The sequence below is a fragment of the Burkholderia seminalis DSM 23518 genome, assembly GCF_902832885.1.
Classification (GTDB): domain Bacteria; phylum Pseudomonadota; class Gammaproteobacteria; order Burkholderiales; family Burkholderiaceae; genus Burkholderia; species Burkholderia seminalis.
In genome coordinates, this window is sequence record NZ_CADFDK010000005.1 from 111336 (window position 1) to 169006 (window position 57671).

At 65.6% G+C, this 57671-nt stretch carries 54 protein-coding genes (2 of these 54 cut by a window edge); 22 read left to right on the forward strand and 32 right to left on the reverse strand.

The genetic code is table 11. The annotated features are described in order from the left end of the window. The 11 genes from urtB to ureG form a co-directional block, all read left to right on the forward strand. On the forward strand, positions 1-626 hold the 3' end of the coding sequence (urtB, locus tag HWX00_RS17570; protein WP_034187300.1) for an urea ABC transporter permease subunit UrtB. Its footprint begins 994 nt before the window's first position; 626 of the gene's 1620 nt are visible here — the last part of the coding sequence; the start codon falls outside the window, past its left edge; its stop codon occupies positions 624-626. A 1-nt stretch (position 627) separates the two neighbouring features. Further along, on the forward strand, positions 628-1815 hold the full coding sequence (gene urtC, locus HWX00_RS17575; RefSeq protein WP_175027360.1) for an urea ABC transporter permease subunit UrtC: 1188 nt from the start codon (positions 628-630) through the stop codon (positions 1813-1815). Continuing rightward, positions 1812-2669 carry an urea ABC transporter ATP-binding protein UrtD gene (urtD, locus tag HWX00_RS17580; protein WP_049033579.1) on the forward strand — a complete coding sequence of 286 codons (858 nt, stop codon included), beginning with the start codon at positions 1812-1814 and terminating at the stop codon, positions 2667-2669. Before urtC ends, urtD begins: the two co-directional genes overlap by 4 nt. A gap of 4 nt (positions 2670-2673) precedes the next feature. After that, complete coding sequence (gene urtE / locus HWX00_RS17585) at positions 2674-3366, forward strand: urea ABC transporter ATP-binding subunit UrtE (protein WP_175027359.1); 693 nt, start codon at positions 2674-2676, stop codon at positions 3364-3366. A 178-nt stretch (positions 3367-3544) separates the two neighbouring features. Further along, positions 3545-4420 carry an urease accessory protein UreD gene (locus HWX00_RS17590; protein ID WP_034187296.1) on the forward strand — a complete coding sequence of 292 codons (876 nt, stop codon included), beginning with the start codon at positions 3545-3547 and terminating at the stop codon, positions 4418-4420. A 236-nt stretch (positions 4421-4656) separates the two neighbouring features. Then, positions 4657-4959, forward strand: coding sequence for an urease subunit gamma (gene ureA, locus HWX00_RS17595; protein ID WP_006406310.1), 303 nt, complete (start codon positions 4657-4659; stop codon positions 4957-4959). An 8-nt stretch (positions 4960-4967) separates the two neighbouring features. Then, positions 4968-5273 carry an urease subunit beta gene (locus HWX00_RS17600; protein WP_034187295.1) on the forward strand — a complete coding sequence of 102 codons (306 nt, stop codon included), beginning with the start codon at positions 4968-4970 and terminating at the stop codon, positions 5271-5273. 29 nt (positions 5274-5302) lie between these two features. Further along, complete coding sequence (gene ureC / locus HWX00_RS17605; protein ID WP_034187294.1) at positions 5303-7009, forward strand: urease subunit alpha; 1707 nt, start codon at positions 5303-5305, stop codon at positions 7007-7009. Positions 7010-7027: 18 nt separating this feature from the next. Then, positions 7028-7693, forward strand: a complete 666-nt coding sequence (gene ureE / locus HWX00_RS17610) for an urease accessory protein UreE (protein ID WP_175027358.1) — start codon at positions 7028-7030, stop codon at positions 7691-7693. Further along, complete coding sequence (locus HWX00_RS17615; protein WP_034187292.1) at positions 7680-8360, forward strand: urease accessory protein UreF; 681 nt, start codon at positions 7680-7682, stop codon at positions 8358-8360. The genes ureE and HWX00_RS17615 overlap by 14 nt, the downstream gene beginning before the upstream one ends. Before the next feature lie 16 nt (positions 8361-8376). Further along, positions 8377-9024: an urease accessory protein UreG gene (gene ureG / locus HWX00_RS17620; RefSeq protein ID WP_034187291.1), complete on the forward strand. Its 648-nt coding sequence runs from the start codon at positions 8377-8379 to the stop codon at positions 9022-9024. Between the two features lie 81 nt (positions 9025-9105). Here the strand turns inward: ureG and waaA are convergent, their stop codons facing one another. The 4 genes from waaA to HWX00_RS17640 form a co-directional block, all read right to left on the reverse strand. Beyond that, a complete protein-coding gene (gene waaA, locus HWX00_RS17625; RefSeq protein ID WP_175027357.1) occupies positions 9106-10464 on the reverse strand; it encodes a lipid IV(A) 3-deoxy-D-manno-octulosonic acid transferase in 1359 nt (452 codons plus the stop codon). Between the two features lie 37 nt (positions 10465-10501). Beyond that, entirely contained in the window at positions 10502-11386 is an 885-nt protein-coding gene (gene kdoO / locus HWX00_RS17630) for a Kdo hydroxylase KdoO (RefSeq protein WP_059557203.1), read from the reverse strand. 24 nt (positions 11387-11410) lie between these two features. Continuing rightward, positions 11411-12406 carry a lipopolysaccharide heptosyltransferase I gene (gene waaC / locus HWX00_RS17635; protein WP_175027356.1) on the reverse strand — a complete coding sequence of 332 codons (996 nt, stop codon included), beginning with the start codon at positions 12404-12406 and terminating at the stop codon, positions 11411-11413. Positions 12407-12580: 174 nt separating this feature from the next. After that, entirely contained in the window at positions 12581-13975 is a 1395-nt protein-coding gene (locus HWX00_RS17640; protein ID WP_049030306.1) for a phosphomannomutase/phosphoglucomutase, read from the reverse strand. A 254-nt stretch (positions 13976-14229) separates the two neighbouring features. On the opposite strand from HWX00_RS17640, the gene HWX00_RS17645 reads away from it, so the two are divergent. Genes HWX00_RS17645 through HWX00_RS17665 form a run of 5 tightly spaced genes read left to right on the forward strand, consistent with a single transcriptional unit; the run spans position 14230 to position 19658 of the window. Next, positions 14230-15486: an oligosaccharide flippase family protein gene (locus tag HWX00_RS17645; RefSeq protein WP_175027355.1), complete on the forward strand. Its 1257-nt coding sequence runs from the start codon at positions 14230-14232 to the stop codon at positions 15484-15486. Further along, positions 15483-16307, forward strand: coding sequence for a glycosyltransferase (locus tag HWX00_RS17650; RefSeq protein WP_175027354.1), 825 nt, complete (start codon positions 15483-15485; stop codon positions 16305-16307). Before HWX00_RS17645 ends, HWX00_RS17650 begins: the two co-directional genes overlap by 4 nt. A gap of 42 nt (positions 16308-16349) precedes the next feature. Then, positions 16350-17486 (forward strand): glycosyltransferase family 4 protein, encoded by a 1137-nt coding sequence (locus HWX00_RS17655; RefSeq protein WP_034187284.1) that lies wholly within the window; start codon positions 16350-16352, stop codon positions 17484-17486. Between the two features lie 15 nt (positions 17487-17501). Then, positions 17502-18524: a UDP-glucose 4-epimerase GalE gene (gene galE / locus HWX00_RS17660; protein WP_034187283.1), complete on the forward strand. Its 1023-nt coding sequence runs from the start codon at positions 17502-17504 to the stop codon at positions 18522-18524. A 27-nt stretch (positions 18525-18551) separates the two neighbouring features. Further along, positions 18552-19658: an MraY family glycosyltransferase gene (locus HWX00_RS17665; protein ID WP_034187282.1), complete on the forward strand. Its 1107-nt coding sequence runs from the start codon at positions 18552-18554 to the stop codon at positions 19656-19658. Positions 19659-19754: 96 nt separating this feature from the next. Here HWX00_RS17665 and HWX00_RS17670 read toward each other — a convergent pair whose 3' ends face one another. Genes HWX00_RS17670 through HWX00_RS17685 form a run of 4 tightly spaced genes read right to left on the reverse strand, consistent with a single transcriptional unit; the run spans position 19755 to position 24481 of the window. Beyond that, positions 19755-21638, reverse strand: coding sequence for a polysaccharide biosynthesis protein (locus HWX00_RS17670; protein WP_175027353.1), 1884 nt, complete (start codon positions 21636-21638; stop codon positions 19755-19757). A gap of 12 nt (positions 21639-21650) precedes the next feature. After that, positions 21651-22667 (reverse strand): MraY family glycosyltransferase, encoded by a 1017-nt coding sequence (locus HWX00_RS17675; RefSeq protein ID WP_059557214.1) that lies wholly within the window; start codon positions 22665-22667, stop codon positions 21651-21653. A gap of 6 nt (positions 22668-22673) precedes the next feature. Next, positions 22674-23639 (reverse strand): UDP-glucose 4-epimerase family protein, encoded by a 966-nt coding sequence (locus tag HWX00_RS17680; RefSeq protein WP_034187279.1) that lies wholly within the window; start codon positions 23637-23639, stop codon positions 22674-22676. Further along, complete coding sequence (locus HWX00_RS17685; protein WP_175027352.1) at positions 23636-24481, reverse strand: glycosyltransferase; 846 nt, start codon at positions 24479-24481, stop codon at positions 23636-23638. The genes HWX00_RS17680 and HWX00_RS17685 overlap by 4 nt, the downstream gene beginning before the upstream one ends. 596 nt (positions 24482-25077) lie before the next feature. Here HWX00_RS17685 and HWX00_RS17690 point away from each other — a divergent pair. Beyond that, positions 25078-26391 (forward strand): sulfotransferase family protein, encoded by a 1314-nt coding sequence (locus HWX00_RS17690; RefSeq protein ID WP_175027351.1) that lies wholly within the window; start codon positions 25078-25080, stop codon positions 26389-26391. Positions 26392-26523: 132 nt separating this feature from the next. On the opposite strand, the gene HWX00_RS36845 is transcribed toward HWX00_RS17690, so the two are convergent. The 14 genes from HWX00_RS36845 to rfbB form a co-directional block, all read right to left on the reverse strand. Beyond that, a complete protein-coding gene (locus HWX00_RS36845) occupies positions 26524-29613 on the reverse strand; it encodes a glycosyltransferase (RefSeq protein ID WP_244131178.1) in 3090 nt (1029 codons plus the stop codon). Beyond that, complete coding sequence (locus HWX00_RS36850) at positions 29558-31459, reverse strand: FkbM family methyltransferase (RefSeq protein ID WP_244131179.1); 1902 nt, start codon at positions 31457-31459, stop codon at positions 29558-29560. Before HWX00_RS36850 ends, HWX00_RS36845 begins: the two co-directional genes overlap by 56 nt. 6 nt (positions 31460-31465) lie before the next feature. Beyond that, positions 31466-31603 (reverse strand): hypothetical protein, encoded by a 138-nt coding sequence (locus HWX00_RS17700; RefSeq protein WP_154233728.1) that lies wholly within the window; start codon positions 31601-31603, stop codon positions 31466-31468. Then, positions 31600-32490, reverse strand: coding sequence for an NAD-dependent epimerase/dehydratase family protein (locus HWX00_RS17705; RefSeq protein WP_059557220.1), 891 nt, complete (start codon positions 32488-32490; stop codon positions 31600-31602). The genes HWX00_RS17700 and HWX00_RS17705 overlap by 4 nt, the downstream gene beginning before the upstream one ends. A gap of 4 nt (positions 32491-32494) precedes the next feature. Next, the gene (gmd, locus tag HWX00_RS17710) at positions 32495-33529 is read right to left on the reverse strand and encodes a GDP-mannose 4,6-dehydratase (protein ID WP_034187275.1); all 1035 of its coding nucleotides are present in this window, start codon (positions 33527-33529) and stop codon (positions 32495-32497) included. A gap of 113 nt (positions 33530-33642) precedes the next feature. Then, entirely contained in the window at positions 33643-35085 is a 1443-nt protein-coding gene (locus HWX00_RS17715; protein ID WP_034187274.1) for a mannose-1-phosphate guanylyltransferase/mannose-6-phosphate isomerase, read from the reverse strand. A 98-nt stretch (positions 35086-35183) separates the two neighbouring features. Continuing rightward, positions 35184-37061: a glycosyltransferase family 2 protein gene (locus HWX00_RS17720; RefSeq protein WP_059557223.1), complete on the reverse strand. Its 1878-nt coding sequence runs from the start codon at positions 37059-37061 to the stop codon at positions 35184-35186. Between the two features lie 42 nt (positions 37062-37103). Beyond that, positions 37104-37856 carry an ABC transporter ATP-binding protein gene (locus HWX00_RS17725; protein ID WP_034187272.1) on the reverse strand — a complete coding sequence of 251 codons (753 nt, stop codon included), beginning with the start codon at positions 37854-37856 and terminating at the stop codon, positions 37104-37106. 10 nt (positions 37857-37866) lie between these two features. Further along, on the reverse strand, positions 37867-38649 hold the full coding sequence (locus HWX00_RS17730; RefSeq protein ID WP_034187271.1) for an ABC transporter permease: 783 nt from the start codon (positions 38647-38649) through the stop codon (positions 37867-37869). Between the two features lie 46 nt (positions 38650-38695). After that, entirely contained in the window at positions 38696-39595 is a 900-nt protein-coding gene (locus tag HWX00_RS17735) for a glycosyltransferase family 2 protein (RefSeq protein ID WP_264166316.1), read from the reverse strand. Position 39596: 1 nt separating this feature from the next. Continuing rightward, a complete protein-coding gene (gene rfbD, locus HWX00_RS17740; protein ID WP_175027350.1) occupies positions 39597-40496 on the reverse strand; it encodes a dTDP-4-dehydrorhamnose reductase in 900 nt (299 codons plus the stop codon). Further along, positions 40489-41040, reverse strand: a complete 552-nt coding sequence (gene rfbC, locus HWX00_RS17745; RefSeq protein WP_011544743.1) for a dTDP-4-dehydrorhamnose 3,5-epimerase — start codon at positions 41038-41040, stop codon at positions 40489-40491. The genes rfbD and rfbC overlap by 8 nt, the downstream gene beginning before the upstream one ends. Continuing rightward, entirely contained in the window at positions 41025-41918 is an 894-nt protein-coding gene (gene rfbA, locus HWX00_RS17750; RefSeq protein WP_175027349.1) for a glucose-1-phosphate thymidylyltransferase RfbA, read from the reverse strand. Before rfbA ends, rfbC begins: the two co-directional genes overlap by 16 nt. An 11-nt stretch (positions 41919-41929) precedes the next feature. Next, positions 41930-42991, reverse strand: coding sequence for a dTDP-glucose 4,6-dehydratase (gene rfbB / locus HWX00_RS17755; RefSeq protein ID WP_034187267.1), 1062 nt, complete (start codon positions 42989-42991; stop codon positions 41930-41932). A gap of 343 nt (positions 42992-43334) precedes the next feature. Between rfbB and HWX00_RS17760 the strand changes: the two genes are divergently transcribed. After that, complete coding sequence (locus HWX00_RS17760; protein WP_175027348.1) at positions 43335-44174, forward strand: symmetrical bis(5'-nucleosyl)-tetraphosphatase; 840 nt, start codon at positions 43335-43337, stop codon at positions 44172-44174. Positions 44175-44206: 32 nt separating this feature from the next. Here the strand turns inward: HWX00_RS17760 and HWX00_RS17765 are convergent, their stop codons facing one another. The 8 genes from HWX00_RS17765 to HWX00_RS17800 form a co-directional block, all read right to left on the reverse strand. Continuing rightward, on the reverse strand, positions 44207-45064 hold the full coding sequence (locus HWX00_RS17765) for a lysophospholipid acyltransferase family protein (protein WP_175027347.1): 858 nt from the start codon (positions 45062-45064) through the stop codon (positions 44207-44209). 19 nt (positions 45065-45083) lie between these two features. Next, entirely contained in the window at positions 45084-46370 is a 1287-nt protein-coding gene (locus tag HWX00_RS17770) for a dihydroorotase (protein ID WP_034187264.1), read from the reverse strand. A gap of 52 nt (positions 46371-46422) precedes the next feature. Beyond that, positions 46423-47454: an aspartate carbamoyltransferase catalytic subunit gene (locus HWX00_RS17775; protein ID WP_006476735.1), complete on the reverse strand. Its 1032-nt coding sequence runs from the start codon at positions 47452-47454 to the stop codon at positions 46423-46425. A 73-nt stretch (positions 47455-47527) separates the two neighbouring features. Beyond that, complete coding sequence (gene pyrR / locus HWX00_RS17780) at positions 47528-48040, reverse strand: bifunctional pyr operon transcriptional regulator/uracil phosphoribosyltransferase PyrR (protein ID WP_034187263.1); 513 nt, start codon at positions 48038-48040, stop codon at positions 47528-47530. Continuing rightward, on the reverse strand, positions 48027-48476 hold the full coding sequence (gene ruvX / locus HWX00_RS17785; RefSeq protein ID WP_011351144.1) for a Holliday junction resolvase RuvX: 450 nt from the start codon (positions 48474-48476) through the stop codon (positions 48027-48029). Before ruvX ends, pyrR begins: the two co-directional genes overlap by 14 nt. Then, the gene (locus tag HWX00_RS17790) at positions 48473-49051 is read right to left on the reverse strand and encodes a YqgE/AlgH family protein (RefSeq protein WP_034187262.1); all 579 of its coding nucleotides are present in this window, start codon (positions 49049-49051) and stop codon (positions 48473-48475) included. The genes ruvX and HWX00_RS17790 overlap by 4 nt, the downstream gene beginning before the upstream one ends. 182 nt (positions 49052-49233) lie before the next feature. Then, the gene (locus tag HWX00_RS17795) at positions 49234-50535 is read right to left on the reverse strand and encodes a hypothetical protein (protein WP_034187261.1); all 1302 of its coding nucleotides are present in this window, start codon (positions 50533-50535) and stop codon (positions 49234-49236) included. Between the two features lie 104 nt (positions 50536-50639). Then, positions 50640-50810, reverse strand: coding sequence for a rubredoxin (locus HWX00_RS17800; RefSeq protein WP_004186709.1), 171 nt, complete (start codon positions 50808-50810; stop codon positions 50640-50642). Between the two features lie 252 nt (positions 50811-51062). Here HWX00_RS17800 and HWX00_RS17805 point away from each other — a divergent pair, with 252 nt between their 5' ends. Further along, complete coding sequence (locus HWX00_RS17805; protein WP_034187260.1) at positions 51063-51929, forward strand: hydroxymethylpyrimidine/phosphomethylpyrimidine kinase; 867 nt, start codon at positions 51063-51065, stop codon at positions 51927-51929. 186 nt (positions 51930-52115) lie between these two features. Here the strand turns inward: HWX00_RS17805 and groL are convergent, their stop codons facing one another. After that, the gene (gene groL / locus HWX00_RS17810) at positions 52116-53756 is read right to left on the reverse strand and encodes a chaperonin GroEL (RefSeq protein ID WP_021163332.1); all 1641 of its coding nucleotides are present in this window, start codon (positions 53754-53756) and stop codon (positions 52116-52118) included. Positions 53757-53802: 46 nt separating this feature from the next. Continuing rightward, positions 53803-54096 (reverse strand): co-chaperone GroES, encoded by a 294-nt coding sequence (groES, locus tag HWX00_RS17815; RefSeq protein ID WP_004186661.1) that lies wholly within the window; start codon positions 54094-54096, stop codon positions 53803-53805. A 669-nt stretch (positions 54097-54765) separates the two neighbouring features. On the opposite strand from groES, the gene HWX00_RS17820 reads away from it, so the two are divergent. The 3 genes from HWX00_RS17820 to efeB form a co-directional block, all read left to right on the forward strand. Next, on the forward strand, positions 54766-56232 hold the full coding sequence (locus HWX00_RS17820) for a carbohydrate porin (RefSeq protein WP_034187259.1): 1467 nt from the start codon (positions 54766-54768) through the stop codon (positions 56230-56232). Between the two features lie 77 nt (positions 56233-56309). Continuing rightward, on the forward strand, positions 56310-57443 hold the full coding sequence (locus HWX00_RS17825) for an NHL repeat-containing protein (RefSeq protein WP_175029381.1): 1134 nt from the start codon (positions 56310-56312) through the stop codon (positions 57441-57443). A gap of 11 nt (positions 57444-57454) precedes the next feature. Further along, positions 57455-57671, forward strand: partial view of an iron uptake transporter deferrochelatase/peroxidase subunit gene (gene efeB / locus HWX00_RS17830; RefSeq protein WP_175868130.1) — the start only. Its footprint extends 1091 nt past the window's final position; the window shows 217 of its 1308 coding nt (coding positions 1-217); the start codon lies at positions 57455-57457; the stop codon falls past the right edge of the window.

Here is a 57671-nt window from a genome sequence, read left to right on the forward strand (position 1 = left end):
ACCTGTACGGCCGCCCGCTCGAAACGCTGCTCGCGACGTTCGGCGTGAGCCTGATCCTGATCCAGGCGACGCGCATGCTGTTCGGCGCGCAGAACGTGCAGGTCGTGAATCCATCGTGGATGAGCGGCGGCGTGACGGTGATGCAGAACCTGATCCTGCCGTACAACCGCCTCGCGATCCTCGCATTCGCGCTCGCGGTGGTGTTCGTCGCGTGGGCCGTGCTGACGAAGACGCGGCTCGGCCTGTTCGTGCGCGCGGTCACGCAGAACCGCCGGATGGCCGCGTGCGTCGGCGTGAAGACCGCACGCGTCGACGCCTATGCGTTCGCCTTCGGTGCGGGCATCGCGGGCCTCGGCGGCTGCGCGCTGTCGCAGATCGGCAACGTGGGCCCCGACCTCGGCCAGAACTACATCATCGATTCGTTCATGGCCGTCGTGCTCGGCGGCGTCGGGCAGATCGCCGGCACCGTGCTCGGCGGCTTCGGGCTCGGCCTCGCGAGCAAGGCGATCGAGCCGTTCTGGGGCGCCGTGCTCGCGAAGATCGCGGTGCTCGTGATGATCGTGCTGTTCATCCAGAAACGCCCGCAGGGCATGTTCGCCCCGAAGGGCCGCAGCGCGGAGGCTTGACGTGACTTCAATCAGCGATTCGCTGTCGAACCCGGTCGACGGCGCACCGACGCCCGCCGCCGCCGGACGGGCGGCCGACGGCTTCGCGCTCGGCCTGCCGCCGCGCCCCGCGCTCTTGTCGCGCCGCGCATGGCTCGCGCTCGTCGCGCTGTGCGTCGCGATCGGCATCGGCGTGCCGCTCGCCGCGCTCGTCGCGCCCGAAGCGAGCGCGTTCCATCTGTCCGCGTACGCGATGACGCTCGCCGGCAAGCTGATGTGCTATGCGATCGCCGCGCTCGCGCTCGATCTCGTGTGGGGTTACTGCGGCATCCTGAGCCTCGGCCACGGGCTGTTCTTCGCGCTCGGCGGCTATGCGATCGGCATGTACCTGATGCGCGAGATCGGTCGCGACGGCAAGTACGGCAGCGACCTGCCGGACTTCATGGTGTTTCTCGACTGGCACCAGTTGCCGTGGTACTGGAGCGGCACGCAGCATCTCGCGTGGGCGCTCGCGCTCGTGGTGCTCGTGCCGGCCGTGCTCGCCTGGGTGTTCGGCTTCTTCACGTTCCGCTCGCGCGTGAAGGGCGTGTACCTGTCGATCATCACGCAGGCGCTGACGTTCGCCGCGATGCTGCTGTTCTATCGCAACGAGACGGGCTTCGGCGGCAACAACGGCTTCACCGACTTCAAGCGCATCGCGGGCTTCGCGATCACGTCGCCCGGCACGCGCACGGTGCTGTTGCTGCTGACGTTCGCGACGCTGGTGCTGGCGTTCATCGCCGCGCGCGCGATCGTCACGAGCAAGCTCGGGCGCGTCGTCACGGCCGTGCGCGACGGCGAGACGCGGCTGATGTTCCTCGGCTACAGCCCGCTCGCGTACAAGCTGTTCGTGTGGACCGTGTCGGCCGTGCTGTGCGGGATCGCCGGCGCGCTGTACGTGCCGCAGGTCGGCATCATCAACCCCGGCGAGATGTCGCCCGGCAACTCGATCGAGATGGCGATCTGGGTCGCGGTGGGCGGGCGCGGCACGCTGATCGGGCCGATCGTCGGCGCATTCGCGGTGAACGGCGCGAAGAGCCTGTTTACCGCGTACTTCGCCGAATACTGGCTGTTCTTCCTCGGCCTGATCTTCGTGCTCGTGCCGCTGCTGCTGCCGCGCGGCATCATGGGCCTCGTCGAAACCTTGCTCGCGAAGGGGAAACGCGCATGAACGGAACGGCCCTGTACCAGTTCACGCCGCCGCCCGAGGACGAATTGCTCGCCGTCAGCGGCGCCGCATCGATGGGCCGCGTCGTGCCGCAAGGCATCGACACGTCGCACGGCACGATCCTTTATCTCGAGGATATCGAGGTGAGCTTCGACGGCTTTCGTGCGCTGAAGAAGCTGTCGCTCGCGATCGACGCGGGCGAGCTGCGCTGCGTGATCGGCCCGAACGGCGCGGGCAAGACGACGATGATGGATGTCGTCACCGGCAAGACGCGCCCCGATGCCGGCAGCGTGTTTCTCGGCCAGACGCTCGACCTTTCGCGGATGAGCGAGCCCGAGATCGCGCGCGCGGGCATCGGCCGCAAGTTCCAGAAGCCGACCGTGTTCGAACAGCATCCGGTGTGGGAAAACCTCGAGCTCGCGATGCAGACCGACAAGGGCTGGCTCGCCTCGCTGCGCGCGCGGCTCGACCGCTCGGCGCAAGCCAGGATCGAGGAGACGCTCGCGCTGATCGGCCTCGAAAGTCACGCCTACCGCGCGGCCGGCGAGCTGTCGCACGGCCAGAAGCAGCGGCTCGAGATCGGCATGCTGCTGATGCAGCGCCCTGCCCTGCTGCTGCTCGACGAGCCGGCGGCCGGGATGACCGACCACGAGACGATGGAGCTCGCCGAGCTGCTGAACACGCTGCGCGGCACCTGCTCGATGATGGTCGTCGAGCACGACATGGAATTCGTCGCGGCGCTCGCGGGCGACACGGGCCGCGTGACGGTGATGGCCGAAGGCGCGGTGCTCGCGCAAGGCACGCTCGACCAGGTCAAGCGCGACGACGCCGTGATCGAGTCATACCTCGGACGATGATGCGATGCTGAAGATCGAAGCACTGAACCAGTACTACGGCGGCAGCCATATCCTGCGCGACGTGAACCTCGCCGCCGACGACGGCAAGCTCACCGTGCTGCTCGGCCGCAACGGCGTCGGCAAGAGCACGCTGCTGCGCTGCCTGATGGGCGTCGTCGCCGCGAAGAGCGGCAGCGTGTCGTGGCGCGGCACGGCGCTCGGCGCGCTGCCGCCGTATGCGCGCGTCGCGGCCGGGCCCGCGTACGTGCCGCAGGGCCGCGACATCTTTCCGCGGCTCACCGTCGAGGAAAACCTGCTCGTCGGCGCGGCCAGCCGCAAGGCGCCGTCGAAAGTGCCGGACCGCATCTACGACCTGTTCCCCGTGCTGAAGGACATGCGCGCGCGGCGCGGCGGCGACCTGTCGGGCGGCCAGCAGCAGCAGCTCGCGATCGGCCGCGCGCTGATGAGCGAGCCGCAGCTGCTGATCCTCGACGAGCCGACCGAAGGCATCCAGCCGTCGATCATCCAGGACATCGGCCGCACGCTGCGCCAGCTCGTCGACGAATCGAGGATGACGGTGCTGCTCGTCGAACAGTATTACGATTTCGCGCAATCGATCGCGGACCGCTACTGGGTGATGAGCCGCGGCGAGATCGTCGCGGGCGGCGATGCGCGCGACATGGCGGCGAACGGCGTGCGCGAACTGATCGCGGTGTGATGCGCGGCACGGCGTAGGCACCGCGGCAGGCACGGCGTAGGCACCGCGGCGAGAACGGCTGGCTGGCCGGGCCGCGGCACGCGGCGCTTCCACCGAACGCGGCAACTGCATTATTGTTCCGGTAGCATCCACGTTCCTCGCGCCCGTTTCCTTCGTTTCCCGTTCCCGTTTGCCGCCGATGTCCGCCTCCGATTCGCACGCCCCGCTGTCCCGCCCCGCCGTCGCCAAGTCGTGGCGCGGCCGCCTCGAACTCGGTTTCGAGCGGCACGGTGCGCGCACGACGCTCGCGCACCGGTTGCACGACGGCCCGCTGCGCGTGCAGCGGCCGCTGTACCCGGAAGGCGACGCGATCTGCCACGCGGTGATCGTCCACCCGCCGGGCGGCGTCGCGGGCGGCGACCGGCTCGACATCGACATCGCGCTCGGCGACGGCACGCACGCGGTGCTGACGACGCCGGGCGCGACCAAGTGGTACAAGTCGAACGGCCTCGACGCGACGCAGCGCATCGGCATCACGGTCGGCCGGGACGCGAAGCTCGACTGGCTGCCCCAGAACAACCTGTTCTTCGACGCGGCGCACGCAGCGCTCGATTTCACGGTGACGCTCGGCGCGGGTGCCAGTGCGATCGGCTGGGACGCGACACAGCTCGGCCGGCAGGCGGCCGGCGAAACCTGGGCGGCGGGACGCATCGCGTCGACCTCGGCGCTCGTCGATGCCGACGGCCGGCCGCTTTGGACCGAACGCGCGCTGCTCGACGCTCACGATCCGCTGCGCGGCGCGCTGCAGGGCCTCGCCGGCTTTCCCGCATACGGCACGCTGTGGGCCGTCGGCGCCGCATGCGACGCCGCGCTGGCCGAATCGCTCGCCGCCCGGATGCCGTTCGACGACACGCTGCGTGCGGGCGCCACCTGCGTGACGCCCGGGGTCGTGCTCGTGCGCGCGCTGTCGACCTCGATGGAAGCGCTGCAGCGCCACTTCACCGACTGCTGGCTGCACTTGCGGCCGATCGTGCACGGCGTCGACGCACGGCCGCTGCGCCTCTGGCAAACCTGAGCGCGTCCGCGCCGCGCACCGTTTCGGCGCAAGGCCGCCTCGGACACTGCACGTTCGTCATGCACGACGCACCACGAACGCGCATCGCGCACCATGCGACAGGCATGGCACGCGCCTTGCTCCTTACATAGTCGATACACGACGCACGCAAAACAGCGCGGTGCTACGATGACTCGCGCGTCCGCCTGGTCGCCTGTACACCGATAAAAATTACGTTTTCCTGAACGTTTGCCTTCATGAAACTGACTCCCCGCGAGAAGGACAAGCTGCTGATCTTCACGGCAGCGCTGCTGGCCGAGCGCCGTCGCGCGCGCGGCCTGAAGCTCAACTATCCGGAGGCGGTCGCCTTCATCACCGCCGCGCTGATGGAAGCCGCACGCGACGGCAAGACGGTGGCCGAAGTGATGCATTACGGCACGACGCTGCTCACGCGCGACGACGTGATGGACGGCGTGCCGGAGATGATTCCCGACATCCAGGTCGAGGCGACCTTCCCCGACGGCACGAAGCTCGTGACCGTCCATCACCCGATTCCGTGAGGCCCCGCATGATCCCCGGCGAAATCCTCACCGACGACGGCGAACACGAACTGAACGCGGGCCGCGCGACGCTGACGCTCGTCGTCGCGAACACCGGCGACCGCCCGGTGCAGGTCGGCTCGCACTACCACTTCTTCGAAGTCAACGACGCATTGTCGTTCGACCGCGCGGCCGCGCGCGGCTTCCGGCTCAACATCGCGGCCGGCACGGCCGTGCGCTTCGAGCCGGGCCAGACGCGCACCGTCGAGCTCGTCGCGCTCGCGGGCGCGCGCGCCGTCTACGGTTTTCAAGGCAAGGTGATGGGGCCGCTGTAAGCCGCGCCCCGCTCTTCAGGAACAGCAACATGACACTACGCTTGAGCCGCCGCGCGTACGCGGAAATGTTCGGGCCGACGACGGGCGACCGCGTCCGGCTCGCCGACACCGAACTGCTGATCGAGATCGAACGCGACTTCACGACCTACGGCGAGGAAGTGAAGTTCGGCGGCGGGAAGGTGATCCGCGACGGGATGGGCCAGTCGCAGCGCGTGGCCGCCGACGTGCCCGACACGGTCATCACGAACGCGGTGATCCTCGATCACTGGGGCATCGTGAAGGCCGACATCGCGATCAAGCACGGCCGCATCGCCGCGATCGGCAAGGCCGGCAACCCCGACATTCAGCCGGGCGTGACGATCGCGATCGGCGCGGCGACCGAAGTGATCGCCGGCGAAGGGCTGATCGTGACGGCCGGCGGCATCGACACGCACATCCACTTCATCAGCCCGCAGCAGATCGACGAGGCGCTCGCATCGGGCGTCACGACGATGCTCGGCGGCGGCACGGGGCCGGCCACCGGCACCAACGCGACGACCTGCACGCCGGGCCCGTGGCACATGGAGCGGATGCTGCAGGCCGCCGACGGCTGGCCGATCAACCTCGGCTTCCTCGGCAAGGGCAATGCCAGCCTGCCGGAGCCGCTCGTCGAGCAGATCGCGGCCGGCGCGATCGGGCTCAAGCTGCACGAGGACTGGGGCACGACGCCCGCCGCGATCGACAACTGCCTGTCGGTCGCCGACGACACCGACACGCAGGTTGCGATCCATACCGATACGCTGAACGAAGGCGGCTTCGTCGAATCGACGGTCGCCGCGTTCAAGGGCCGCACGATCCACACGTACCACACCGAAGGCGCGGGCGGCGGCCACGCGCCCGACATCCTGAAGGTGTGCGGCGAGTCGAACGTGCTGCCGTCGTCGACCAACCCGACGCGCCCGTACACGATCAACACGCTCGACGAACATCTCGACATGCTGATGGTGTGCCATCACCTCGATCCGTCGATCGCCGAGGATCTCGCGTTCGCCGAATCGCGGATCCGCCGCGAGACGATCGCGGCCGAGGACATCCTGCACGATCTCGGCGCGCTGTCGATGCTGTCGTCCGATTCGCAGGCGATGGGCCGCGTCGGCGAAGTGATCATCCGCACGTGGCAGACCGCGCACAAGATGAAGGTGCAGCGCGGCGCGCTGCCGGAAGACGGCGCGCGCAACGACAACTTCCGCGCGAAGCGCTACGTCGCGAAGTACACGATCAACCCGGCGCTCACGCACGGCATCGCGCACGAAGTCGGCTCGATCGAGCCCGGCAAGTGGGCCGACCTCGTGCTGTGGGAACCGGCGTTCTTCGGGATCAAGCCGTCGATGATCCTGAAGGGCGGGATGATCGCGATGGCGCAGATGGGCGACCCGAACGCGTCGATCCCGACGCCGCAGCCGGTCCACTACCGCGAGATGTTCGCGACGCGCGGCGGGGCGCTCGCGCGCACGTCGCTGACCTTCGTGTCGCAGATGGCGGCCGACGCGGGCATCGCGGAACGCTACGGCCTCGCGAAGCGGATCGTACCCGTGCGCAACTGCCGCAACGTGACGAAGGCCGACATGATCCACAACGCGTGGCGCCCGTCGATCAGCGTCGATCCCGAAACCTACGACGTGATCGCCGACGGCCAGTTGCTGACCTGCGAGCCGGCAACGGTGCTGCCGATGGCCCAACGCTATTTCCTGTTCTGATTGCCGGTTTTCCGTTTCATGCGCACCCTCGACAAACGCATTGCCCCGAACGTGAAACTCGCCGCGTCGCTCGTCGCGCGCGCGCCGACGCTCACGCTCGCCTATGACGCCCGCTGCAAGAGCCGCCTCGCGGCGACGCTCGACACCGGCGAGGACGTCGCGGTCCTGCTGCCGCGCGGCACGGTGCTGCGCGACGGCGACGTGCTCGTCGCCGACGACGGCGCGCTCGTGCGCATCGCCGCCGCCCCCGAGACCGTGCTGCTCGTGCGCGCGGCCGATCCGCTCACGCTGATGCGCGCCGCGTATCACCTCGGCAACCGCCACACGCCGGTCGAGATCGGCGACGGTTACCTGAAGCTCGAAGCCGACCCGGTGCTCGCCGACATGCTGCGCCGGCTCGGCACGCAGGTCGAGGAGACGCAGGTGCCGTTCCAGCCGGAAGCCGGCGCGTACGGCGGCGGCCACAAGCACGGGCACGACGCGACGTTCGCCGAGGATTACGCGCTCGCGCAGCAGGTATTCGGCGAACATCACGGGCACTCGCACTCGCACTCGCACTCGCACTCGCACTCGCACGATCACGATCACGATCACGATCACGATCACGATCACGATCACGATCACGATCACGATCATCAGCATGGTTCCGGATGCACGCACGGCCACGGCCATGACCACCACTGAACTCGTCGCGCTGCTGCACCTCGCGTCGCCGGCGCTGCCGATCGGCGCGTACAGCTATTCGCAGGGCCTCGAAGCGGCACTCGACGCAAACCTGATCCGCGACGCCGATTCCGCGCGCGACTGGATCGCCAGCGGCCTGACCGACGTGCTCGCGCACGGCGAGTTGCCGTTCCTCGCGCACCAGCTCGCGCGCTGGCAGGCGCACGACACGCGCGCGCTCGCCGCCGAAAACGCGTGGTTCGTCGCGAGCCGCGAATCGGCGGAACTGCGCCGCGAAACCGAACAGATGGGCTGGTCGCTCGCGCAGCTGTGCGCATCGCTCGAATGGGGCGATGCCGCGCGCCGCGCGACGCTCGCGTCGCTGTCGCCGGTCGCGCTGCCGACCGCGTTCGCCTACGCAGCCGCCACGCACCACGCCAGCGCCGACGCGACGCTCGCCGCATACGCATTCGGCTGGGTCGAGAACCAGACGTCCGCCGCGCTGAAGGCCGTGCCGCTCGGCCAGCTCGCCGGACAACGCATCATCGTCGCGCTGCGCGGCGCGATCGACGCGGCCGTGCGCCGGGCGCTCGCGACGCCGCCCGACGCCATCAACACGTTCGCGCCGCAACTCGGCATCCTGTCCGCGCGGCACGAGACCCAGTACTCGCGGTTGTTCCGCTCCTGACCCCCCTCGCCAGACCATGAACGCACCTGCTCCCTCCTCCGCCCGCCGCACGAAGAAACTGCCGCCGCTGCGCGTCGGCATCGGCGGCCCCGTCGGCTCCGGCAAGACCACGCTGCTCGAAATGCTGTGCAAGGCGATGCGCGAGCGCTACGACCTCGTCGCGATCACCAACGACATCTACACGAAGGAAGACCAGCGGCTGCTGACGGTGGCCGGCGCACTGCCCGAGGAGCGCATCATGGGCGTCGAGACGGGCGGCTGCCCGCATACGGCGATCCGCGAAGATGCGTCGATCAACCTCGAGGCCGTCGACCGGATGCTGGCGCGCTTTCCCGACGCCGACATCGTGTTCATCGAATCGGGCGGCGACAACCTCGCGGCGACCTTCAGCCCCGAACTGTCCGACCTGACGATCTACGTGATCGACGTCGCGGGCGGCGAGAAGATTCCGCGCAAGGGCGGCCCCGGCATCACGAAGTCCGACCTGCTCGTGATCAACAAGACCGACCTCGCGCCGCTGGTCGGCGCGAACCTCGACGTGATGGCGTCCGACACGCGGAAGATGCGCGGCGAACGGCCTTATGTGATGACGAACCTGAAGGCGCTCGAAGGCGTCGCGGACGTGATCGCGTTCATCGAGAAGAAGGGTTTGCTGACGGTCTGAGCAGCGTCGCGGCGACACTCGACGCCGCCACGCGCACCGGGGCGGCCTTGCGCCGCCCTTCGTCGATTCGTCCCACTCGTTCTATTCGTCGTCCGACGTGCCCGGCGCGTCCTGCGGCGTGCGCGCGCCGCGCTCGGCGGGCGGCAGCAGCGCCGCGAGCACGTCGACCGTACGCGCCGTCGCGCCGCGGTGACGCGACGCGAAAGCCGCGCCGGCCGCGCCCATCGCGACGCGCCGCGCCTTGTCGGCGAACAGCGCATCGAGCACGTGCGCGAGATCGAGCGGATCCGCGACCTGCATCGCCGCACCGGCCGCGACCGCGTCGGCGGTCGCCTGCGTGAAGTTGAACACGTGCGGCCCGATCAGCACCGGCACGCCCACCGCGCACGCTTCGATCAGGTTCTGGCCGCCGAGCGGCAGCAGGCTGCCGCCGATGAACGCGATATCGGCGGCCGCGTAATACGCGCCGAGTTCGCCCATCGAATCGCCGAGCAGGACCGTCACGTCGCCCGGCAGCGGTTCGGCAGCCGGCCGGGCGGCCGCGAGCGCGGCCGCGTCCGCCGCCCAGACGGAACGCCGTACACATTTGAGCCCGCTGCGCGCGACGAGCGCCTCGACCTCGGCGAAACGCTGCGGATGACGCGGCACGAGCACCAGCAGCGCGTCGGGCGTACGCATGTCCGCGAACGCCTGCAGCACCAGCGCCTCTTCGTTCTCGCGCGTGCTCGCGGCGACCCACACGGGCCGCGCGCCGATCGCATCGCGCCACGCATGGCCGCGTGCCGCCAGTTCCGGCGGCGTCGTCATGTCGAACTTCAGGTTGCCGAGCACCGTCACGTTGCGCGCGCCGAGCGACGTCAGCCGCTCCGCGTCGGCCGGACTCTGCGCGAGCACGCGCGAGAAGCCGCCGAACACGTCGCGCGTCGCCGCGCCGAACTTCGCCGCGCGCCGGAACGAACGCGCGGACATCCGCGCATTGGTCAGCACGAGCGGCACGTCCGCGCGGCGGCACTCGTCGATCAGCGTCGGCCACACCTCGGTTTCCATCACGAGGCCGAGCGTCGGCCGCCACGCGCGCAGGAAGCGCCGCACCGCGCCCGGCATGTCGTACGGCAGGTAGCAGCGCAGCACGCGATCGCCGAAGATCTGTTCGCCGGTCGCGCGGCCGCTCGGCGTCATGTGCGTGAGCAGGATGCGCGCATCGGGGCGCGCATGCATCAGCGCGTCGATCAACGGCTGCGCGGCACGCGTCTCGCCGACCGACACCGCATGTACCCAGATCAGCGGCGCGCGGTCGTCGCGCAAGCGGCCCGCAACGTGACCGAAGCGTTCGCCGATATGCTCGCGATAACCGCGCTCCTTGCGCGAGCGCACGTAGAGCCGGATGACCGCGGCCGGCGCGACGAGCCACCACAGCGCGCGATAGATCACCCTCAGCATGCGGCGGCCCTCGTGTTGCGTCGAAGCAGGTGCGCGCTCAAACCAGCGCCCTGCCCGTCAGGCGTTCGAGAATGCCGAGCGGCGCGCATTCGCGGCGGACCATCGCGTCGACCGGCAGGAAGAACGTCTGTTCGAGCATGAACTGGCCGGACATCACAGCGTGCGAAGTCTGATCGGAGAAACATATCCACACGCAACCCGGCGGAAACGGCATCGTCTCCTGCGGGCTCGTCTTCTGGTAGTCGAGATCGGCCTTCATGCTGTCGTGCAGGTTCAGCATCAGGTGGTCGTATGCGCTGCGCGGCGACTTCGTCACGTGCAGCAGGTTCAGCAGCCACGCGGCGCCCGGCAGTTGCGGCCTGATCGACGGCAGGAAGCGCTTCGCGACGTCCTCGAACGGCTCGCCGACGCGCCAGACGCGCGGCACGCCGGCCGGGTTCACGTTCGTGAACACGCGCAGGATGCGCTCGCCGTAGTTCGGCCGCGACGGGAACGCGTCGACGTGCAGCCGGCTGTCGTCCTTGCGCCACGACGTCTGGCGCGTCTCGACCTGCATCAGCCGCAGGCTGGTCGGCGCGACGCGCAGCTTGCCGCGGTATTCCGGAAAGAGGCCGTCGACGAGCGTGCCGGCCTGCTGCTGGAAGCGCGCGACGAGCGCGCGCACGGCCGACTGCGTGACGCTGTCGCCGAGCACGCCGGCGAGCGTGCCGCCGTTCGGCGCGAGGCTGATGTTCTTGCGTTTCGGATCGGCGAGCGCCGGATCGAGCAGCGCTTCCTCGCCGCCTTCGATCGCGAAGCGCAGGTGCGGGAAATACAGCACCTTGCCTTCCTCGACCGCGGCCAGCAGCTGCTCGCGCGGCGCCGACAGGTTGTGCCCGCTCCAGTCGGCGGACGGGACTTCGATGATCTGGGATTCGCTCATGATCGGTTCGCGTGTGGGACAGCGTTACAGGAGACCGAAGCCCGCGAGCGCCGACTTCACCTGCGCGATCGACGGGGGCTGCCCCGCCGTGCCGAGATTGACGACGTTCGGCGACCAGTAGCCGCCGGTCCGCCAGGCCGTCGCGAAATTGTACAGTTCGACCGTCGGACGCTTCAGCGCGGCCGCGATGTGAACCAGACCTGTATCAACCCCGACGGTCGCGGCCGCGCCGTCGATCAGACCGACCACGGCCGGCAGCGACAGTTTCGGCGGCACGATCGCAGCATCGCCGAATTCCTTCGCGAGCCGCTCGCTGGTCGCGTGTTCCGCGTCGTTGCCCCACGGCAGCACGAGCGACGCGCCGCGCCGCACGAGCGCCTGGCCGAGTTCGATCCACGCGGCGTCCGGCCACTGCTTGTCGGCACGCGACGTCGCATGGACGAACACCACGTACGGCACCGGCAGGTTCAGGCCGAGCGCGGCCACCGCGAGCGCCGCCGCGCGCGTGTCGAGGCCGAAGTCGACCGGATCGGCCGGCGTCGGCGCGGGGTCGTTCAGCGCGGCCGCGACGAGTTGCCGCGACCGCTCGACGACGTGCGTCCGTGGCGCGATCGGCACGCGCTTCGCATAGAAGAAGCGCACCGGCCATTCGTAGCCGGCGCCATCGGTGCGGTTGCCGAGCCCGACCAGCGGGCCGCGCGCCCAGCTCGCGACCCAGGCCGTCTTGATGAGGCCCTGGCAGTCGATCACGAGATCGTACTGCTCGGCCGCGAGACGCTTGCGGAATGCGCGGATCTCGCGCCACGTGGCGCCCGAGAACGGCTTCTTGCGCCAGCGGCGCAGCGAGAATGGCAGCACGTTGCGCACGCCGTCGACGAGCCGCACGAGGTCGACGAAGCTTTCCTCGACGAGCCAGTCGATCTGCGCGTCGGGGTGGCGGCGCCGGATATCGGCGATCACCGGCATGTTGTGCACGACGTCGCCCAGCGACGACACGCGCACGATCAGGATCTTTTGCACGCTGAAAAAACGCCGGCTGGCAGCCGGCGACAGGCATAAAGGGGGGATTTTATCTCGCCCGGCGGGGCGGACAGACAAAAAGCGGCGCACGCCCGTGGCGTGCGCCGCTTTTCGGGAGAATCGCGGCCGACGAAGCTGCCGCGGCACCGCGGGCGGCCCGCAGGCCGCCCGCGCTCAGAACGGCAGCTTGACGTCCGGCTTCGCGGCCGTCAGCACACGGCGGAAGTCTTCCTGGATCCGCTTGAGCCCTTCCTGCGTCTCGGCTTCGAAGCGCATCACGACGACCGGCGTCGTGTTCGACGAACGCGCGAGACCGAAGCCGTCCGGGTACTCGACGCGCAGGCCGTCGATCGTCACGACTTCCTCGGCACCGTCGAACTTCGCCTCTTTCTGCAGCTTGTCGATCAGGCTGAAGTTCTCGCCTTCGTCGAGCCAGAGCTGCAGTTCGGGCGTGCTCATCGCGTCCGGCAGCGCATTGAGCAGCGCGCTCGGGTCGGCCGTCTTCGCGACGATCTCGAGCAGGCGCGCGCCCGTGTAGAGGCCGTCGTCGAAGCCGTACCAGCGATCCTTGAAGAACACGTGGCCGCTCATTTCGCCGGCGAGCGGCGCACCCGTCTCGCGCAGCTTCGCCTTCACGAGCGAGTGGCCCGTCTTCCACATCAGCGGCTCGCCGCCCTTCGACTTGATCCACTGCGCGAGGTGGCGCGTGCACTTCACGTCGTAGATGATCTGCGCGCCCGGGTTGCGCGACAGCACTTCTTCCGCGAACAGCATCAGCTGGCGGTCCGGATAGATGATCTGGCCGTCCTTCGTGACGACGCCCAGGCGGTCGCCGTCGCCGTCGAACGCGAAGCCGAGTTCGGCATCGGTGTCCTTCAGCGCCTGGATCACGTCCTGCAGGTTTTCCGGGTGCGCGGGATCGGGGTGGTGGTTCGGGAACGTGCCGTCGATGTCGGTGAAACGTTCGACGAGTTCGCAGCCGAGCGCCTTGAACAGGCGCGTCGCGAGCGGGCCCGCGACGCCGTTGCCGGCGTCGACGACCAGCTTCAGCGGCCGCGCGAGCTTCACGTCGCCGACGATGCGCGCGATGTACTGATCGGCGACGTCGACTTCCTCATACGTGCCGCTGCCCGTCTCGAAGCGCTCGTCGACGATGCGGCGGTACAACGCCTGGATCTGCTCGCCGTAGATCGCGGCGCCGCGCAGCACCATCTTGAAACCGTTGTAGTCGGGCGGGTTGTGGCTGCCCGTGACGACGATGCACGAATCGACGCGGCGCTCGCCGCCCTTCAGCGCCAGCGGCACGTTTGCCGCGAAATAGCCGACCGGCGTCGGCACCATGCCGACGTCGACGACATCGACACCGGCCGCACGCAGGCCATCGGCGAGCGCGCCGACGAGCTCCGGCCCGGACAGGCGGCCGTCGCGCGCGACGACGACCGCGTCGCCGCCCTGCGCACGCACTTCGCTGCCGAATGCGCGGCCGATCCCGCGCGCCGTATCGACGTCGAGTGTCTTGCCGACCACGCCACGGATGTCATATGCCTTGAAGATGGATTGGGAGATCATCGATTCTCTTCTCTCTCAGTTGCGTGCATGGAAAATTGTCTGGCTTGGCTGGCCGCCTCTCGCCGGTGCCGCGCATGATACAGCGGCCCCGCAAAACAAGGAACGGAACGGCTGGAGCGGTCGCGATCCCACTTATAATCGCGGGTTTCGATGACGCGCATACCGCCCATTTTAATGCCTAGCCGTCCCGCCGCCGCCAATCCGCAGCCTTCGGGCGCCCTGCCGGCCGCCCCGCACGCGCGCCGCCGCGCCGCATGCTGAAGCGCTTCGGCAACCCGGACGTCGCGAAAGCCGTCGCGAACCTCGTCTGGCTGGGGCTCGAACGGCTCACGCAGATCGGCGTCGCGATCGCGATCAGCGGCCTGCTGGCCCGTTATTTCGGGCCAGATGTGTTCGGCAAATGGCAGTATGCGAATACGCTTCTCCTGGTACTCGCGCCGCTCACCTGGGTGTGCGGCGCGGAAATCCTCGTCCCGACCATCGTCCAGCGCCCGCCCGCCCAGCTCGGCGCGGTGCTCGGCAGTGCGTTCGCGCTGCGCATCGCCGTCTCGGTCGCCGCGCTCGCCGCGACCTGGATCGCGATCGCCGCGGGCGCGTTCGACCCGCTGGTCGGTGCGATGCTCACGGGTCTCGCCGTCACGATGGTGTTCCGCGAACCGTTCGTCGGCGTGATCAACGCGTGGCTGCAAAGCATGACCTACAGCAAGCCGCAGCTCGTCACCAGCATGGTCACGGCGCTCGCGAAGGCGCTGCTCGTGTGGCTGCTGGTCCGCGCGGCCGCCGGCCCCGCCCGCTTCGCGTGGCTGTGGGCGCTCGAGGCCGCCGCGATCGGCTTCGCGCTGCTGCTGTACTACCGGCATCGTAACGGCGGCGCGCTCGGCTGGACGTTCGATAAACCGCTGTTCAGGCACTTTGCGACGGCCGGCACCGTGTTCTGGCTCGGCCTGATCTGCATGTACCTGTTCCTGAAACTCGACCGCCTGATGCTCGAGCGTCACGTGTCGTTCGCCGATCTCGGCCGCTATTCGGCCGCGCAGCAGCTCAACGAAAACTGGATCACGCTCGCGCTGATGCTCGCGCAGACCATCGCGCCCGCGTTCGTCTACCGCGTGCAGGACGTCGCGCGGCTGCGCCGCAACATCGTCCGCCTGATCGCGATGACGGCCGGCCTGATGACGGCCGGCGCGCTCGTGCTCGACGCGGCCGCCCCGCTGATCGTCGGCAAGGTGTTCGGCCACGGCTACGAGGCATCGGTCGACATCTTCCGCTGGGCCGTCTGGCTGTCCGTGCCGGCCGGCATCGAGGCGATAGGCAATCTTATCGTTCTCAAATATCAAGCAAAATTCGTGTTGCTGTCGAAATGGCTGCTCGCGCTGGCGATCGCCGCGGTCGTCAACCTGTTCGCGATCCCGCGGCTCGGCCTGTACGGCGCGCTCGTCGGGCTGGCGGCCGGCTACCTGGCCGCGGCCGCCGTCAACTTTTATTACATCCGTTTCAAGCTGCGAACATGACGTCCCCTGATTGCCCGCCCCCGCTCGACGACGTGGCCGTGCTGATGCCGGCCTACAACGGGCACGACGACGTCGTCCGGACCCTTGCGTCGTTTCGCGAGGATGTGCCCGTGCACGTGCTGGTCGTCGACGACGGCAGCACGCCGCCGATCGTCGCGCCTGACCTGCCGGGCCTCGCGATCGAGGTGCTGCGCATGCCGCGGAACGGCGGCATCGAGCGCGCGCTCGCGGCCGGCATCGACGCGCTCGCGGCGCGCGGCTTCCGCTATGCGGCCCGCATCGACGCGGGCGACCTGGCCGTGCCGCAGCGCCTCGCGAAGCAGCGTGCGTATCTCGGCGCCCACCCGAACGTGGCCTGCGTCGGCATGTGGACGCAGGTCGTGTCGCGCGCCGGCGAACCGCGCTTCATGCTGACGCCGCCCGTCGATCCGCGCACGCTGCGCCGCACGCGCTTCCTGCGCTCGCCGCTCGTGCATCCTTCGGTGATGCTGCGCATCGACGCCGTGCGGGAAGTGGGCAACTATCGCGAGAAATACCGCGCGGCCGAGGATCTCGATCTTTTTTTACGGTTAATGCAACGCTACGATTGCGCGAACCTGCCGGAACTCGGCCTGTATTACGAACTGAACGAGGGCGGGATCAGTGCGACCAAGCGCCGGCGCCAGCTGGTGTCGACGCTCACGCTGCTGCTGAGCCATTTCAACGCGCTGAACCCGTACGACTGGGCCGGCCTCGCCAAGAACCTGCTGCATTTCGTGACGCCGTACCGGACGTTGCAGCGGATCAAGCAGACGCTGTTCGCCGCGCGGCCGTCCGCCTGACGCCGATCCGGCATTTACGACGCTTTATTTTTTTCTTTTTTCATGTCCGCCACTTCCCCGCTGCGCATCGCGCTCGTCTGCAACACGGCCTGGGCGATCTACACGTATCGCCACGGGCTGATCCGTACGCTCGTCGCGCGCGGCGCCGAGGTCGTCGTGATCGCGCCGCACGACCGTACGGTGCCGTTGCTCGAGCAGATGGGCTGCCGCTACGTGAAGCTCGCGGTCGCGTCGAAAGGCACGAGCCCGCGCGAGGATCTCGGCACGCTCGCGGCGCTGGTGCGCCACTACCGCGCGCTCAAGCCCGATCTCGTGTTCCATTACACGATCAAGCCGAACATCTACGGGTCGGTCGCCGCGTGGCTCGCGCGCGTGCCGTCGATCGCGGTGACGACGGGGCTCGGCTACGTCTTCATCCAGAAAAGCCGCGCGGCGAGCGTCGCGAAGCGCCTGTACCGGTTCGCGTTCCGCTTCCCGCGTGAAGTGTGGTTCCTGAACCGCGACGACCTCGCGACCTTCACCGACGAGCAGTTGCTCGCGCATCCCGAGCGCGCGCGGCTGCTGCACGGCGAAGGCGTCGATCTCGAGCAGTTCGCGCCCGTGCCGCTGCCCGCCGGCGACGCGCCCGTCTTCATCCTGATCGGCCGGCTGCTGTGGGACAAGGGCGTGCGCGAATACGTGGAAGCCGCGCGCATCGTGCGCGGCCGCTTCCCGAACGCGCGCTTCCAGCTGCTCGGGCCGCTCGGCGTCGACAATCCGAGCGCAATCGGGCGCGCGGACGTCGACGCATGGGTCGGCGAAGGCATCGTCGAATATCTCGGCGAGGCGCACGATGTCCGCCCGCATATCGCGGCGGCCGACTGCGTCGTGCTGCCGTCGTACCGCGAAGGCGTGCCGCGCACGCTGATGGAAGCATCGGCGATGGGCCGCCCGATCGTCGCGACCGACGTGCCGGGCTGCCGCGACGTCGTCGCCGACGGCGAAACCGGCTTCCTGTGCCGCGTGCGCGACAGCGCAAGCCTCGCGGAGCAACTGCTCCGCATGATCGAACTCGGAACGGCCGGGCGCGACGCGATGGGCGCGCGCGGCCGGCGAAAAGTCACGGCGGAATTCGACGAGCAGCAGGTCGTCGAACGCTACCGGCAGACCATTCGTTCGTTGACCGGCATCACTCTCTGAAGGAGCGCATCAGCAATGACCGCTAAAGGCACCATCCTCGTTACCGGCGGCGCGGGCTATATCGGCTCGCACACGGCCGTCGAGCTGCTCGACAACGGCTACGATGTCGTGATCGTCGACAACCTCGTCAACAGCAAGGCCGAGTCCGTGCGCCGCATCGAGCGGATTACCGGCAAGACGCCCGCGTTCCATCAGGTCGACGTGTGCGACGAAGCCGCGCTCGCGAAGGTGTTCGACGCGCACCCGATCACCGGCACGATCCATTTCGCGGCGCTCAAGGCCGTCGGCGAATCGGTCGCGAAGCCGCTCGAGTACTACCAGAACAACATCGGCGGGCTGCTGGCGGTGCTCAAGGTCATGCGCGAGCGCAACGTCAGGCAGTTCGTGTTCAGCTCGTCCGCGACCGTGTACGGCGTGCCCGAGCGCTCGCCGATCGACGAATCGTTCCCGCTGTCGGCGACGAACCCGTACGGCCAGTCGAAGCTGATCGCCGAGCAGATCCTGCGCGATCTCGAGGTGTCCGATCCTTCGTGGCGCATCGCGACGCTGCGCTACTTCAACCCGGTCGGTGCGCACGCAAGCGGGCTGATCGGCGAGGATCCGGCCGGCATCCCGAACAACCTGATGCCGTATGTCGCGCAGGTCGCAGTCGGCAAGCTGGAAAAGCTGCGCGTGTTCGGCTCCGACTATGCGACGCCGGACGGCACCGGCGTGCGCGACTACATCCACGTCGTCGATCTCGCGAAAGGACACATCGCCGCGCTCGACGCGCTCGCGAAGCGCGACGCGAGCTTTGTCGTGAACCTCGGCACCGGCCAGGGCTACAGCGTGCTGGAAGTCGTGCGTGCGTTCGAGAAGGCATCGGGCCGCCCGGTGCCGTACGAACTCGTCGCGCGCCGCCCGGGCGACATCGCCGAGTGCTACGCGAATCCGCAGGCCGCGGCCGACATCATCGGCTGGCGCGCGACGCTCGGGATCGAGGACATGTGTGCCGACCACTGGCGATGGCAGGAGGGGAACCCGCGCGGTTTTGTATAATCCGCTGTCCATTTTTCGAGCGATCCCATGCTCAGCTTCGCGTCCGGCTTCATCGTCTCCCTGCTCGTCACGCTGTTCATCGTGCGCTACGCGCACCTTCATGAGAAATTCTCGATCGACAGCGATCTGGCCGGCGTGCAGAAATTCCACGTGCGGCCCGTGCCGCGAGTGGGGGGCATCGGGATCCTCGCCGGGGTCGTCGTGGCCGCGCTGATCCTGTCGCGGCGCTATCCGACGATCGCGGGCAGCATTCTCGGCATCGCGGCCTGCGGGCTGCCGGCGTTCCTGTCCGGCCTCGTCGAGGATCTGACCAAACGCGTGTCGCCGCGCGCGCGGCTGCTCTGCACGATGGGCGCGGCCGCGCTGGCGTTCTGGCTGCTGGGCATCGCGGTCAAGCGCATCAGCGTGCCGCCGCTCGACTTCCTGCTCGGCTACGTGGCCATCTCGGCGTTCATCACGGTGCTCGCGGTCGCGGCGCTCGCGAACGCGATCAACATCATCGACGGCTTCAACGGCCTCGCGTCGATGGTCAGCTTCATGATGTTCGCGTCGCTTGCGTACGTCGCGTTCCACGTCAACGACCCGGTCGTGATGTCCGCGTCGATCATCATGATGGGCGCGGTGCTCGGCTTCTTCCTGTGGAATTTTCCTGCCGGGCTGATCTTCCTCGGCGACGGCGGCGCGTATTTCATCGGCTTCATGCTCGCCGAACTCGCGATCATGCTCGTGATGCGCAACCGCGAGGTGTCCGCGTGGTATCCGGTGCTGCTGTTCATGTACCCGATCTTCGAGACCTGTTTCTCGATCTACCGGAAGAAGTTCATCCGCGGGATGTCGCCGGGGATTCCGGACGGCGTGCATCTGCACATGCTCGTGTACAAGCGGCTGATGCGCTGGGCCGTCGGGACGAAGCACGCGCACGACCTGACGCGGCGGAATTCGCTGACGTCGCCGTATCTGTGGCTGCTGTGCCTCGTCGCGGTGATTCCCGCGACGCTGTTCTGGCGACACACGCTGCACCTGTTCGTGTTCGTCGTGCTGTTCGCACTGACCTACGTGTGGCTTTATCTCAGCATCGTGCGGTTTCGCGCGCCGCGGTGGATGGTGGTACGCAAGCACCGGCGCAGCCACTGAACGTCGTTGCATCGGCTTCCGGACAAAGAAAAAGCGCCCCGCGGGGCGCTTTTTTTCATGCATCGCCGAGCCCCGTTCGGGCTTCGCGCCGCCGCGTCACTTGTTCGACGCGGCGCGCCCCGACGGTACGCTCTGCAAGGTCGGGGCAACGGCCGTCTGGTATTCCGGCACCCAGCGCCGCAGGTCGCGCCGCACTTCGTCGTCGGACAGCACGCGGTGCTGCATCAGCCACGGCAGCAGCTCGTCGAGCAAATTGTCCGGTACTTCGCGCGCCCGCGCGATCCGCAGTTTCGGGTGCGGCGTGCGCGTCGTCGCCTCGTCGTCCGCGAGCAGCTCCTCGTAGAGCTTCTCGCCGGGCCGCAGCCCCGTGAACTCGATCCGGATCTGTTCTTCCGAGAACCCGTACAGGCGGATCAGGTCGCACGCGAGATCGACGATCTTCACCGGCTCGCCCATGTCGAGAATGAAGATCTCGCCGCCATGCCCCATGCTCGACGCCTGCAGCACGAGCTGCGACGCCTCCGGGATCGTCATGAAGAAGCGCGTGATCTCCGGGTGCGTGACCGTGACCGGACCGCCCTTCGCGATCTGCTGCTGGAACTTCGGAATCACGCTGCCGGCGCTGCCGAGCACGTTGCCGAAGCGCACCGTCTCGAACTGCGTGCGCGCGCTCGTCTGCTGCAATGCCTGGCACGCCATTTCGGCGAGACGCTTGCTCGCGCCCATCACGTTGGTCGGATTGACGGCCTTGTCGGTCGAGATCAGCACGAAGTGGCGCACGTCGTGACGAATCGCCGCGCGGGCCACGCGATACGTGCCGAGCACGTTGTTGCGCAGCGCCTGCCAAGCGTTGTGCTCTTCCATCAGCGGCACGTGCTTGTAAGCGGCCGCATGGAACACGATGTGCGGCGCATGGCGCGACATCACCTGGTCCAGCAGCAGCGAATCCTTCGCATCGCCGATGATCGGCAGGACGGGCAGGTCGGGGAACCGTTCGCGCAGCTCCTCGGTGAGCCGGTACATCGCGTATTCGGACAGGTCGAATGCAACCAGTTGCGCCGGCGCGAAGCGCAGGATCTGCCGGCACAGCTCGGAGCCGATCGAACCGCCCGCGCCCGTCACCATCACGACGCGGCCGCGCAGCAGCGCCTCGACGTGCGGCGTGTCGATCGTCACGGCATCGCGGCCGAGCAGGTCCTCGAGATCGATGTTCCGTACCTGCGACAGGAAGCCCTGCCCCGGCATCAGCGCAGTCAGCGACGGCAGCACCATCGCCTTCACGCCGGCCCGCACGCACAGCGTCGCCACGCGACGCTGGGTCTCGACCGACGCCGACGGAATCGCGATGATCGCGTACTCGACCTTCATCGCATCGGTCCAGTGCTTGAGGTCGTTGAACGAGCCCAGCACCTTGTAGCCGTAGATTTCGCGGCCCTGCTTCGTGACGTCGTCGTCGAGCAGGCCGACGAGGCGCCATTCGCCGGAACGCGACAGTTCGCGCGCGAGACTCGCGCCGGCCGTGCCGGCGCCGAGCACCAGCACCGGCTTGCCCTTGCCGACGAGGCCGCCGTACAGGTAGTACTCTTTCGTCGCGCGGTAGAGCGCGCGGGCGCCGCCCATCGCCAGGAACAGCATCAGCGGCGACACGAGCAGCACCGAGCGCGGAATGATCGGCTGCGGCTGGAACATCACGGCGCCGATCATCACGATCACGCCGCCGCCGGCCACCGCCTTTGCGATGCGCATCAGGTCGGGCAGGCTCGCGAACACCCACAGCCCGCGATACAGGCCGAATCCGTGGAACATCAGCGCGTAGACGGGAAGAGCCCAGGTCAACGCCATCAGCGCACCGCCCAGGAAATCATGCGGAACGCTGCCGTTGAAACGAACGAGATAGGCGAACAACCATGCGGCGGCAACCGCCGTCAGGTCGAACAGGAAAGCACTCAGCGACAGCCACGACGCTCTGGATCGAAACATCGGCGGGAAACCTCAATAGTTGTTTTTGGCGGCCGACTGAAACCGGCGCCAACGCATGTCGATCAACCATCCGAAACATGCCAGGACGCCATACCACGCGAGGAACGACAGCCATTGCTGCAGTTCGGGGCGGCCCTTTGCCCACACGGCGACAATTATGCCCGCGAGCATGATGAGGTACCAATAAAGGGCGGTCCGGCCATGACTCACGCCCGATCGGACCATCCTTTGATAATAATGCTCGCGGTGCGCCTGCCAGAACTTTTCTCCGCGTAACAGGCGTCTCAAAAGTGTTACAGATGCATCGGCAATAAAGGGCGCGAACACCATCGCCGGAAACCAGATCGGCCAGACATCGGTCCGCCAGCCCCAGTAGCCCAACGCACCGGCCAGGAACCCGAGCGGAATCGAGCCGGCGTCGCCGAGGAACAGCCTGGCCGGGTGGAAATTGAGCAGAAGAAAGCCCAGCGCCGCGCCTGCGATCGCCGCGCCTGCCACGACCAGATCGGGCGACGTATTCGCGCCGCCGAGCGCCGCGGCCGCGTATCCGCCGAAGCCGAACAGCGCCATGCCGCCCGCGAGGCCGTCGGCGCCGTCCATGAAGTTGTACAGGTTCGTCAGCCATACCATCGCGAAACCCACACCGGCGAGCAGCCACCAGGGCGCATCGGCCGGGAACACGACGAGCAGCGCGACGACGGCCGCGAGGTGCGCCGAGAACCGCACGCGGGCCGGCAGCCCGCGCCGGTCGTCGATCTGCGACATCGCGGCCAGGCCCGCAGCGGCGATGGCGATCAGCCAGAGTCGCGGTGCCAGCGCCAGCAGCGCAACGACACAAACCGGCACGATGCCCCATCCGCCCACGCGCGGGGTGGGCAGCGTATGAAGCGAACGGTCGTTTGGAATGTCGGTCGCCAGGCGCCAGGCCAGTCCGGTGGCGAGCAGCACGCGGAGAATCGTCGTCGAAGCGAATGCGGCGGCCAGGGCCACCGCGGCCGTGGTGAGCCAGGTGGGGTTCGCGAGAAGCATGTGGTCTTATTTTCGTGTATCGCGCGAACGATACCATGCGGCGGTCGCTTCGAGGCCCTGGCGGGTCGTATAGGGCGGATGCCAGCCCAGCACGCGCTTGATCCGGCCCGTGTCGAGCTGCAGGCTGCCGGTCAGGCGGTCGATCGCCGCACTACGGCCGGTCAACTTTCCGAGCACACGCAACAGCGCCGGCGGCACCGCGATCAGCCGGGCCGGCTTGCCGAGCGCGTCGCCGACGAGACGCAGCAGGCTCGCGACCGACGGCGCATCGTCGTCGGCAACGTGAAAGCATTCGCCGGCCGCGCGCGGGTCGATTGCGCAACGCAGCAGCGCCTCGGCGAGGTTATCGACGTAGACGATGCTGCGGCGCGCCGAAACCGCGCCGAGCGGCAACGGCATCCCGCGTGCGACCGCATCCATCATCCGCAGGAAGTTGGCGCGTACCGCCGGGCCGTAGACGAGCGGCGGACGAACGACGACGATGTCGAGCCCCGCCGACGCGCCGAACTGCGCGAGCTGCCGCTCCGCCCGCAGTTTCGAACGGCCGTATGCATCCTGCGGATCGGGTTTGGAAGCCTCGGACAGCGGCACCCCGCCGTCGCCCTCCCCAACCGCCTTGATGCTGCTCGCGAACACGATGCGGCGCACGCCGTGATGGCGCGCCGCCTCGGCGAGACGCAGCGTACCGGCAACATTGGTGGCATCGAACGCGGCGTCGGGATCGGGCGACTCGTCGCGCATCACGTGCACGCGCGCGGCGAGATGGATCACGCAATCGGCGGCCAGATCGGCGGGCCACGCTTCAGCCAGCGCATCGAAATCGGCGGTGTCGTGCACCCACTCGCGCACGCCGTCGATGCAGCCGCCCGGACGCCGCACCAGGGCGGTAACCGAGTGCCCGGCCTCCAGCGCGCGGCGGCAGACCGCGCGGCCGACGAAGCCGTTCGCGCCGGTGACGACGAGATGGCTCACCAGAGCCTCCAGCCGAAGCGGTTGTAGAACTTGAATGCCGATGCGGCGAACATGCGGATGTGTGCGAAGCCTTTGCGGGATGCGCCACCGCCGTGATGAATCACGCGCACCGACGGGACATACGCGACGCGGGCGACCTCGTGCGTGCGCAGGCTCAGGTCGTAGTCCTCGAAGTACAGGAAGTAGCGCGGATCGAAGCCACCAAGTTTCTTCAGGACTTCAGTGCGGAACAGCATGAAGCAGCCGCTGACGATCGGCGGATCCCAGACGACGTCCTGGCCGTTGATGACATCGCGCATTTCGTAGCGGGCAAGGCGCCTCGCAAAATGCGCCCGGAACCGGACCGGCAGAAAGCCCCGCACAAGCAGATCGAGAACCGCGGGGTAACGGCGGCAGAGATACTGCTGGCCGCCCGCATCGTCACCGATCCACGGCGTGAGCGCACCGGCGTCGGGACGCGAATCGAGAAACGCACGAGCGGCAACAAGCGCGTTTACGTCGAGATCGATGTCGGGATTCAAGATCAGGTGAAACGGGCGTGTCGACGATTCGATCGCGAGATTGTGCCCCCGTCCGTAGCCGACGTTGCCGTGACCCGACAGGATCCGGGTTGTGATGCCTCGCGTACCGAGCTCGTCAATCAATGCGGCCACGTCGCCCAGCCCGCCGTTATCGACGAGAAACAGATCGACCGGATAGGCCGATGCGCCCGCACACAAACGCGCGCACGCTACGCCCAGACTGGTCAGCGTCTGCCCAAGCTGAGCAATGTCAGGCTGATAAACGACGATGGAAACCGACAATCCTTCGGCATCACGGGGTTGCAGGCTTGTTACATTCATCCGTAGTTCGGCTACGCGCTTGCCAGATGAAGCGCAGGTTAGAAAGTCCGGCAGGGGCAGGTTGCGGCCTCGCCCGACCGGCCGGCAAACATGCCGTGCTTTTCACGGTGCCGACAGTGCAATTCTAACGTCAGCATGGTCGTTGTCGCCGGAAAAAGCTGACCCTTTACTCTCGCACATCATTCGATGCCGTCGGTGGGCATCATGCGACACATGCCGTCTAGCAGAGCAAGTGACGTCCAATCCGCGACGTGATACCGCGCACGTTGTGTCTCATCCAAAGTGAGAACCCGCTCGCGAACGCACGTACCGTCTAGCGGCATCATTGCCTGCACGCCGACCGTGACTCGACATCCGCGCAATGCTCCACCCCACATCCGTCCATTGCACTGAAACAGAACAACACGGCAACACCTGATGCGAACGTCGGCTCGGGACGGTAATACACGGTAACGCCAGACAGCCAAATGAAACGATCCGAATCACCCTCTTCCTGTTTGGACTGCTTAGAATGCAGTATCGACGCATCACTTCCGATTCCATGCAGTTCGTGCCGCGTTGCCCCGCCGTGTAGCGCAGCGGTATCGCGTTTCACGATGCTATTTGCACCATTGGCCGTCGGCCGCTTCGCAATCGAAGCGACCGACGAAGCGATGAACGATCGAATTGATGCTCTCCACGTATCAAAGAGTGCATTTTTTGTCATGCCCGACACTTTCCCCACTCCGCCGGCAATACCTCCCACACTGATCGTTGTCCTGGGCATGCATCGTAGCGGGACGAGTGTCCTCACGCGCGCGATGGAAACGATCGGCGCCGACCTTGGCGAAAGACTCATGCCTCCCGCCGCAGGCAATAACGACAAGGGGTTTTTCGAGGACCTGGATATCAATCAAGTCAATATCGAAATCCTGCACGAAGCAGGATTCGATTGGGACACCATGGCTTCGATCGACTTGAGCTCGATCGACGAGCACCGCATGGACCAACTCCGGGCCAATGCATCGCGCGTCTTGCGCACCAAATGCGACGGCAAGATCTTTGCACTGAAGGACCCGAGAATTGCCCGGCTGCCGCAGTTCTGGCAACCAATCTTCTCCGCCCTGCCGTCTCGCGTGGTCTACGCAATCGCCGTTCGCAATCCGATCAGCGTCGCACGCTCATTATCGAAACGCGACAATTTCGCCGAAGAAAAATCACACATCCTCTGGCTTGCCTACACGGTTTCCGCACTCGAAATGACTGCGAGTCACCCGCGTACGCTGATCGGTTACGACACGTTGCTGGACGCCCCACGCCAGGAACTGGCTCGCATCTCGTCCGAGTTGGGACTGCCTTTGATCGAATCCGCAATCGATTCATTCGAGAAAGAGTTCGTCGACGGCGGTCTTCGCCATACGAGATTTACCCGTCAGGATCTAGACTCGCTTCGCTCATCTCCCCGGCAAGTCCGGGAACTGTTCTCCGCGCTCGACGAGACCATCCGGAACAGACTTCCGTCCGATAACGCGATGCTCGACCAGGCGGTCGAGCGCGCGCGCCGCTACCTCACCGACGTCTCGCCGCTGTTGAAATACGAATGGGAACTCGATTGCCATTCGAAGACGCTGAACGCGGCGGTCGCATCCCTTAATGAATCGATCGCTTCGCTCAACGAGTCAGTCCGCGTATCGGAACACGAGCGGGATGTATTGTCCGACGAGCTGCGCATGGCAAACGTCGATCGTGCCGACGCATACAACCGGCTGGATGAAGCCGAAACCGAACTGTCCGCAACCCGATCGGCGGTCGCTGCGCTGGAATCGGACGTGGTCAGCATGCGTGAATTGAACGCAGAAATGTTGTCGTCGACGAGTTGGCGGATCACGGCGCCGTTGCGCGCCGTCAAGCAACGACTGACAAGACACTGACGTCGCGCTTGCAAGCGGCGACCGAATCCGGCGGCACTGCCGGACACGCTGCCTCACGGCAGTGCCGCCGCGCGACTTCGGATCGGGTGATGGCGTCGACACTCAACCGAGGCCAACGCCATACCGCACTCGTTACCGGTTACCGGACTGCCCGGGCATTGCACCGAGGATTTCATTGATTCGATCCGTCGCATGGTGACCAGCCGTGGTCAGAGACAGATTGACGAGCGCGCTTTCGCGGGCACGGGCGCCGAGCTCACGCGCCCATTCCTGATTCTCGAACACCTTGCGCATCGCTTTCGCTGCCTCATCGACCGACGGCTCCGCCCAGTGGAGATTCGCATCGTACGGAGGAATCGGTCGCCCCAGTTTCACCAGATCGTAGGGAACGAGAAGGCTGTTGCTGTCGTCCATGAAGTCCACGTTGCCCGAGTAGTTCGTCGCAATGACGGGTTTTCCCATCAGCATGGCTTCCGCCATCGTAAGCCCCAATCCCTCGCTTCTGTGCAGAGACACATACGCGTCGCACGCATCCATGAGCGACAGCACTTCGTCCGGTGAATACACTTGGTCGATGATCTTGATCTTCACCCCCGACATCTCGGCCGCAAGCCGCAATTCCTTGATCTGGGCCGGATGACGATCGCCGAACGAAGTCTTCAGCACCAGACAGACCGGATCGTCCGGCCCGAACGCCTTGCTGAATGCACGAATCAACCCCATCGGATTCTTGCGCTCCATGACGCTCATCATGTGGAACGTAAAGAGGAACGTATATTCGCCGTCGTTCAGTCCGAAGTACGATCGATCCCGGCGCTGATACTGGCCAAGTTGCACCCCCGGGAAAATCGTCCTCACCGGTATGGCCAACCGTTCGCGCAACCCCTTGGCGACAAACTCGGTCGCAGTCCAGACTTCATCGATGCGCGCGGCTTGATCGAGCCAGCTGTCCGGTATCGAATCGAATTCCCAATACCAGTATGCGATCCGGTAGGTTCGTTGCGCGCGCTCGAGCAAATCGGATCGCCCGTATGCATCGTCGAAAAACGGCTCCGGCTGCGTGTGAATGATCGTGATGTCGAAATCTTCCGTACCGGAAAAATCGACGTGATGCGGATCATCCCTCTGATCGGTACGAAGATCGCGCAACGACGTCTGCATCTCGACCTCGCGCATCCCCTTCACCAATGCTTCCGCCGAGACGCGCAGACCCGACGGATAGCAGAAGTGTGCGATCACGTTGACGCCGGGCTTCGCCAGCGAAGCGGCCACCGCATCGACTTCCTGCGATTCGCACCATGAGCGAACGTCGTGCGGCAATGCGGCTTCGTCCGTTCGCAGCCATTCGATCAGTGCTCGCGCATCGGCCGCGTCACGCAGCACTGCGGGAAAACGATCGCGCCAGTCTTCACGGGCGTTGTATGCCGTTCGAATCTGCTCGGCAGGCGACAAGTCGATCGGCCAGGTCTCCGGCACCACCCACGAGTCGTGGACCCTGTATGTTGCGGCAAACCATGCAGCAAATGCGGCACGCCCGAAAATCGTCAAGCCGTCCGGGTGGAGTCGTTGCCATGCCGGTGTAAAGCGATAGGCTTCCACAAGTTCACGAGCCGGCGCTTCTGACGCTTGCCAGAAGAGCCACCAGATTTGCTCGAGTTGAAGGTCCGCGTCGACACGCCCATGCTGGATGAACCACTCGAACAGATCCGTCTGCCCGACCGGCGTCAACCCGTGCGGCATCAGCGCCCGGACATCCTGACGGAACATGAAGAACTGTCGCGCCGGCGCGCCAAAATCCTGCTCGAACAGTTGCCCGATCGCCGTGACGCCCGCATCCGTCAAGCCGAGGGCACGCCCTCCTCCTGCAAGCAGCCATTGCGCAAACGCGCCGTTACGTCCGGCCGAAAGCGCCTGCGGGAAGCGGACACGAAGATCGGCCCGGCGTCGCAACAGATCCAGACACCAACGCGCTGCGCTCCAGATATCGGAAACCTTGTGAGCGGGTTGCGGGGGCCACACGACTTCGTCTCGCGCCAATCCTGCGATTTCCATGCAAATGCCTTCGTCGTCGAGACGAAGCGCCCTCGCCGGCAACGGGAGCGATCCCGAGTCTCGAAGCTGCCGGTCGAGTTCCGCCCGTACGGAAATGCCATCCTGCAGACGCAGGGTCGGAATGGCATGGCGACCATCCAGTTCGGGGTGAAGATACGGATCCTCGTCGATGCCCAAATGACGGATGTCGTCTGCCAGGCGCCGGATATCCTCGACCGGATTGCTGTTCCCTCTCGTCGCCCCTTCGTGATGCACAAGACAGGCGTACGGCGTATAGGCCGTACGATAGCCGGCACGCCATATCCGCATGCACAGCGCGACGTCGCTCATCGCAATCAGATACGATTCGTCGAATCCCCCAACCTCTTCGAAGGCGCTCCTGCGCACCATCTGGCAGGCGCCCATGATCGCAAGCCAGTTTCGCGGATGATCCGGCGAGCCGAATACATCCCATTCGATACCGCCGCCGCTCCGGTACATCAATGCGGCGAGGTGGATGCCGATCGACACGCCTGCATGCTGCAGTTCCAGCGACGGATAGATCAGCTTCGTACCCACGACACCGACGCCCGGACGCATCGCAAACCGGACGAGTTCCTGCAGCCAGTCGCTCTTGATGATCTCGATATCGTTATTGAGGAAAAGCAGAAACTCGCCACGCGCTCTCACCGCACCGAAATTGCATGCGGCCGAATAATTGAACTTGTTCCGGAAATGAACGATTCGAACCTGCGGCTCGGATTTCAGCTGCTCGTAGTATGCGAGCGTCTCGGGTTCATCCGATCCCGTATCGACGACGATGACTTCCTTGTTCGGATAGTCGGTTGCATGCAGTAGCCCCTCCAGGCACATCCGGAGCAGCTCTGGCTTGTTCTTGGTGGGAATGACAATCGAAACCAGCGGCGCCTGCTCGATCTGCCAGGTGGCATGCTGAGTGCCGTTTGATTGGGTTTCAACGGTCACCGCACCGCTAACGCCGTGACGCTCCCAATATCGCTGGATGGCCGCGCGATGATCACCGGCTTCGATGGTGTCGGGTGCAGGTCGCTCCTGGCATGCGCCCGGCTTGCGATGGCACAGTACCTTCGGAACACGAACGATGTTCTGCGCAAGGTCACTGACACGCAGGTTGAGATCCCATTCGACAGCCGTCGCGGCAGCAACGTCCACGCCCCCCCGCCTGCGTCACCAACGCACGGCGAAGCAACGTCAACCGCCCGAAGTAGTTGAACGCATAGAGAAGATCAGGTGACCAGGTCGGCTTGAAGTACGGCCGCTCGCGCGTTTGAGATGCCGACTGCACGTCTTCGTCGCCATAGACGATGTCTGCCTGCGGCGACTTCGCGAGTACTGAAACGACATCGTTCAGCGCACTAGGCGCCAGAATATCGCCACTATCCAGAACGGCGACGAACTTGCCCTTGGCGTGATCGAGACCCCTTGCCAGGTTTGCCGGCCGCCCTTGGGCCGCGCCTGACGCGGCAACAGCGATCACGCGCGAATCGGCACCCGTCCACTCTTCGACGAGTTTCAGCATCGCCGCATCGTTGTCAGCGTGAACAACGATGGCTTCCCAGTTTCGATACGATTGCGCGCGAATCGAACCAACGGTTCTCGACGCGCTCTCGATCGAATCGACATCGGCAAGCAAAAAGCTCACGAGCGGCCCATCAACCTTGATCCTGGCATCGGCGCTCGACCGGGTTTCGACTGTGCGAATCCATTCCGCGTACCGCCCCGACGACGCGGCACCGGGAATACCGCTGTCTTGCAGGACTTCGACCTGATCACTCACGGCTTGCTGCTCGCGAAGAAGGGTAGCCCGCCGCTGCCGCAAGAACTCCAGCCGTGCCGGCATCCGCCACGGCGTGGCCAGCCACCACGCGGCCTTGGCTACCTGACGCGCGCGCCCCCGCGCAGATGGAGGCATCATCGCCCCGATCCGGCGCGCCGGCGACGTCGCGCGCCAGAACATCGATTGCGTGACGGCTTGATACTGCTGCTCGACCAGTTCGGCCCGGTGGCTGGCCTGCTGTGCCATCACGTCGCGGCCGGAGAGCGCGGAACGCAATTCGGCAATCTGGTTTTCAGCATCCTTGTGCCGACGCTTGTGCTCGTGCTCCATCTCCGCCCGCCGGCTTTCCATCGCCGCTGCCTGGCGCATCAACTCCTTGTTCAGGCGTTCGAGCTCCTGGTACTTCGCTTCATGCTCCTTAAGTACCTTTTCCACCTCGGTCTGCCGCACAAACTCCACCGCATCGCGTTCCCGCTGCTCCGCGTCCACGACCTGGGCGGTCAAGGTCTCAACCTGACCAGCCAGTTCGGCCGTCCTTGCAGGCACGAAATCGTCAAAGACGTTGGGCGGATACTTGAACGCGTCGATGAGCTCAGATCGTTCGCCGGCTACGTAGAACCGGTTGAGACCGTCCGAATAGACATGCACGTAGTTCGCACCCAGAAGAATGCTCTCCCACTCCTGATGGGATTCCTTCTGGGTTAGCGGCAGCGTTGCCTCCACCACGACGATCCACGGCCGGTTGCGTTTCCAGTCGTTGCCGGCCAGCACCGCGCGCTCAGCCCCTTCGACATCGACTTTCAGAAAATGAACCTCTCGCCCAGCACTGACGTGCTCTCGCCAGATGTTGTCGAGGGTCGTCAGCGCAACGTCCTGAACATTCTCGCTCCACCCTGCCGCGACATGTTCACCGGCAATCTGGCCGTCGAGCGTCGACAATCCAGTGTCTTGAAACAAATGGATACGCCCCGTACCTGCGCTATCACCCACCGCGACCCGAAGATTGATATCGCGAGGACGCCGGCTTTCGAGTCGAGCAAAATAGACGGGATTGGGTTCGACATTGATGCCACTCCACCCCATCTCACTGAACGCTCGAGTCACCGAATGCTCGTCGGGAGACCATGCGCCAACGTCGATGTAAAAACCGGCCATCACATGCTGCAGCGCGCGATGCAGCATGACGTCTTCGAAATTTTGCGCGTAGGAAACAAGAGGCATAAATTTTCACTTACCTGGGCTATGAGAATTCGAGTCGGTATCGAGGAAAACATCGGCACCGCCCCGATTTCCTGCATTTCTGGCCATGACCGTGCCGTGCATATCGGCCACGCCGAACATGCCGTCAACAGTCAGTTCGCTCATGGATGTTCGAGCATCCATGCAAGCGTGTTACGAAGCGGTATCGCGTGAGTCGAACCGATCGCATGTTCGAGCGCCCGGCAATTTCCGACGAGCTTGTGGACCTCGTTCGCACGCACGAACTGCGGATTCACCTTCACCTCCAGTTCGTGCCCGGATAGTTCCTGCACTGTCGCCAAGACGTCCTGCAGCGAATACCCGACGCCTGAACAGACGTTGAACGTCCGTCCAGCGAAGTCGCCTTCGATCAACTTCCGATACGCCGCGACCACCATGCGCACGTCCGAGAAATCCCGTACGACATTCAGATTTCCCAACTCGATGCGCACCGCGCGCTCGCTGAAATGCCGAACGATCTTGGGCAGAAGGAACCGCTCGTCCTGACCCACACCCGTGTAATTGAACGGCCGCACGACGACGATCGGAAGTTTGTCCTGCCACGTGTGTGCGACCATTTCCATCGCCAGCTTGCTGATCGCGTAATCGTTTGCGGGTGCCGGCGCAGTGGTTTCATCGATGACTTCCCGGTCGGAATTGCCATAGACGTTGGCACTGCTTGCCAACAACACGGCTTGCGGCCGGCATGCCGCGCGAGTCAGCGCGTCAAGCAGGTTGCGCGTCCCGACTACATTGGTCTGGTAGATCGCACCGACGTCGCCGTGCTGAACGAACGCAATAGCCGCCAGATGCACGACGGCATCCGGCTTTTCGTCGGACAGCACACGAACCAGCGCGTCGAGATCAAGCAGATCGCACACGTGCGTTCGCCACGGAGCACCGGAAATCGGCTTGTGAACGATCCCGCAGACCTCGTGACCCGAGCGGATCAGTTCCTCCGCCATATAGCGGCCGGTAAATCCGTCCAGGCCCGTTACGAAGACTTTTGCCATGGCCTTAGAACGAGAAGCCTGCTTCGTTCCGACGAATGTCGGCCTCGACCATCATCTGGCAAAGCTGCTCGAGCGTCGTCTTCGGCACCCAACCGAGTTCCTTGCTCGCTTTCTCGGGGTTGCCAATCAGCAGATCGACTTCGGCGGGCCGGTAGAACTTAGGGCTGACCTTGACCACGGCGTTGCCGGTTCGGGTATCGACGCCCGTCTCGTTCTCGCCAACACCTTGCCATGCGAGTTCGATGCCTGCCGCCTGTGCCGCCATCGACACGAAATCCCGTACCGTCTCGGTCCGGTTCGTCGCCAGCACGTAGGTATCGGGGCGTTCCGCCTGCAGCATGCGCCACATGCCTTCAACGTATTCCTTCGCATAACCCCAGTCACGCTTGGCGTCGAGGTTGCCGAGCTCCAGCACATCGAGCTTGCCGAGACGGATCTTGGCAAGACTGTCCGTGATCTTCCGCGTCACGAACTCGCGGCCGCGCAGCGGCGATTCGTGGTTGAACAGGATGCCGCTGCAGCCGAAGATGTTGTAGCTCTCGCGATAGTTGATTGTCATCCAGTGCGCGTAAAGCTTTGCGACGCCGTACGGGCTACGCGGATAGAAAGGTGTAGTTTCAACCTGCGGAACGGCCTGTACCTTGCCGAACATTTCCGACGTGCTGGCCTGGTAGAAGCGGATCGCAGGATTGACCGTTCGAATTGCCTCGAGCAAGTTGAGCGCGCCAATCCCGGTAATCTCCGCGGTGGTCGCCGGCTGATCGAACGACACGCCGACGAAACTTTGAGCCGCCAGGTTGTAGACCTCCGTCGCCTGCGTCGCCTGAAGCAGACGGATGCTTGCGCCGAGATCGGTCAGATCGTATTCGACGAGGTGAAGATTGGGATGATTGCTGACGCCGAGTTCGTCGATTCGCCAAAAGTTCACCGAGCTGGTACGCCGGTAGGTGCCGTAAACGGTGTAGCCCTTCTCGAGAAGAAGCTCCGCAAGATACGCACCGTCCTGCCCCGTAATGCCAGTAATGATCGCAACAGTCATGTTCTTTCCAGTTTGTTCAGTGTGTTGAAGCTCCGACCCGAATCGTCAATCGCGATCACGCCATGCGGGCGACCGATGCGACGCTGAGTCCAGGCCGGACGTTCCAATCGTGGTTACTTGCCGGTCGCAGCAACGACATCCCGGCCGTAGTTGTCGTCGAGACGGACGATATCGTCTTCGCCAAGATACGAGCCCGATTGAACCTCGATCAGTTCAAGCGGAATCTTCCCCGGGTTCTGCAGCCGATGCGTCACGCCCAGCGGAATGTAGGTCGACTGATTCTCGCTCAGCAAAATGACCTGGTCGCCGTTGAAGACCCGCGCGGTACCGCGAACGACGACCCAGTGTTCAGCCCGATGGTGATGCATCTGCAAGCTGAGTGACGAGCCCGGATTGACGATGATGCGCTTGACCTGAAAGCGTTCGCCCTGGTCGATACTCTCGTATGAACCCCATGGCCGAATGACCTTCCGGTGCGTCACCGACTCGTGCCGCCCCGATGCACTGAGGCGCTCAACGATCTTCTTCACGCGCTCGGACTGATCGCGATGCGTGACGAGGACCGCGTCCGCCGTTTCGACGATGATCAAATCCTTGACGCCGATGGCCGTGACCATTCGATGATCGGCCCGGATATAACTATCGGAAACGTCGTCGGTCAGCACATCACCCGACAGCGTATTGCCCGTATCGTCGGTATCCGAAATATCTGCAAGCGCGGCCCACGAGCCGATATCGCTCCAGTTCAGGCCGGCTGCCGCGACCATCACCGCGTGGTCGGTTTTCTCCATCACCGCGTAGTCGATCGAGATGTTCGGGCATGCCTCGAATGCATCGGCGTCAAGTCGGACGAAATCCTCATCGCGCTTTGCCTGCTTGACCGATAGCGCAACCTGTTCGAGCACGGCCGGTTCGAATCGCTTGAGTTCGTCCAGATACACCGACGCCTTCAGCATGAACATACCGCTGTTCCAGTAGTAACCGCCTTCCGACACGAAGCGCGCCGCCGTATCCGCATCCGGCTTCTCGACGAACGCATCGACACGAAACGCGTCGTCATGCGACGTCAATGCGTTGCCGCTGCGGATGTAGCCGTATCCGGTGTGCGGCTTGGTCGGCTCGATACCGAACGTGACGAGATGCCCGCCGTTGGCGATAACGCGCGCCTTCTCGGCCAGATTTGCGAACACCGCCTCGCTCAGGATCACATGGTCGGACGGCAGCACGAGCAGCAATGCATCCGGCGACTGCTCCATCGCGAGCAACGCCGCCGCCGCAACCGCGGGCGCAGTATTGCGCCCGACCGGCTCCAGGACGACCGCCGACGCAGTCACGTCGATGCTGCGCAACTGATCGGCCACGATGAAGCGTTGTTCCGCATTCGTGATCATGATCGGCGCTTCGACACCGGGCACGCCCTGCAGACGCAGCACGGTCTGCTGAACCAGCGTGTGTTCTCCGGCCAACTTGAGGTACTGCTTCGGATAACCACCCCGGGACAATGGCCAGAGACGGGTGCCGCTACCGCCGCACAGGACTACAGGGAAGATGTTCACGTCAACTCCGTTCGATATACCTTCAATTTTTTCGCCCCGCCAGATCAGTACGACTCATTGATTCCAGCGACATCCGACCTGTATCACCGGGCATGCGCTCAGACGAGCGCGCCCGCCCGTGACGGCCAGGCCAGACCGATATCCTCTTCGTTCAGCGTCAGATTTGGACTGTATGAGGAATCATTCCGCAGCAGTTCTCCCCAGTGCTTTTGCATGTACTCGGTCTCGCGGTCGAATCGGGCCTGTTTGACGGGATCGTCCTCGTAACCACGCGTCGCCGACTCATGGTGATACAGCTCCGCATACGGAGTCCAAACGTTGCGATAGCCGGCCTTTTTCAAGCGGAGACAAAAATCGATATCGTTGAACGCAACGCCCAGATCCTGTTCGTTCATTCCCGCCACTTCACGATAGGCCGCCTTGCGCACGATCATGCATGCAGCGGTCACTGCGGAGAAGGCGCCGATCAGGCTGGCGCGACCGAAGTACCCGAACGATCCGCGAGGAACGTGCTTGTGCACATGTCCCGCCACGCCGCCAAGCCCGAGCACCACGCCGGCATGCTGGACAGTGTCGTTCGGATAGAGCAGTTTCGCGCCCACCGCGCCGACGCCGGGTTGCAATGCAATGCTGACCATTTCCGTCAACCAATCGGGAGAAATCACCTCGATATCGTTGTTGACCAGTCCGATGACCTCACCGCTCGCAACCTCGACGGCCGCATTGCACAATGCCGCGAAATTGAACGGCCGATCGTCGCGCAACACCCGGAAACGCGTGTCATTCTCAAGCGACGCGAGGTAGTTCAGCGTCTCGGGATCGTCCGAACCGTTGTCAACGATGACGATTTCGTAGCTTCCGTACGTCGTCTTGCCAACGATGCTCGCGACGCACTGCCGAATCAGGTTCAGCCCGTTGCGCGTCGGAATGATCAGGCTGACGAGCGGCACCGGATCCGGCATCGCATAACGCGCACGGTAGCCGTTTCCTGCGTACTCCGCCACACCGCGAACGCCCGTTCGCTCGAAGTGGTCGTTGAGTGCCCGCTCGCCGGCCACCACCGCGTAGGGCTTTGCGTCCGTTCCTGACGAGGTGCTTTCCGCGTGGACGCGCCAGTGATACAGCACCCTCGGAATATGATGAATTGCCGCAGCGCCTGCCCGGTCGACACAACGCAGGGCCAGATCATAGTCCTGGGACCCTTCATACCCTTCGCGGAAACCGCCGACCTCGTCGAGCAGGGCCTTTTGAAATACCCCCAGATGACTGAACATATTCTGCGAAAGGAACAGATCGGGATTCCAGTCACACTTGAAGTACGGTTCACGACGCTTGCCCGAGCCATCGATCTTGTCTTCATCAGAATAGATCATCCGAATCGACGGATCGCGCTCTATCGCATCCGCGACGCAATAGAGCGCGTGCTCCGGCAACAGGTCATCGTGATCGAACAGCGCGACCCACGTGCCCGCCACGAGTTCGAGCGCAGAATTCGATGCGGCCGAAATATGGCCGTTCTTCTGCCGGAACGCGACCTTGATCCGCGGGTCCTGGGAAGCATAACGTTCGAGCAGCGGGCGGATGGCCGGATTCGTCGACACGTCGTCGGCAATGCAGAGTTCCCAATGCGGATAAAGTTGTCCGCGGATGGACTCAATTGCCTCCGCAAGCCACGCGGGATCGGGATTGTAGACGGGCATCACTACCGAAATCAGCGGCGGATTCGAGAAGCCAGCGATTCGCTCGCGAATGGCCACCCGGGTTGCATCGTCAACCTGATCGTAACGGCGCACCCATTCTGCGTAGAGAACCGGGTCGATGACACCCGGAGCGCCCGCGCGCAACCATGCAATCCGGCTCTTGACGCCGGCGACCCCTTCCCGGCGGAAGATGCCGTAAGCCTTGCGCACGACCAGTCGCAATCCACCGTCACCTGCCACCCGGTTCACGAACGAACGTGCTTTGCGCAACTTCATCGGTTCAGCACCCAGCCATACTGGCGTTCGACTTCACAACCATCACTCCCCCACCGACGCAGCATATTGCGATACGACGTCGTCGACCTCTCCGAAAGCACGCACTCGCCCGCGCTCCATCCAGAGCGCCTTGTTGCACACCTTGCGGATTTCCTTGTTCGAGTGCATCGCGAGCACAACGATCTCGGCACGGTCGTGCAGTTCCTCGAGACGGGCCTCGGCCTTGTGCATGAACGACGCATCGCCCACGCCCATGACTTCGTCGAGCAGCAGGATCTCGGCATCGACCGCCGTCGAAACGGCAAAGGCGAGCCGCATCTTCATGCCGCTCGAATAGGTACGGATAGGTAGATCGAGGTAGTCGCCCAATTCGCTGAATTCGGCAATATCGCTCTGCTTTCTGCGAATCTCCGCGTCGGTCATGCCGAGCAGCAGGCCGCGCAACCGGATGTTCTGCATGCCGGTCGAGTTCTCGTCCATACCGAGACTGATGTCGAGCAGCGGCACGGCCTTGCCTACTCGCGACAGCGAGCCGGCCGTCGGAGGATAAATGCCGGCCATCGCGCGCAGCAGCGTCGACTTTCCCGCGCCGTTGTGGCCGATGAGCCCCACGCGATCGCCGCGATCGAAGCGGAAACTCAGATCGTCGAGTGCACGGACGACGATGACGCCGTCATTACCCTCCGCAATCCGGTTACGTCGCCCCATGCGAAGCACCTGCTTCTTCAGCGAGCGGCCCTGGACGTCATAGATCGGCAGATCCAGCGTCACGTTCTTCAGTTCAATGTGTGCCATGTCGCTCCCTTCAGACCCAGTACGGAAGACGTTTCAGATAACGACCGGTCATGAGCAGTGCGATCGGCCATCCAACGATCGCCATGCCGATGGTCACTCCCCACGTCAGCGCGCTCGGCATTTGTCCGATCAGCGGACCGCGAACGACATCGATCAGGTACGCAAGCGGATTCCATTCGACGATGAACGAAAAGCGATTCAGCGCGTCGGGACGAAAGATGATGGGCGTCACATAGAATGCGACCTGAAGCAGCGCACCAATGATTTGCGGAAGGTCGCGAAAACGTGCCGACAACAGACTTGTCAGCATGGCGATCCACATCGCATTCAGCACATACAGAAGCAGCCCAGGAATGAACATCGGCAGCGTCTCCCAGCTCTTGACGCCAAAGATCATCAGAAGACCGATGACGATCACGAAGTTGTGCGCCAGCACGATCAGATTCCGCCATACGACTTGCAGAATGTAGATCAGCTTCGGCGTGGGCACCTGGCGAATGTAGGCGCCGCTGCTGATATACGCGATGCTCCCTTCCTGGATCGTCTGCGAGAAAAGCCCCCACAGCACGATACTCGATGCGAGAAACGGCAGGTACTCGTTCATCTTTTGTCCGAACAACGTACCGTAGACCACGCCAAGCGACGTAATCATCACGCCCATGCTGATCGTGAGCCAGAACGGTCCGACTCTCGAGCGGGCATAGCGCTGCCGGATTTCGAGCCAGCCAAGCAGCGTCCACAACCGCCACGAGGCAATGCTCTGTTTGAGGTCAGCAAGTGAAAGAGTCAGCATGCAAGCTTTCTAGTTGAATGAGATTGAAAAATGGGGTGCCGGCGCATCAAAGCGCCCCGGTACGACCGGTCAGTCCGTGCCAGATCCCGAGCAACGACAGCCGCAGGTGCGCGAAGCGAGGCTGCATGAACAGCGCATAGATCGCGAGCCGGACCGGCATCTTGACGAGTTCCGTCGACTTCCAGCTCCACGGAACATAAGCGCGCCGGATCAGCGCGATCGCGTTGCGGAACAGATAGTAATGCCGAACCGGGCCGTGTCCGGGATAGCTTCGCCCGAACACCTTGACCGGTTCGCCGCCCAATTCGTGCGTCAGCCGCAACGCTGGCGCGCCGAGCACCGAATATCCCATCGAGCGAGCGCGGACACACCATTCCAGATCGACGAAGTCGATGAACAACGAGTCGTCCATCGGACCGATGTCGCGCCACACATCGAGATTCACGCACGACCCCGACGTGATCAGAAAGTCGACTTCGACCGGCTGCACACCCTTCGGCTGAACCCGGCGCAGCTTCACGTACCCGAATCGAACGAACGGCGCGACACCGCCCAGCCGTGCGTCCTCGTACGCGGGGCCAACGAGTGCCACGCGACGATTGCGCATGCGCTCGGTCGCCATTGTCCGAGGCAGTTCGATCAGCAGTTCGTCCGATGGCTCACTATCCTGATCGAACAGCAATACCGACGTACAGTTCGCCGCAGCCAGGCGTTCGATACCCTGGTTGAGCGCAGTCGCGATCCCAAGATTGGCGCCGTTCGCGACATAGTCGATACGCGCGTCGAGCCCGAGCGCGCCCGGCGCACTGATGCTCTCCGTGTTGTCCACCACCACGCAGGGCCATACTTGGGCGAGCCGATTCGCGCGAGCCACGCAACCGCTATCTGGTCGATAGAACACGATGACGACACCGGCCCGCTCCTGAACCGCGGAATTCTGATTCAAGTTACTCACTCAGGCACAGCTTCAATGCATCGGCCCAGTCCGGCAACCGCAGCCCGAATGCTTCGGTCAGCTTGTCGTGCGACAGTCGCGAATTGGACGGACGCTTGGCGGGAACCGGGTAGTCGCTCGCCGGAATCGGCAACACCTTCGGCGCACGCTCGCCCATCGCGTGGGCGAAGATTGCCTCGGCAAACCCGTGCCACGACGTCGCGCCTGCCGACGTGAAGTGATAAACGCCGGAACGCTGCGCCCACCAGCCCGCGTCATCGGCCGCCAACGCCTGCGTGACGATGTGCGAGGTCGCGGTGGCGATCGTCTTCGACCACGTCGGCGCGCCAACCTGATCCGCGACGACGCGCAGTTCCGGACGTTCGCTGCCGAGCTTCAGCATCGTCAGCAGGAAGTTCTTGCCGCGACGGCCGTACACCCAGCTCGTCCGCAGAATCAAGTGCGCGCAACCCGTCGCCGCGATGGCCTGCTCGCCCTCAAGCTTGGTCAGCCCGTACACGTTCTGCGGATTGGTCGCATCCGTTTCGACGTAGGCACCGTCTTTGGTCCCGTCGAACACGTAGTCGGTCGAATAATGAATCAGCGCTGCGCCGAGACGCGCCGCCTCCTCCGCAAAAGCGCGCGGAACTTCGGCATTCAGCCGGCGCGCGGCGTCAACGTCCGTCTCGGCCTTGTCGACCGCCGTATACGCGGCCGGATTCACGATGATCGACGGCTTCAGCCCGCGTACGACACTGCGCACCCGATCGAGATCGGACAGGTCGAGCATCGAGCGGTCGCACCCCACCACACGGCCGAGACCTTGCAGCGAGCGCAGCAGTTCGAACCCGACCTGGCCATTCACACCCGTCACGAGGATCGTCGGCTCTGGAGTCACACCCACCTCACGCATAAACTTCGGCTTCGCTCAAACGCTTGCCGGCTGCGTCCTTCGCCGCCAGCAGCGGCTCGAAATCGATCGGCCACTCGATTCCGATCTCCGGGTCGTTCCACACGATGCTGCGCTCGTGTTCCGGAAACCAGTAGTCGGTCGTCTTGTAGAGGAACTGCGCGGCCTCCGACAGCACGACGAAGCCGTGTGCGAAACCGGGCGGCACCCACAGCTGCCGATGGTTGTCGTTCGACAGGACAACCCCTACCCACTTGCCGAAGTTCGGCGAATCCTTGCGAATGTCGACGGCCACGTCGAACACTTCGCCCTCGACCACGCGAACGAGCTTGCCCTGCGCGTGCTGGATCTGATAGTGCAGCCCGCGCAGCACGCCCTTCGACGAGCGTGAGTGGTTGTCCTGCACGAATTCGACGCCGGGTGCGACCTGCTCGGCGAATTCCTTCCCGTTGAAGCTTTCGTAGAAGAACCCGCGCGCGTCGCCGAACACCTTCGGCTCGATGATCTTGACTTCCGGCAGTGCCGTCGCCGTTACTTGGATGGCCATGCGACTTGATCCGTAAGAATGTTCTTGAGGTATTGACCGTATGCGTTCTTCGCGAGCGGCTGCGCCAGCTTCAGCACTTGCTCCGCATCGATCCAGTTGCGGCGATAGGCGATTTCTTCCGGACATGCGACGACGAGACCCTGCCGCTTCTGCAACGTCGCGATGAAGCTGGCCGCCTCGATCAGCGAATCGTGCGTGCCGGTATCGAGCCACGCATAACCGCGCCCCATGATCTCGACGTTCAGCGCACCGCTGTCGAGATAGCGCGAGTTGACATCGGTAATTTCCAGCTCGCCGCGCGGCGATGGCTTGATGTCGGCCGCGATGTCGCATACGCGGTTGTCGTAGAAATACAGGCCCGTCACTGCGTAGTTCGAACGCGGCTTCGCCGGCTTTTCCTCGATCGACAGCGCACGGAACGACTTGTCGAATTCGACGACGCCGTAACGCTCCGGGTCATGCACGTGATACGCAAACACGGTCGCGCCAGTTTCCTGTGCATGCGCGCGCTCCAGCTGCTTCGCCAGATCGTGCCCGTAGAAGATGTTGTCGCCGAGAATCAGCGCCGACGGATCGTTGCCGACGAACGCCTTGCCGATGATGAACGCCTGCGCGAGACCGTCGGGCGACGGCTGCACCGCGTACTGGATGTTCATCCCCCACTGGCTGCCGTCGCCGAGCATCGCTTCGAAGCGCGGCGTGTCCTGCGGCGTGGAGATGATCAATACATCGCGAATGCCCGCGACCATCAACGTCGACAGCGGGTAGTAGATCATCGGCTTGTCGTACACCGGCAGCAGCTGCTTGGAGACGACGTGCGTGATCGGATACAGCCGCGTGCCGGAACCACCGGCGAGAATGATGCCTTTACGTGCCATCGCTTCTCTCCTCAAGTGCGTTTCGCGTAGTTCGTCTCGACCCACTTGCGGTACTCGCCCGATGCGACCTCGTCGACCCAGACCTGATTGTCGAGATACCAGTCGACCGTCTTCGCCAGGCCAGTCTCGAACGTTTCCGCGGGCTTCCAGCCGAGCTCGCGTTCGAGCTTGCGCGCATCGATCGCGTAGCGGCGATCGTGGCCGGGCCGGTCCGTCACATAGGTGATCTGGTCGCGGTACGAACCCGCTGCCTTCGGGCGCGCCTTGTCGAGCAGGTCGCACAGCGTATGCACGACTTCGAGGTTCTTCTTCTCGTTCCAGCCGCCGACGTTGTACGTCTCGCCGGGCACACCGCGCGCGAGCACTTCGCGAATCGCGCTGCAGTGATCGCCGACGTACAGCCAGTCGCGCACGTTCTGGCCGTCGCCATACACTGGCAGCGGCTTGCCCGCGAGCGCGTTCGCGATCATCAGCGGAATCAGCTTCTCGGGGAACTGATACGGGCCGTAGTTGTTCGAACAGTTCGTCGTCAGCACCGGCAGGCCGTACGTATGATGGTATGCACGCACCAGATGGTCGGAACCCGCCTTCGTCGCCGAATACGGGCTGTTCGGCGCGTACGGCGTCGTTTCGGAGAATTGCGGGTCGGTGGCCGACAGCGAACCGAACACCTCGTCGGTCGACACGTGCAGGAAGCGGAACGCAGCCTTGTCGGCGTCGTTCAGTCCGTTCCAGTACTGGCGGGTCGCCTCGAGCAGCGTGAACGTGCCGACGACGTTGGTCTGCACGAAGTCCGCGGGGCCGTGGATCGAGCGATCGACGTGGCTTTCCGCGGCGAAGTGCAGTACCGCGCGGGGCTTGTGCTCGGCGAGGAGCGCATCGAGTGCGTCACGGTCGCAGATGTCGACGCGCGCAAACACGTGCTTCGGGTTCCCGTCCAGCGACTGCAGCGTGCGCAGGTTCCCTGCGTACGTCAGCTTGTCAACGTTGAGCACGGCTTCGTCGGATGCGCGCAGCCAGTCGAGTACAAAATTGGCACCGATAAAACCCGCGCCGCCCGTAACCAGGATCATGAGGCTCCCTCAAATAATGTGTGGCAGGCGTCATCAGGCGCCGGCCACATCAGATTCGCAAATGCTAGTAACTTGTGATTGCTACGTCAGACCGGGAATTTTAACCGGTCGACATGGCCTCCAAAGTCATGAAATGCTAATTTTGTTGGGGAAAATGATAATTATAGGGAGCCGCCCCCTGCAAAAGCCATGCCGCTAACAACTTGATACAGCGCTTCGAACCCTTTCCGAGCATGAAATTTCTTGCCAAATCAACCCGCCGTCGCAGAATGTAAATTGCGCCACGCTGCATTGATTGGATGATTTTTCCCGCGTTATCGATACTCGCAAAATCCGCCGCCCCATGCCCCTCCCCCCCATCGCCATCGGCGACATCCAAGGCTGTCATTCCGCTTTCCGGTCGCTGCTCGACAAGCTTTCGCCGCCAGCCGACACGCCGCTGTGGATCGCCGGCGACGTCGTCAACCGCGGACCCGGCTCGCTTGCCGCGCTACGTGCGGTCGTGGACCTCGGCCCATGCGCGACCGTCGTGCTCGGCAATCACGACCTTCACCTGCTCGCGGTCTCCGCCGGGCTGCGCACCGAGCGCCCGGGCGACACGATCGGCGAGATCCTCGACGCGCCGGATGCCGACGCGCTGCTCGACTGGGTGCGCCACCGCCCGTTCGTCCATGCGGAGGACGGAATGCTGCTCGTGCATGCGGGCGTACTGCCGCAATGGGACACCACGCTCGCGCTCGAACTCGCGGACGAACTGCAGCGTGCGCTGCGCGCGCCCGACTGGCGCGACACGCTGCAAGGCCTGTACGGCAATGAGCCGAATCAATGGAGTCCGAACCTGAAGAAGCGGGACCGGATGCGCGTCGCCTTCAACGCGTTCACGCGCGTACGCTTCTGCACGCCCGACGGCGCCATGGAATTCAAGGCGAACGGCGGCCCGGACAGCGCGCCGCCCGGCTACCTGCCGTGGTTCGACGTACCAGGGCGCCGCACGGAGGACGTGACGGTCGTGTTCGGGCACTGGGCCGCGCTTGGCCTGACGCTGCGCGACAACGTCGTCGCGCTCGATTCGGGATGCGTATGGGGGAACCAGTTGTCGGCCGTCAGGCTGACGGCAGACCCCGCGCAGCGTACGGTCACGCAGGTGCAGTGCGAAGCGTGCCGCTCACCGGGCGGCGAGTAACGACACGCCGATTCGCGCAAACGGGGTGCGCGTCAACCCTCGCGCCCCGGCACCGGCTCATCGGCCGCCGCATCGGCTGCCGCCCCGCCACCGAGCTCGGTCGCCGGATACGCATGCTTCTGCAACTCCGCGAGCGCCTCGGCCGACGGCTTGCCGACCGTCTCCTGCAACGTCGCCAGCGCGGCCGCGATCGCATCGCGCGCCGCCGCGGACGTCGCCCGCCGGTCGCCGCCCGGCGCAATCGGATCGCACACGTACAGATGCGCGACGAGCGGCCCGCCACGCAGCACCATGTCGAGTGACTTGCCGAGCGACAGGTCGCCCGTGTAGGCCGGCGCGACCGACTGACGCCCTTGCGCATCCTCGTACATCAGACAGATCGGCTGCACCGCGCAGCCGGCCGATACCGCGGCCTGGAACAGGTTCGCATGGAACGGCAGCAGCGCCTGGCCGTCGGACGTCGTCCCTTCCGGAAACACGCACATCACACCACCGTTGCGCAACCGCTCCGCCATCTCGTGCATCACCCGCATTGCCTCGGTGCGCTTCTCGCGCTGCAGAAACACGGTGTCGAGCTTCTCGGCCAGCCAACCGACCACCGGCCACTGCCGCACCTCGGCCTTCGACACGAACGGCGTCGGCCGCCACGCGTTGACGGTGTAGATGTCGAGCCACGACACATGGTTGCCGACGACGAGCGCACCCGCGTCGAGGCGCGCCGCGTCGTTGTGGACGACGACGCGCATCCCGCAGATCCGCAGCATCTTGACCGACCAGCGACGTATCAGCTCGGCGCGACGCGCGGGCGTGACATGCGAAAAACGCGGCGCGACGATCGCCATGCCGCGCAACAGGTGAAAAACGAGACGCAGCTTGCGAAGGGCGGTCATGGCGAGGATCCGGCGTGGTTCAGTGACGCTCGAATGCGACCTGCCCGGACACGAGCGTCGCGCGCACGGTGGCCGGCAGTTCGTAGCCGAGGAACGGCGAGTTGTGGCCCTGGCTCTTCAGCGCGCGCGGTTCGACGCGCCAGTGCGCGCGCGGATCGAACACGCACAGATCGGCCGCGCCGCCTTCGGCGAGGCGACCTGCCGGCAGCTGCAGCACGTCGGCCGGCGCCGACGTGATGCGGCGCAGCGCCTGCGCAAGCGGCGTACGCGTCTCGTCCGCCCACTTCAGCGTCAGCGACAGCAGCAGCTCGAGGCCCGTCGCGCCAGGCGTCGCTTCGCCGAACGGCAGCAGCTTCTCGTCGTCGTCGACCGGCGTGTGGTCGGAGCAGATCGCATCGATCGTGCCGTCGGCGAGCGCCACACGGATCGCCTCGCGGTCGCGCTCGCCGCGCAGCGGCGGATCGAGCCGGAACTGCGAGTCGAAATAGCCGATGTCGACGTCGATCAGGTGCAGATGGTTCACGCCGACGTCGCAGGTCACGGGCAGCCCTTCCGCCTTCGCCGCGCGCACGAGCGCGAGGCCGGCCGCGGACGACAGCCGCGCGAGGTGCACGCGCGCGCCCGTCACGCGCATCAGCTCGAAGATCGTGTGCAGCGCGATCGTCTCGGCCGCGACCGGCACGCCGGACAACCCGAGCCGCGACGCGAGTGCGCCGCTCGCGGCCACGCCGCCGCGGCCGATGAACGCGTCGAGCGGACGCAGCCACGTCGTGTAGCCGTAGGTGCTCGCGTACTGCAGCGCGCGCAGCAGCACCTGCGTGTCGCGCACCGGCACGTTCGCATGCGTGAAGCCGACGCAGCCGGACTCGGTCAGCGCGACCATCTCGGTGATCACTTCACCCTTGAGGCCGACGGTCAGCGCGCCCAGCGGGTGCACGTTCGCCTGGTGCAGGTTGCGCGCGCGGAACTTGAGCATCTCGACGAGGCCCGGCTCGTCGAGCACGGGGTCGGTATCCGGCGGGCACACGAGCGTCGTGACGCCGCCGGCGACGGCCGCGGCCATCTCGGACGCGAGCGTCGCCTTGTGTTCGTAGCCGGGCTCGCGCAGCCGCGCGCACAGGTCGACGAGGCCGGGCGCGACGATCAGGCCCGACGCGTCGATGGTCTTCGCGGCGTTGAAATCGGCCGGCGCCTTGCCGTCCTCGGCGATCGCGACGATCTTGCCGGCCGCGACGAATACATCGGCCTGCCGCTCGGTGCCGGCGACCGGATCGATCAGCGTGCCGCCTTTGATATGAATCTTCATGCGCTGTCAGTGAATGCGTTGATTGCGTGAATAAGGAGGCGCGAAAGCGGGCTCAGTCGCTGTTGCCGGCAACGATGCCCATCACCGCCATCCGCACGGCGATGCCGAACGTGACCTGGTTGAGGATCACCGACTGCGGGCCGTCGGCGACCTGCGAATCGATCTCGACGCCGCGGTTCATCGGGCCCGGGTGCATCACGATCGCGTCGGGCGCGGCGAGCGCGAGGCGCTCGGGCGTCAGGCCCCACGTCTTGAAGTACTCCTGCGCGGACGGCAGCAGCGCGCCGCTCATCCGTTCGTTCTGCAGGCGCAGCATGATGATCACGTCGACGCCCTTCAGCCCTTCGTCGAGGTTGTGGAACACCTTCACGCCCATCTGCTCGAGCCCGCCCGGCAGCAGCGTGCGCGGCCCGATCGCGCGCACTTCCGGCACGCCGAGCGTGGTGAGCGCATGGATGTCGGAGCGCGCGACGCGCGAATGCAGGATGTCGCCGACGATCGCCACGCGCAGCTTCGTGAAGTCGCGCTTGTAGTGACGGATCGTGTACATGTCGAGCAGGCCCTGCGTCGGGTGCGCGTGGCGGCCGTCGCCGGCATTGATCACGTGCACGTGCGGCGCGCAGTGCTCGGCAATCAGGTACGGTGCGCCGCTCGACGCATGGCGCACGACGAACAGATCGGCATGCATCGCCGACAGGTTGTTGATCGTGTCGAGCAGCGATTCGCCCTTGCTCGTCGACGACGCGTTGATGTTCAGGTTCAGCACGTCGGCCGACAGGCGCGTCGCGGCGATCTCGAAGGTCGTGCGCGTGCGCGTCGAGTTCTCGAAGAACAGGTTGAAGACGGACTTGCCGCGCAGGAGCGGCACCTTCTTCACTTCCCGGTCCGTCACGCTGACGAACTGCTCGGCCGTATCGAGGATATGGTTGACGATCGAGCGCGGCAGGCCCTCGATCGACAGCAGGTGCTTCAGCTCGCCGTTTTTCGTGAGCTGCGGGTTGCCCTTCAGGAACCCGTAGCGGAACCGGTCGGGGCTCGCGGCCGCGGCGGGATTGCCGGTGCGGCCAGTGGTGTCGGTGGTCATGGTGTGCGTGATTCCAACTATGCAAACGGGCCGCGGTGCAAACCAGCGGCCCGGGATACGGTTCGCGTGTCGTTCAGGCGCCGTGCGGGTCGACGCGCAGCGTGAACCGCGCGTCGTCACGCGCGAGCACGAGCGTCGCGCCGGCCGGCACGTCGAGCGTGCCGCCCGCGAAGCGTGCGGCGACCGGCAACTCGCGGCCGCCGCGATCGGCCAGCACCGCGAGCTCGACCGCGGCCGGACGGCCGTAGTCGAACAGCTCGTTAAGCGCCGCGCGCACGGTGCGCCCGGTGTACAGCACGTCGTCGACGAGCACGATGCGCGCGCCGTCGATCTCGAACGGCAGCGATGTCGGGCTGGCCTGGCTGTGGAGCCCCTTCTTCGCGTAGTCGTCGCGATGCAGCGCGACGTTCACGACGCCGAAGGCCGGCGCGCCGAGATCGCGTGCGAGACGCTCGGCCAGCCATGCGCCGCCGCTGTGAATGCCGGCGAGCCGCGGGCCGCCCGGTTCGGCGAACGCCGTGCCGTACGCGGCGCGGATCTGGTCGAGCAGGACGCGGTAAAGCGCCTCGGCATCAATGGTGCTCATGATCGGACAATTGATCGAGATACTGTTGAAGAATGACGCGGGCGGCCTCGGCATCGAGCATCTCCGCGCGGGCGCGGCCGCGCACGTTGCGCTCGCGCAGCCCGGCCTCGGCCTCGACCGACGAATAACGCTCGTCGACCCACGTGACGGGCAGCCCGAAGCGGCCGTTCAGCTGGTTGCCGAAGCGCTTCGCCTGCTGCGTCATGTCGTGCGGCGTGCCGTCCGGATGCATCGGCAGGCCGACGACGAGCGCGTCCGGCCGCCATTCGGCCAGCAGGTCGCCGACCGCCTTGAAACGGTGTTCGCGATTCAGGTTCTGGATCACGACGAGTGCACGGGCCGAGCGCGTCAGCGCGTTGCCGACCGCGACGCCGATCCGTTTTTCGCCGTAGTCGAACGCCAGGAGCGTCGCATCGCGCGCGCTCGCGCCGCTCATGCGTGCCCTGCTTCGCCGGACAACATCGACGAGCTGACGCCGAGCAGGCCGAGGGCGGCTTCGAAGCGCTCTTCGGCCGGCGTGTCGAACACGATGCGCGGATCGGCGGCCACGGTCAGCCACCCGTTGCGGGAAATTTCTTCCTCGAGCTGCCCCGCGCCCCAGCCGGCATGGCCGAGCGTCAGCAGGAAGCGTTTCGGGCCGGTGCCCGTCGCGACCGCCTCGAGCACGTCCTTCGACGTCGTCATCTCCAGCCCGCCGTCGACGGACATCGACGAGTTGTAGTTCGCGCCCTCGACCGGCTCGTGCAGCACGAAGCCGCGCTCGGTCTGGACCGGGCCGCCGAAGTACACGGGAATGTGCAGCAGCGGCTCGATGTCGAGCTTCAGGTCGATACGGTTGAACAGCGATTCGAGATCGATGTCGGTAGGACGATTGATGACGAGGCCGAGCGCACCGCGCTCGCTGTGATCGCAAAGATAGACCACCGTTCCCGAGAACGTCGGATCGGCCATGTTGGGCATGGCGATCAGGAACTGGTTGGTGAGATTGATGCGATCGGAAGGCTTTGACATGGTTTGAATTTTAGCAAAGACGCCGCGACCTGACCGGGCCGCGATCAACAAGCAACGCCGCGCCACGCTGGCAACGACGCGCGCGGATCACACGGCACTCTAACACGCGCGCGGGTGCTGTCGGCAGCGTGTTGCAGGCCCGCGCGACAAGGGGCGCCGCCATCTGCCCGTCCCCTCGTTCGTCAGGTCCGGCCGAGCGCCGTGCCGAGCGCGCCGGATGCCGCGGTGAGGTCCGGCGGCGCGACGCCGGCCGCGATCTTCAGCAGCGCCGCGCGCAGCATGTCGGACGCGTGGCCGTGCGCGTCGAGGCCGCCGTCCGCGAGCGGCATGCCGTGGGCGGCACGGCGCCATGCGAGGCCGAGCGTATCGGCCAGCAGTGCCGCGTGGCCGAGCCCGAGCGCGCACGCGGCCGTCCCGACCCGGTAGGCGGCGCCGGACGCGTGCCAGGCGGCGCCTGCGTCGGCTCGGGCCGGATCGGCGGCGAGGTCGGCCATCGACGCATCGGCCGTCTGCAGGAAATCCTCGTACGCATGCGCGTTGACGGTCACGACGCCGAGCGCGCGGGTCGGCGCGACGGCGACCGCATCGTGCTCGGCCCGCGCGGCATCGGCTTCCCACAACGCCTCGGACGCCGGCGTGCCGGCGACGTGCCAGTCGACCGTCAGCCCGTAGTCGTGCAGCACCTCGACGAGCGCGACGTCCTCGGCCGCGGCGCCAAACAGCGCGAAATCGCGCCACAGCAGCGCCACCGTCTCGCGCACGAGCTCGGGCGGCGCACTGCGCCGGCCCCGCACCTGTTCGGCGAGCAGCAGGTTGGTCCGCGCGAGAAAGCGTTTCAGCTCGGGCGCGCCGCTTGCGCGCAGCGCGCGCAGGCACGCGTTCGCGAGCCGCCAGAAATCGTACGGCCCGTCGTCGGCGAGCGCGACCTGCATCGCATCGAGTTCGTCCAGCGCCGCGTCGGGCGCGCCGCGCTCTACGCGCAGCAGCCCGAGCAGCGCCTGCTCGTAGCGGGCGCGGATCCGGGCCGCTAACGCGTCGGGCAGCGCGCGCAACGTGGCCGGCGGCACCGCGCGGCCGACCAGCGCGAGCGCGTCGGGCGGCGCGCTGGCACGCAGGTCGGCGGCGCTTTGCGCGCGCAGTGCACGGAAATGGTCGAGGAGAACGGGCGAGCACGCGAGCTCGCGCAGGTTGTGACGCCCGACGGCCGCGCGGAAGTCGCGCAGCGCGCCACGCCAGCCGGCCGACGTCGGCTCGGCGGCGACCAGCGGCGCGGCGGCCGCCAGTTGCCCGGCGAACCGCGCGGCCGGCAGCCAGCCGGCTTCCGCCAGCACCGCCGCGGCGGCGGACAGCGGCGCAGCCGCATCGTCGTGCCGCCCGAATGCGTCGGCGGCCGCCGCAAGCCATGCGTCGGCCGCGCGCACGGCCCCGCCGCGCGGGTTGGGCAGTGCGTCAGGGTGGGGAACGTTCGCCGGATCGGACGTCATGGACACGCGCGCCTGTCATCGTCAAGTCGCTCGCCCGAACCGCGGCGCGCGAGCGCCGGGCCGATGCGAGGCCGGAGCGGAGTGTCCGTGGGCCAGCGGTCCGATCAGATCTGGACCATCTCGAAGTCTTCCTTGCGAGCGCCGCATTCGGGGCACGTCCAGTTGATCGGGACGTCTTCCCAGCGCGTGCCCGGGGCAATGCCCTCTTCCGGCAGCCCGGCTTCTTCGTCGTAAATCCAGCCACAAATCAGGCACATCCAGCTCTTGTATTCCATCTTAGCCGCGTCGGGAAAAGTCGGTAAATTCGGGAGCCATGATGGTACCGTGTCGGGGCCGGACTGCCTAGCAATCGCGCTGGAGGACGGCGACTACGTTGCGCTGCGCTAAAAAATCCGTCGTGCGGGCCGGATTCCACCGCATAATGGCTGAAAAGTGCGGCCTGCCGGGCAACACAGGGCCGAAAACGGCCACTCGCCTCGCGGTCCGCATCTCCGTCGCTTTCCGTTTTTCTCTTGCCCCATTTTTACATGTCCAGCAACGCCCCTCCGATCGTCCTCACCTTCGGCCTGTCCGATCCCACCGGCGGCTCCGGCCTCCAAGCCGATCTGATGACCCTGGCGAGCATGGGCTGTCACGGCGTGTCCGTCCTGACGGGCTACACCGTGCGCGACTCCGCCGCCTGCGACGAAGTGACCGGCCTCGACCCCGAAGTCGTCGCCGCCCAGGCGCGCATGCTGCTCGAGGACATGCCGGTCGCCGCGTTCAAGATCGGCGCGGCGACGCGCGCGGAAGTCGTCAGTGCGATCGCCGAGGTCGTCGCCGACTACGACGGCGTGCCGCTCGTGCTCGCGCCGGATTTCACGCTCGACGACGAGCACGTACTCGCGGCCGACGACCTGCGCGAGTCGATCGCCGACCTGCTGGCGCCGCAAACCACGCTGCTGGTCGCCGATCACGCCACGCTGATCGCGCTCGCGCAGCCGGACGGCGACGCCGAGGCGCCGAATCTCGACGCCGCCGTGTCGCACCTGCTGTCGCAGGGCTGCGAGTACATCCTGTCGTCGGAGACGGGCTCGCACCGGCTCGTCAACACGCTGTACGGCGAGGAAGGCCAGCTTCGCGAGGACATGTGGGATCGCTCGCCGCACCGGCTGATGGGCATCACCGATACGCTCGGCGCGGCCATCGCGGCGCTGCTCGCGAACGGCCAGGAACCGCCCGAGGCGGTGCGCGAGGCGCAGGAGTACCTGTACCAGGCCGTGCGCGACGCGTTCCGGCCCGGCATGGGCGCCTACCTGCCCGACCGGTTCTTCTGGGCGCGCAGCAATGAAGAATCGGATACGCCACCGGCCGTGAAGGCCGATCCGGTATCGCGGACGTCGCACCGGCATTGACGCGGGCACGGCGGGCGCGCCCCGCCGTCGCACCTGCCGCGCCACCGCGGGCGCAACGCCTCCGGCCGCCCCGCACGCACATCAAGATCCTCGCACCAATAAAAAAAGACCCGCATCGCTGCGGGTCTTTTCTTTTGGCTGGAACGCGCATCGCTGCACGTTCCGGACACCATCGACCGAGGTCGATTACATGTCCATGCCCATGCCGCCCATGCCGCCCGGCATGCCGCCCGGCATCGGTGCGTCTTCCTTCGGCAGTTCTGCGACAGCTGCGTCCGTCGTCAGCAGCAGGCCAGCAACCGACGCTGCGTTCTGCAGTGCGGTGCGCGTGACCTTGGTCGGGTCGACGACGCCGGCTTCAACCATGTCGACGTACTCGCCCGTTGCTGCGTTGTAGCCGTAGTTGCCCGTACCTGCAGCAACGGCCGCCACCACGACGCTGGCTTCTTCGCCGCCGTTCGTGACGATCTGGCGCAGCGGCTCTTCCATCGCGCGCAGCACGATCTTGATGCCGGCGTTCTGGTCGGCGTTCGCGCCGGTCAGGCCTGCGATCGCGGTGCGAGCGCGGATCAGCGCAACGCCGCCACCTGCCACGATGCCTTCTTCCACAGCTGCGCGCGTTGCGTGCAGTGCGTCTTCGACACGTGCCTTCTTTTCCTTCATTTCGACTTCGGTCGCAGCACCGACCTTGATCACTGCAACACCGCCGGCCAGCTTGGCCACGCGCTCTTGCAGCTTTTCACGGTCGTAGTCCGACGTCGCTTCTTCGATTTGCGCGCGCACTTGCTTCACGCGTGCTTCGATGTTCACGGCTTCGCCTGCGCCGTCGATGATCGTCGTGTTTTCCTTGCCCACTTCGATGCGCTTCGCCTGGCCCAGTTCTGCCAGCGTTGCCTTCTCGAGCGTCAGGCCGGTTTCTTCGGCGATCACCTGGCCGCCCGTCAGGATCGCGATGTCTTCCAGCATCGCCTTGCGACGATCGCCGAAGCCAGGCGCCTTGACCGCAACGGTCTTCAGGATGCCGCGGATATTGTTCACGACCAGCGTTGCGAGCGCTTCGCCTTCGATGTCTTCGGCGATGATCAGCAGCGGACGGCCAGCCTTCGCGACTTGCTCGAGCACCGGCAGCAGATCACGGATGTTCGACACCTTCTTGTCGTGCAGCAGCACGAACGGGTTGTCGAGGACGGCGACTTGCTTTTCCGGGTTGTTGATGAAGTACGGCGACAGGTAGCCGCGGTCGAATTGCATGCCTTCGACGACGTCGAGTTCGTCAGCCAGCGACTTGCCGTCTTCGACGGTGATGACGCCTTCCTTGCCGACCTTGTCCATCGCTTCAGCGATGCGATCGCCGATCGACGTGTCGCTGTTCGCCGAGATCGAGCCGACCTGTGCGATTTCCTTGTTCGTCGTGCACGGCTTGCTGATCTTCTTCAGCTCGTCGACAGCCGCTGCGACTGCCTTGTCGATACCGCGCTTCAGGTCCATCGGGTTCATGCCCGATGCGACGTACTTCATGCCTTCGCGAACGATCGATTGCGCGAGGACGGTTGCCGTCGTCGTGCCGTCGCCTGCGTTGTCGCTGGTCTTGGAAGCGACTTCCTTGACCATTTGCGCGCCCATGTTCTGGAGCTTGTCCTTCAGCTCGATTTCCTTCGCGACCGACACACCGTCCTTGGTGACCGTCGGGCCGCCGAAGCTGCGCTCCAGCACCACGTTGCGGCCCTTCGGACCCAGCGTGACCTTGACTGCGTTGGCGAGAATGTTCACGCCTTCGACCATCTTCGAACGGGCGGAATCGCCGAATACGACGTCTTTAGCTGCCATCTTCTAACTCCTTGAATTCTTGGGAATATGTACCGTCGGAGGACGCTTACTTCGCGTTGACCACGGCCATGATGTCTTCTTCGCGCATGACCAGCAGTTCCTGGCCGTCGACCTTCACGGTCTGGCCTGCGTACTTGCCGAACAGGACGCGATCGCCGACCTTCACGTCGAGCGCGATCGGTGCGCCCTTGTCGTCGCGCTTGCCCGGGCCGATGGCCAGGACTTCGCCCTGGTCCGGCTTTTCAGCAGCGGCGTCGGGGATGACGATGCCCGAGGCGGTCTTGGTTTCCTGATCCAGGCGCTTGACGATCACGCGATCGTGCAAAGGACGAAGGTTCATATTCACTCCTCTCTTGACTGAGATTGAAGAACGCTTAGGGAATCTGCCCGGCTTGTCGCCCGGCAGAGAATTGTTAGCACTCTCGTGCAGCGAGTGCTAATTATATGGACGGGTTTTGACAAATTCAAGAAGGGAAACCGGACGAATTTTCAACGCGGCACGGAAGCGGGGAAAACACCCGAAAATCACGAAAAATCCTTTTAAAACAAAACCCTGACCCACGCTACCCGGCTTGGCGGGCGAGCCCGCGCGGCCCGCGAATCGCATCCAGCCCCGTTTGGACACCGGGTAAGCACGGAGTTCCTGCGACCGGCGACATCGCATCGAAAAACCCGCGCAGGCGCCGATTCCGTCCGCCACAACGCGCCCGGTGCCCCGTCCCGCCCCCCCTGCCGGCAATCCATCGCTCCGCATCGAAGCATTCATTTTCATTACGCCGATATTTACGTTTTTTCTTTCGGAAAACACCCGTCGGCCCCCATCCGTAAGCCCTCCCATTACATTCAGTAATTTAGATGCGAATCATTCTCGTTTACATTGACATTCCCATTCGACACTCCTACGATGCGCCGCGTTGCGCTCTTCTTCGTGCCCTGGCCGATCGGTGCCGAGCGTCGGGACAGCGACCGACAAGCAGGACTCCAAACCAATTAGAATCAGGAATTTGATATGAAGGTTGCGTCGTTCCATGGAGACCGCGTCCGCACCCGGATGCGCCCCGCCGCCTGTGCGGCCGTCCTCGCGTGCGCATCGTTCGCGAGCGGCGCTGCGTTCGCCGCCGCGTCGGTCGACGCGCAGCCCGAAGCGCCCGAGGCCGACCTCGCGATCCAGGCGAAGCCGGCCGGCATGTGGACCGGCATCTGGACGCGCCAGAGCCTGCTCGGCGACATGGGCGGCATCCGCCCGTGGCTCGGCAAGTACGGCGCGACGCTGCAGATCACCGAAACCAGCGAATACCTCGCGAACCTGCGCGGCGGCCTGAACCGCGGCGGCACGTATGACGGGCTGACGACCGCGACGCTGACGGTCGATACGCAAAAGGCGATCGGCCTGCCCGGCGGCACCTTCAACGTCAGCGCGCTGCAGATCCACGGCAGCAACCTGAGCGCGCGCAATCTCGGCACGCTCAACACCGCGAGCGGCATCGAGGCGCAGGACACGACGCGCCTGTGGGAACTCTGGTACCAGCAATCGTTCCTCGACAAGCGCGTCGACGTGAAGATCGGCCAGCAGAGCCTGGACCAGGAGTTCATGGTCAGCACGTATGCGAACACGTTCGTCAATACGATGTTCGGCTGGCCCGCGCTGCCGTCGTACGATCTGCCGAACGGCGGCCCCGCGTATCCGCTCGCGGGCCTCGGCGTACGCGTGCGCGCACAGCTCACGCCGAAACTCACCGCGCTCGCGGGCGTGTTCGACGGCGATCCGCTCGGCAACAACCCGGGCAACCTGAGCGGCACGAACTTCAACCTGCACAACGGCACGCTCTATATCGGCGAGCTGCAGTACGCGCTGAACCAGCCGTCCGACGGCGAAATGGACACCGGCCATTCGAACGGACTGCCGGGTACCTACAAGATCGGCCTGTGGTATCACAACGGCCGCTTCGCGGACCAGAACGCCGGCACCGACGGTCTGTCGCTCGCCGATCCCGCATCGAACGGCAACGCGCGGCAGCACCACGGCGACTACAGCTTCTACGCGGTGGCCGACCAGATGATCTGGCGTCCCGACCCCACCGGCGCGAAAAGCCTCGGGGTGTTCGCGCGCGTGATGGGCGCGCCGGGCGACCGCAACCTCGTGAGCTTCGCGGCGAACGCGGGCATCGTGCTGAAGGCGCCGTTCGACGGTCGCGACAACGACAGCGTCGGCCTCGCCGTCACGTACATCCAGGTCGGCAGCCACGTGACCGACCTCGACCAGGCCGCGCGCAACTTTGCGGCCGGTCCGTACGGCGTGCGCACCCGCGAGACGACCGTCGAGGCGACCTACCAGTATCAGGTCAACCCGTGGTGGGTGATCGCGGCCGATGCGCAGTACACGTTCAACGCCGGCGCGGGCCAGAACCCGAGCGACGCGACCCAGCCGCTGCGCAATACGTTCGTGCTCGGCGCACGCACGACGATCACGTTCTGACCGCCGCGCGCCCGCCGTCCGCCCACGCCACCCGTTTTCGCGCGCCGCCGACGCGGCGCGCCTCCCAGGAGATCCCGATGATTCAATCCGCCCCGCTTCGCCGCCTCGCGACGGGCGCGCTGGCCGCCGTCGCGCTGACGGCCGCCGCCGGCGCGTTCGCCGAGCCGCAAGGCTTCCTCGAGACGCTGCATCGCCATACGCTGCTCGTCAACACGGTGCCCGACAACGGCGACCAGAACCCGTACGCGATCGCGGTTGCACCGGTGTCGGCCGGCACGCTCCAGGCAGGCGACGTGCTCGTCGACAACTTCAACAACGCGGCGAACCTGCAGGGCACGGGCAGCACGATCGTCGACTATCGGCCGTCGACCAAGCAGATGAGCCTGTTCGCGACGATTCCACGCGACCTGAAGGCGTGCCCGGGCGGCGTCGGCCTGTCGACCGCGATGACGATGCTGAAGTCGGGCTGGGTGATCGTCGGCAGCACGCCGAGCAACGACGGCACGACGTCGACGAAAGGCGCCGGCTGCCTGATCGTGCTCGATCCGCACGGCCGGATCGCCTCGACGTGGTCGAGCGCGAACATCAACGACCCGTGGGGCAACATGGCCGTGGTCGACCGCGGCGACAGCGCGACGCTGTTCGTCAGCATGGCCGGCTTCGGCGTCGGCGGCGCGGACGGCAACCCGCCCGTCTACAAGCAGGCGACGGTACTGCGCCTCGACCTCGACGTGCCGGCCGGCAAGCCGCCCGTCATCAAGCAGGAAACGGTCGTCGCGAGCGGCCTCGGCGCGCAGGCCGACAAGGGCGTGTTCCTGGTCGGCCCGACCGGCCTCGCGCTGTCGGGCGACCAGAAGAAGCTGTACGTCTCCGACGCGATCGGCAACCGCGTCGTCGAGATCGACGATCCGCTCACGCGCGACACGAGCGCGGGCGTCGGCCGCCAGGTGACGGCCGACGGCTTCCTGCGCCGCCCGCTCGCACTCGCGACCGCGCCGAACGGCCATCTGCTCGCGACCAACGCGCTGAACGGCCAGGTCGTCGAGATCGATCCGGTCGCCGGCAAGCAGCTCTATGCGCGCTGGATCGATACCGACAAGGCGCAGTCGCCGCCCGGCAACGGCGACCTGTTCGGGATCGCGATGACGCCCGACGGCGACGGCTTCTATTACGTCCAGGACGACGTCAACACGCTGATGCTCGCGAAGTAACGGAGCCGACCATGGCAGACGATCTGAACCCGCCGTCGCGCCCCGCGCGCCGCGGCTTCCTGAAGGCCGGCGGCGCCGCAGTGGCCGCGGGCCTCGCGGCGGGCACGATGCCGGCCGCACGCGCGGCCGACGCGGCGCCCGCGGTCGCACCGGGCGCGCACGCGCACGACGACGACATCGAGCCGTTCTACGGCAAGCACCAGGGCGGCATCACGACGCCGCAGCAGC

Bases quoted from the DNA above. Each gene is read 5' to 3' on its own strand.
- HWX00_RS17720 (WP_059557223.1), bottom strand. From the start codon at position 37,061: ATGAAGTTGCGCAAAGCACGTTCGTTCGTGAACCGGGTGGCAGGTGAC.
- pyrR (WP_034187263.1), bottom strand. From the start codon at position 48,040: ATGAGCACCATTGATGCCGAGGCGCTTTACCGCGTCCTGCTCGACCAG.
- ureG (WP_034187291.1), top strand. From the start codon at position 8,377: ATGAACGCACCTGCTCCCTCCTCCGCCCGCCGCACGAAGAAACTGCCG.
- HWX00_RS17775 (WP_006476735.1), bottom strand. From the start codon at position 47,454: ATGACCACCGACACCACTGGCCGCACCGGCAATCCCGCCGCGGCCGCG.
- HWX00_RS17760 (WP_175027348.1), top strand. From the start codon at position 43,335: ATGCCCCTCCCCCCCATCGCCATCGGCGACATCCAAGGCTGTCATTCC.
- HWX00_RS17705 (WP_059557220.1), bottom strand. From the start codon at position 32,490: ATGGCAAAAGTCTTCGTAACGGGCCTGGACGGATTTACCGGCCGCTAT.
- HWX00_RS17820 (WP_034187259.1), top strand. From the start codon at position 54,766: ATGAAGGTTGCGTCGTTCCATGGAGACCGCGTCCGCACCCGGATGCGC.
- HWX00_RS36850 (WP_244131179.1), bottom strand. From the start codon at position 31,459: ATGCCTCTTGTTTCCTACGCGCAAAATTTCGAAGACGTCATGCTGCAT.
- urtD (WP_049033579.1), top strand. From the start codon at position 1,812: ATGAACGGAACGGCCCTGTACCAGTTCACGCCGCCGCCCGAGGACGAA.
- HWX00_RS17590 (WP_034187296.1), top strand. From the start codon at position 3,545: ATGTCCGCCTCCGATTCGCACGCCCCGCTGTCCCGCCCCGCCGTCGCC.
- HWX00_RS17655 (WP_034187284.1), top strand. From the start codon at position 16,350: ATGTCCGCCACTTCCCCGCTGCGCATCGCGCTCGTCTGCAACACGGCC.
- rfbD (WP_175027350.1), bottom strand. From the start codon at position 40,496: ATGCGTGAGGTGGGTGTGACTCCAGAGCCGACGATCCTCGTGACGGGT.
- HWX00_RS17700 (WP_154233728.1), bottom strand. From the start codon at position 31,603: ATGAGCGAACTGACTGTTGACGGCATGTTCGGCGTGGCCGATATGCAC.
- HWX00_RS17800 (WP_004186709.1), bottom strand. From the start codon at position 50,810: ATGGAATACAAGAGCTGGATGTGCCTGATTTGTGGCTGGATTTACGAC.
- kdoO (WP_059557203.1), bottom strand. From the start codon at position 11,386: ATGAGCGAATCCCAGATCATCGAAGTCCCGTCCGCCGACTGGAGCGGG.
- HWX00_RS17615 (WP_034187292.1), top strand. From the start codon at position 7,680: ATGACCACCACTGAACTCGTCGCGCTGCTGCACCTCGCGTCGCCGGCG.
- HWX00_RS17685 (WP_175027352.1), bottom strand. From the start codon at position 24,481: ATGAATGTAACAAGCCTGCAACCCCGTGATGCCGAAGGATTGTCGGTT.
- rfbB (WP_034187267.1), bottom strand. From the start codon at position 42,991: ATGATCCTGGTTACGGGCGGCGCGGGTTTTATCGGTGCCAATTTTGTA.
- HWX00_RS17790 (WP_034187262.1), bottom strand. From the start codon at position 49,051: ATGTCAAAGCCTTCCGATCGCATCAATCTCACCAACCAGTTCCTGATC.
- HWX00_RS17805 (WP_034187260.1), top strand. From the start codon at position 51,063: ATGTCCAGCAACGCCCCTCCGATCGTCCTCACCTTCGGCCTGTCCGAT.
- HWX00_RS17765 (WP_175027347.1), bottom strand. From the start codon at position 45,064: ATGACCGCCCTTCGCAAGCTGCGTCTCGTTTTTCACCTGTTGCGCGGC.
- HWX00_RS17640 (WP_049030306.1), bottom strand. From the start codon at position 13,975: ATGATCTCCCAATCCATCTTCAAGGCATATGACATCCGTGGCGTGGTC.
- HWX00_RS17665 (WP_034187282.1), top strand. From the start codon at position 18,552: ATGCTCAGCTTCGCGTCCGGCTTCATCGTCTCCCTGCTCGTCACGCTG.
- HWX00_RS17825 (WP_175029381.1), top strand. From the start codon at position 56,310: ATGATTCAATCCGCCCCGCTTCGCCGCCTCGCGACGGGCGCGCTGGCC.
- HWX00_RS17690 (WP_175027351.1), top strand. From the start codon at position 25,078: ATGCTATTTGCACCATTGGCCGTCGGCCGCTTCGCAATCGAAGCGACC.
- groL (WP_021163332.1), bottom strand. From the start codon at position 53,756: ATGGCAGCTAAAGACGTCGTATTCGGCGATTCCGCCCGTTCGAAGATG.
- waaA (WP_175027357.1), bottom strand. From the start codon at position 10,464: ATGCTGAGGGTGATCTATCGCGCGCTGTGGTGGCTCGTCGCGCCGGCC.
- ureE (WP_175027358.1), top strand. From the start codon at position 7,028: ATGCGCACCCTCGACAAACGCATTGCCCCGAACGTGAAACTCGCCGCG.
- groES (WP_004186661.1), bottom strand. From the start codon at position 54,096: ATGAACCTTCGTCCTTTGCACGATCGCGTGATCGTCAAGCGCCTGGAT.
- HWX00_RS17725 (WP_034187272.1), bottom strand. From the start codon at position 37,856: ATGGCACACATTGAACTGAAGAACGTGACGCTGGATCTGCCGATCTAT.
- HWX00_RS17645 (WP_175027355.1), top strand. From the start codon at position 14,230: ATGCTGAAGCGCTTCGGCAACCCGGACGTCGCGAAAGCCGTCGCGAAC.
- HWX00_RS17730 (WP_034187271.1), bottom strand. From the start codon at position 38,649: ATGCTGACTCTTTCACTTGCTGACCTCAAACAGAGCATTGCCTCGTGG.
- ruvX (WP_011351144.1), bottom strand. From the start codon at position 48,476: ATGAGCGGCGCGAGCGCGCGCGATGCGACGCTCCTGGCGTTCGACTAC.
- urtE (WP_175027359.1), top strand. From the start codon at position 2,674: ATGCTGAAGATCGAAGCACTGAACCAGTACTACGGCGGCAGCCATATC.
- rfbA (WP_175027349.1), bottom strand. From the start codon at position 41,918: ATGGCACGTAAAGGCATCATTCTCGCCGGTGGTTCCGGCACGCGGCTG.
- HWX00_RS17770 (WP_034187264.1), bottom strand. From the start codon at position 46,370: ATGAAGATTCATATCAAAGGCGGCACGCTGATCGATCCGGTCGCCGGC.
- rfbC (WP_011544743.1), bottom strand. From the start codon at position 41,040: ATGGCCATCCAAGTAACGGCGACGGCACTGCCGGAAGTCAAGATCATC.
- HWX00_RS17670 (WP_175027353.1), bottom strand. From the start codon at position 21,638: ATGTTTCGATCCAGAGCGTCGTGGCTGTCGCTGAGTGCTTTCCTGTTC.
- HWX00_RS17650 (WP_175027354.1), top strand. From the start codon at position 15,483: ATGACGTCCCCTGATTGCCCGCCCCCGCTCGACGACGTGGCCGTGCTG.
- HWX00_RS17675 (WP_059557214.1), bottom strand. From the start codon at position 22,667: ATGCTTCTCGCGAACCCCACCTGGCTCACCACGGCCGCGGTGGCCCTG.
- galE (WP_034187283.1), top strand. From the start codon at position 17,502: ATGACCGCTAAAGGCACCATCCTCGTTACCGGCGGCGCGGGCTATATC.
- ureC (WP_034187294.1), top strand. From the start codon at position 5,303: ATGACACTACGCTTGAGCCGCCGCGCGTACGCGGAAATGTTCGGGCCG.
- ureA (WP_006406310.1), top strand. From the start codon at position 4,657: ATGAAACTGACTCCCCGCGAGAAGGACAAGCTGCTGATCTTCACGGCA.
- gmd (WP_034187275.1), bottom strand. From the start codon at position 33,529: ATGACTGTTGCGATCATTACTGGCATTACGGGGCAGGACGGTGCGTAT.
- HWX00_RS17600 (WP_034187295.1), top strand. From the start codon at position 4,968: ATGATCCCCGGCGAAATCCTCACCGACGACGGCGAACACGAACTGAAC.
- HWX00_RS17795 (WP_034187261.1), bottom strand. From the start codon at position 50,535: ATGACGTCCGATCCGGCGAACGTTCCCCACCCTGACGCACTGCCCAAC.